Annotated in this window: 50 protein-coding genes (1 of these 50 cut by a window edge); 19 read left to right on the top strand and 31 right to left on the bottom strand. The window is 73.3% G+C overall.

Features of this window, described 5'->3' with window-relative positions; translation table 11 throughout:
• The 5 genes in view from AB0K80_RS17415 to AB0K80_RS17395 are tightly spaced (at most 53 nt apart) and all read left to right on the top strand, a layout consistent with a single transcriptional unit that may run on beyond the window.
• Nucleotides 1-1611, top strand: the 3' portion of a protein-coding gene (locus tag AB0K80_RS17415) for a lantibiotic dehydratase (protein ID WP_365670411.1). The gene continues 1005 nt to the left of window position 1, outside the view; only the last 1611 of its 2616 coding nucleotides appear in the window; its start codon lies beyond the left edge, outside the window; it ends in the stop codon at nucleotides 1609-1611.
• Entirely contained in the window at nucleotides 1608-3731 is a 2124-nt protein-coding gene (locus AB0K80_RS17410; RefSeq protein WP_365670408.1) for a hypothetical protein, read from the top strand. Before AB0K80_RS17415 ends, AB0K80_RS17410 begins: the two co-directional genes overlap by 4 nt.
• Entirely contained in the window at nucleotides 3718-5652 is a 1935-nt protein-coding gene (locus AB0K80_RS17405) for a TOMM precursor leader peptide-binding protein (RefSeq protein ID WP_365670405.1), read from the top strand. The genes AB0K80_RS17410 and AB0K80_RS17405 overlap by 14 nt, the downstream gene beginning before the upstream one ends.
• Nucleotides 5649-7154, top strand: coding sequence for a hypothetical protein (locus tag AB0K80_RS17400; RefSeq protein WP_365670403.1), 1506 nt, complete (start codon nucleotides 5649-5651; stop codon nucleotides 7152-7154). Before AB0K80_RS17405 ends, AB0K80_RS17400 begins: the two co-directional genes overlap by 4 nt.
• A gap of 53 nt (nucleotides 7155-7207) precedes the next feature.
• Entirely contained in the window at nucleotides 7208-8125 is a 918-nt protein-coding gene (locus AB0K80_RS17395; protein WP_365670401.1) for a thiopeptide-type bacteriocin biosynthesis protein, read from the top strand.
• A 97-nt stretch (nucleotides 8126-8222) separates the two neighbouring features.
• Here the strand turns inward: AB0K80_RS17395 and AB0K80_RS17390 are convergent, their stop codons facing one another.
• From AB0K80_RS17390 to AB0K80_RS17380, 3 genes are all read right to left on the bottom strand, one after another.
• Entirely contained in the window at nucleotides 8223-8762 is a 540-nt protein-coding gene (locus tag AB0K80_RS17390; protein ID WP_365670399.1) for a YceI family protein, read from the bottom strand.
• A gap of 96 nt (nucleotides 8763-8858) precedes the next feature.
• Nucleotides 8859-9692, bottom strand: a complete 834-nt coding sequence (locus tag AB0K80_RS17385; RefSeq protein WP_365670397.1) for an ABC transporter permease — start codon at nucleotides 9690-9692, stop codon at nucleotides 8859-8861.
• A complete protein-coding gene (locus AB0K80_RS17380; RefSeq protein WP_365670395.1) occupies nucleotides 9689-10687 on the bottom strand; it encodes an ABC transporter ATP-binding protein in 999 nt (332 codons plus the stop codon). The genes AB0K80_RS17385 and AB0K80_RS17380 overlap by 4 nt, the downstream gene beginning before the upstream one ends.
• 296 nt (nucleotides 10688-10983) lie before the next feature.
• On the opposite strand from AB0K80_RS17380, the gene AB0K80_RS17375 reads away from it, so the two are divergent.
• Nucleotides 10984-12297 (top strand): FAD-dependent monooxygenase, encoded by a 1314-nt coding sequence (locus tag AB0K80_RS17375; RefSeq protein WP_365670393.1) that lies wholly within the window; start codon nucleotides 10984-10986, stop codon nucleotides 12295-12297.
• A gap of 9 nt (nucleotides 12298-12306) precedes the next feature.
• Here AB0K80_RS17375 and AB0K80_RS17370 read toward each other — a convergent pair whose 3' ends face one another.
• From AB0K80_RS17370 to AB0K80_RS17350, 5 genes are all read right to left on the bottom strand, one after another.
• The gene (locus tag AB0K80_RS17370) at nucleotides 12307-12852 is read right to left on the bottom strand and encodes a YciI family protein (protein WP_365670391.1); all 546 of its coding nucleotides are present in this window, start codon (nucleotides 12850-12852) and stop codon (nucleotides 12307-12309) included.
• Between the two features lie 44 nt (nucleotides 12853-12896).
• The gene (locus AB0K80_RS17365; RefSeq protein WP_365670389.1) at nucleotides 12897-13733 is read right to left on the bottom strand and encodes a GNAT family N-acetyltransferase; all 837 of its coding nucleotides are present in this window, start codon (nucleotides 13731-13733) and stop codon (nucleotides 12897-12899) included.
• A gap of 25 nt (nucleotides 13734-13758) precedes the next feature.
• A complete protein-coding gene (locus AB0K80_RS17360; RefSeq protein ID WP_365670387.1) occupies nucleotides 13759-15207 on the bottom strand; it encodes a HAMP domain-containing sensor histidine kinase in 1449 nt (482 codons plus the stop codon).
• Nucleotides 15208-15927 (bottom strand): response regulator transcription factor, encoded by a 720-nt coding sequence (locus AB0K80_RS17355; RefSeq protein ID WP_365670385.1) that lies wholly within the window; start codon nucleotides 15925-15927, stop codon nucleotides 15208-15210.
• A 118-nt stretch (nucleotides 15928-16045) separates the two neighbouring features.
• Nucleotides 16046-17119, bottom strand: a complete 1074-nt coding sequence (locus tag AB0K80_RS17350) for an LLM class flavin-dependent oxidoreductase (RefSeq protein ID WP_365670383.1) — start codon at nucleotides 17117-17119, stop codon at nucleotides 16046-16048.
• 205 nt (nucleotides 17120-17324) lie between these two features.
• Here AB0K80_RS17350 and AB0K80_RS17345 point away from each other — a divergent pair, with 205 nt between their 5' ends.
• Nucleotides 17325-18674, top strand: coding sequence for an MFS transporter (locus AB0K80_RS17345; RefSeq protein WP_365670380.1), 1350 nt, complete (start codon nucleotides 17325-17327; stop codon nucleotides 18672-18674).
• A gap of 175 nt (nucleotides 18675-18849) precedes the next feature.
• Here the strand turns inward: AB0K80_RS17345 and AB0K80_RS17340 are convergent, their stop codons facing one another.
• Nucleotides 18850-19734 (bottom strand): NADP-dependent oxidoreductase, encoded by an 885-nt coding sequence (locus AB0K80_RS17340; RefSeq protein WP_365670378.1) that lies wholly within the window; start codon nucleotides 19732-19734, stop codon nucleotides 18850-18852.
• Nucleotides 19735-19856: 122 nt separating this feature from the next.
• Between AB0K80_RS17340 and AB0K80_RS17335 the strand changes: the two genes are divergently transcribed.
• Nucleotides 19857-20276, top strand: a complete 420-nt coding sequence (locus AB0K80_RS17335; RefSeq protein ID WP_365670376.1) for a helix-turn-helix domain-containing protein — start codon at nucleotides 19857-19859, stop codon at nucleotides 20274-20276.
• On the opposite strand, the gene AB0K80_RS17330 is transcribed toward AB0K80_RS17335, so the two are convergent.
• Nucleotides 20273-20746 carry a MarR family winged helix-turn-helix transcriptional regulator gene (locus tag AB0K80_RS17330; RefSeq protein WP_365670374.1) on the bottom strand — a complete coding sequence of 158 codons (474 nt, stop codon included), beginning with the start codon at nucleotides 20744-20746 and terminating at the stop codon, nucleotides 20273-20275. The two genes, AB0K80_RS17335 and AB0K80_RS17330, sit on opposite strands and share 4 nt — an antisense overlap.
• Nucleotides 20747-21295: 549 nt before the next feature.
• Between AB0K80_RS17330 and AB0K80_RS17325 the strand changes: the two genes are divergently transcribed.
• The gene (locus AB0K80_RS17325) at nucleotides 21296-21631 is read left to right on the top strand and encodes a YnfA family protein (RefSeq protein ID WP_365670373.1); all 336 of its coding nucleotides are present in this window, start codon (nucleotides 21296-21298) and stop codon (nucleotides 21629-21631) included.
• 18 nt (nucleotides 21632-21649) lie between these two features.
• On the opposite strand, the gene AB0K80_RS17320 is transcribed toward AB0K80_RS17325, so the two are convergent.
• A complete protein-coding gene (locus tag AB0K80_RS17320; protein WP_365670371.1) occupies nucleotides 21650-22090 on the bottom strand; it encodes a nuclear transport factor 2 family protein in 441 nt (146 codons plus the stop codon).
• A 138-nt stretch (nucleotides 22091-22228) separates the two neighbouring features.
• On the opposite strand from AB0K80_RS17320, the gene AB0K80_RS17315 reads away from it, so the two are divergent.
• Nucleotides 22229-23005 (top strand): SDR family NAD(P)-dependent oxidoreductase, encoded by a 777-nt coding sequence (locus tag AB0K80_RS17315; RefSeq protein WP_365670369.1) that lies wholly within the window; start codon nucleotides 22229-22231, stop codon nucleotides 23003-23005.
• A gap of 25 nt (nucleotides 23006-23030) precedes the next feature.
• Here AB0K80_RS17315 and AB0K80_RS17310 read toward each other — a convergent pair whose 3' ends face one another.
• Nucleotides 23031-24224 carry an RtcB family protein gene (locus tag AB0K80_RS17310; RefSeq protein WP_365670366.1) on the bottom strand — a complete coding sequence of 398 codons (1194 nt, stop codon included), beginning with the start codon at nucleotides 24222-24224 and terminating at the stop codon, nucleotides 23031-23033.
• Between the two features lie 214 nt (nucleotides 24225-24438).
• On the opposite strand from AB0K80_RS17310, the gene AB0K80_RS17305 reads away from it, so the two are divergent.
• The 3 genes from AB0K80_RS17305 (at nucleotide 24439) to AB0K80_RS17295 (ending at nucleotide 27682) form a co-directional block, all read left to right on the top strand.
• Nucleotides 24439-25269, top strand: coding sequence for a DUF3558 domain-containing protein (locus AB0K80_RS17305; protein WP_365670815.1), 831 nt, complete (start codon nucleotides 24439-24441; stop codon nucleotides 25267-25269).
• A gap of 119 nt (nucleotides 25270-25388) precedes the next feature.
• Nucleotides 25389-26297 carry a DUF3558 family protein gene (locus AB0K80_RS17300; protein WP_365670363.1) on the top strand — a complete coding sequence of 303 codons (909 nt, stop codon included), beginning with the start codon at nucleotides 25389-25391 and terminating at the stop codon, nucleotides 26295-26297.
• Nucleotides 26298-26389: 92 nt separating this feature from the next.
• Nucleotides 26390-27682 carry a DUF2637 domain-containing protein gene (locus AB0K80_RS17295; RefSeq protein ID WP_365670361.1) on the top strand — a complete coding sequence of 431 codons (1293 nt, stop codon included), beginning with the start codon at nucleotides 26390-26392 and terminating at the stop codon, nucleotides 27680-27682.
• 45 nt (nucleotides 27683-27727) lie between these two features.
• Here AB0K80_RS17295 and lysS read toward each other — a convergent pair whose 3' ends face one another.
• Nucleotides 27728-29479 (bottom strand): lysine--tRNA ligase, encoded by a 1752-nt coding sequence (gene lysS, locus AB0K80_RS17290; protein WP_365670359.1) that lies wholly within the window; start codon nucleotides 29477-29479, stop codon nucleotides 27728-27730.
• Nucleotides 29480-29609: 130 nt separating this feature from the next.
• Between lysS and argS the strand changes: the two genes are divergently transcribed.
• On the top strand, nucleotides 29610-31373 hold the full coding sequence (gene argS / locus AB0K80_RS17285; protein WP_365670357.1) for an arginine--tRNA ligase: 1764 nt from the start codon (nucleotides 29610-29612) through the stop codon (nucleotides 31371-31373).
• Between the two features lie 6 nt (nucleotides 31374-31379).
• Here argS and AB0K80_RS17280 read toward each other — a convergent pair whose 3' ends face one another.
• The 4 genes from AB0K80_RS17280 to AB0K80_RS17265 all read right to left on the bottom strand — a co-directional run bounded on the left by AB0K80_RS17280 (nucleotide 31380) and on the right by AB0K80_RS17265 (nucleotide 36602).
• Entirely contained in the window at nucleotides 31380-32219 is an 840-nt protein-coding gene (locus tag AB0K80_RS17280; RefSeq protein ID WP_365670354.1) for an arylamine N-acetyltransferase, read from the bottom strand.
• Nucleotides 32220-32317: 98 nt separating this feature from the next.
• Nucleotides 32318-33526 (bottom strand): PLP-dependent aminotransferase family protein, encoded by a 1209-nt coding sequence (locus tag AB0K80_RS17275; RefSeq protein ID WP_365670352.1) that lies wholly within the window; start codon nucleotides 33524-33526, stop codon nucleotides 32318-32320.
• A 111-nt stretch (nucleotides 33527-33637) separates the two neighbouring features.
• Nucleotides 33638-34540: an SAM-dependent methyltransferase gene (locus tag AB0K80_RS17270; protein WP_365670350.1), complete on the bottom strand. Its 903-nt coding sequence runs from the start codon at nucleotides 34538-34540 to the stop codon at nucleotides 33638-33640.
• A gap of 79 nt (nucleotides 34541-34619) precedes the next feature.
• Complete coding sequence (locus AB0K80_RS17265; protein ID WP_365670349.1) at nucleotides 34620-36602, bottom strand: helix-turn-helix domain-containing protein; 1983 nt, start codon at nucleotides 36600-36602, stop codon at nucleotides 34620-34622.
• Between the two features lie 226 nt (nucleotides 36603-36828).
• Here AB0K80_RS17265 and AB0K80_RS17260 point away from each other — a divergent pair, with 226 nt between their 5' ends.
• Nucleotides 36829-37563, top strand: coding sequence for a DUF4232 domain-containing protein (locus AB0K80_RS17260; RefSeq protein WP_365670347.1), 735 nt, complete (start codon nucleotides 36829-36831; stop codon nucleotides 37561-37563).
• Here AB0K80_RS17260 and hemB read toward each other — a convergent pair.
• Complete coding sequence (hemB, locus tag AB0K80_RS17255) at nucleotides 37557-38552, bottom strand: porphobilinogen synthase (RefSeq protein ID WP_365670345.1); 996 nt, start codon at nucleotides 38550-38552, stop codon at nucleotides 37557-37559. The two genes, AB0K80_RS17260 and hemB, sit on opposite strands and share 7 nt — an antisense overlap.
• A gap of 193 nt (nucleotides 38553-38745) precedes the next feature.
• On the opposite strand from hemB, the gene AB0K80_RS17250 reads away from it, so the two are divergent.
• The gene (locus AB0K80_RS17250; protein WP_365670342.1) at nucleotides 38746-40131 is read left to right on the top strand and encodes an FAD-binding oxidoreductase; all 1386 of its coding nucleotides are present in this window, start codon (nucleotides 38746-38748) and stop codon (nucleotides 40129-40131) included.
• Between the two features lie 115 nt (nucleotides 40132-40246).
• On the opposite strand, the gene AB0K80_RS17245 is transcribed toward AB0K80_RS17250, so the two are convergent.
• From AB0K80_RS17245 to AB0K80_RS17225, 5 genes are all read right to left on the bottom strand, one after another.
• Nucleotides 40247-41956: a bifunctional uroporphyrinogen-III C-methyltransferase/uroporphyrinogen-III synthase gene (locus tag AB0K80_RS17245; protein WP_365670341.1), complete on the bottom strand. Its 1710-nt coding sequence runs from the start codon at nucleotides 41954-41956 to the stop codon at nucleotides 40247-40249.
• Nucleotides 41953-42942, bottom strand: coding sequence for a hydroxymethylbilane synthase (hemC, locus tag AB0K80_RS17240; RefSeq protein ID WP_365670339.1), 990 nt, complete (start codon nucleotides 42940-42942; stop codon nucleotides 41953-41955). The genes AB0K80_RS17245 and hemC overlap by 4 nt, the downstream gene beginning before the upstream one ends.
• Nucleotides 42939-44627 (bottom strand): glutamyl-tRNA reductase, encoded by a 1689-nt coding sequence (locus tag AB0K80_RS17235; RefSeq protein ID WP_365670337.1) that lies wholly within the window; start codon nucleotides 44625-44627, stop codon nucleotides 42939-42941. The genes hemC and AB0K80_RS17235 overlap by 4 nt, the downstream gene beginning before the upstream one ends.
• Nucleotides 44624-45388 carry a redox-sensing transcriptional repressor Rex gene (locus AB0K80_RS17230; protein WP_365670335.1) on the bottom strand — a complete coding sequence of 255 codons (765 nt, stop codon included), beginning with the start codon at nucleotides 45386-45388 and terminating at the stop codon, nucleotides 44624-44626. Before AB0K80_RS17230 ends, AB0K80_RS17235 begins: the two co-directional genes overlap by 4 nt.
• Nucleotides 45389-45715: 327 nt before the next feature.
• Nucleotides 45716-45985 carry a glutaredoxin family protein gene (locus AB0K80_RS17225; RefSeq protein WP_365670333.1) on the bottom strand — a complete coding sequence of 90 codons (270 nt, stop codon included), beginning with the start codon at nucleotides 45983-45985 and terminating at the stop codon, nucleotides 45716-45718.
• A gap of 170 nt (nucleotides 45986-46155) precedes the next feature.
• Here AB0K80_RS17225 and AB0K80_RS17220 point away from each other — a divergent pair, with 170 nt between their 5' ends.
• The 3 genes from AB0K80_RS17220 (at nucleotide 46156) to AB0K80_RS17210 (ending at nucleotide 49709) form a co-directional block, all read left to right on the top strand.
• Nucleotides 46156-47073, top strand: coding sequence for an HAD-IB family hydrolase (locus AB0K80_RS17220; protein WP_365670331.1), 918 nt, complete (start codon nucleotides 46156-46158; stop codon nucleotides 47071-47073).
• Nucleotides 47074-47449: 376 nt separating this feature from the next.
• On the top strand, nucleotides 47450-48220 hold the full coding sequence (locus AB0K80_RS17215; protein ID WP_365670329.1) for an ECF subfamily RNA polymerase sigma factor, BldN family: 771 nt from the start codon (nucleotides 47450-47452) through the stop codon (nucleotides 48218-48220).
• Nucleotides 48221-48455: 235 nt separating this feature from the next.
• A complete protein-coding gene (locus AB0K80_RS17210) occupies nucleotides 48456-49709 on the top strand; it encodes a DUF5667 domain-containing protein (RefSeq protein WP_365670327.1) in 1254 nt (417 codons plus the stop codon).
• 79 nt (nucleotides 49710-49788) lie between these two features.
• On the opposite strand, the gene AB0K80_RS17205 is transcribed toward AB0K80_RS17210, so the two are convergent.
• From AB0K80_RS17205 to AB0K80_RS17170, 8 genes are all read right to left on the bottom strand, one after another.
• The gene (locus tag AB0K80_RS17205) at nucleotides 49789-50850 is read right to left on the bottom strand and encodes a lysophospholipid acyltransferase family protein (protein ID WP_365670325.1); all 1062 of its coding nucleotides are present in this window, start codon (nucleotides 50848-50850) and stop codon (nucleotides 49789-49791) included.
• A gap of 14 nt (nucleotides 50851-50864) precedes the next feature.
• Nucleotides 50865-51926, bottom strand: a complete 1062-nt coding sequence (locus tag AB0K80_RS17200; RefSeq protein WP_365670323.1) for an NAD-dependent epimerase/dehydratase family protein — start codon at nucleotides 51924-51926, stop codon at nucleotides 50865-50867.
• 198 nt (nucleotides 51927-52124) lie between these two features.
• The gene (locus tag AB0K80_RS17195) at nucleotides 52125-52223 is read right to left on the bottom strand and encodes an AURKAIP1/COX24 domain-containing protein (RefSeq protein ID WP_003948845.1); all 99 of its coding nucleotides are present in this window, start codon (nucleotides 52221-52223) and stop codon (nucleotides 52125-52127) included.
• Between the two features lie 156 nt (nucleotides 52224-52379).
• Nucleotides 52380-52592 carry a helix-turn-helix domain-containing protein gene (locus tag AB0K80_RS17190; RefSeq protein WP_004984898.1) on the bottom strand — a complete coding sequence of 71 codons (213 nt, stop codon included), beginning with the start codon at nucleotides 52590-52592 and terminating at the stop codon, nucleotides 52380-52382.
• A 129-nt stretch (nucleotides 52593-52721) separates the two neighbouring features.
• Nucleotides 52722-53537, bottom strand: coding sequence for a phosphatase (locus AB0K80_RS17185; protein ID WP_365670321.1), 816 nt, complete (start codon nucleotides 53535-53537; stop codon nucleotides 52722-52724).
• A 128-nt stretch (nucleotides 53538-53665) separates the two neighbouring features.
• On the bottom strand, nucleotides 53666-54838 hold the full coding sequence (locus tag AB0K80_RS17180) for an acetoin utilization protein AcuC (RefSeq protein ID WP_365670319.1): 1173 nt from the start codon (nucleotides 54836-54838) through the stop codon (nucleotides 53666-53668).
• Nucleotides 54789-56045, bottom strand: coding sequence for an MFS transporter (locus tag AB0K80_RS17175; RefSeq protein WP_365670317.1), 1257 nt, complete (start codon nucleotides 56043-56045; stop codon nucleotides 54789-54791). The genes AB0K80_RS17180 and AB0K80_RS17175 overlap by 50 nt, the downstream gene beginning before the upstream one ends.
• A gap of 86 nt (nucleotides 56046-56131) precedes the next feature.
• Nucleotides 56132-56779: an HAD family hydrolase gene (locus AB0K80_RS17170; protein ID WP_365670315.1), complete on the bottom strand. Its 648-nt coding sequence runs from the start codon at nucleotides 56777-56779 to the stop codon at nucleotides 56132-56134.
• Nucleotides 56780-56881: the final 102 nt, after the last annotated feature.

Here is a 56881-nt window from a genome sequence, read left to right as displayed (position 1 = left end):
GCCGGCTCCGCCGACTACGACGAGCTGCTCACTCCCGGCCTGCCCGCGACCGGACAGGCCGCCGCCGTGCGGGAACTGGCGGACCGCGTCCGCACCGGCCTGCCGCGGGTGACGCAGGTCCCCGCCGCCGAGCGGGGCCCGGCACTGGCCGGCCTGCGCGCGGACCTCGGCCGGTTCAGCCAGGCGGCGGGCCGCCCGGCCCACATCACCGTCGAGGAGGACTACGTCATGCCGCCGCTGAAGGTGGCGTCCTCCGACTGGCACGCCCCGCTGGCCGGTCTCGGCCCCGCGGTGGAGCTACTGACCGTCTTCGACTGGCTGCACGACGTACGGGTCCTCATGACCGCCGCTTTCGTGGAGCGGTTCGGGCCCGGGGCGAACGTACCGCTTGCCGAGCACGCGCCGTTCATCGTCGGGGAGGTGTCCCGGCGGGCCGCGGCGATGGCCGCCGTGTACGGGCCCGACGGCACCGGACAGGCCGCCGCGCTGGCCGGCATCGGCCCGGCGGACGGCTGCCTGGAACGCATGTACCTCCTGCGCCGCGAACTGTCCGAGGAGGTGCACGCCCTCCTCACCAAGACGGCCCAGGCCGGTCAGGACACCCTGACGCTCACGGCGGCGGACGTCGCCGACCTGACCCGGGCCCTGCCCGACCGTTTCCGCCGTGACCCGCTCATCTACGGCGTCCTGCTCCAGCAGGCCGGCGACAAGCTCGTCCTGAACGACGGGCTGCCGGGCCACGGCATGCTGTACGCACGCTTCCTGGAGGCGGACCACCGCCAGGGCGGCCGTGCCCTGCCCCGCCTCGCCGAGCACCTGCGGCGCTTCTACGGCCACGACGGCACCCGGATCACCGAGGACCTGGGGCTGCACCGCCTCAACGTCAACGCCCACACCCCCGTGCTGCCGGGCGGCCTGACCCCGGAGGACTGGTTCGCCCTGCGGCTGGCGCACGACCCGCAGAGCGACACGCTGCGGGTCGAGGACGCGGACGGCGTGCCGCTGCGGGTGCTGCCGCTGGGCACCGGCCACCCGGGGCTGTTCCCTCCCCCGCTGTCGGTGGCCTCCGGCCTGGTGATCAGCGGCCGGCTCTTCAACAGCCTGCCGAACTCCTGGCACGCGGCCACGGCGTGGGACGGCCGCCACACCAGGGTCGCTCCGCGCATGGCCGTCGGGGACGTCCTGATCGGACGGCGGCGCTGGTACGGCGGCGCCGAACTGGACACGGCGGTGGCCGCGGGGCCCGACGAGCACGACCGGCTCCTCGCGCTGACGGCGTGGCGGGCCCGGTACGGGGTCCCCGAGGAGGTCGTCATCAAGTCGGCGCCCGAGGACGAGGGCCCGCTGTCGGTGGGCGCACCCGATGTGCAGTCCAAGCGCCTCCAGCAGAAGCCGCAGTACGTCGACCTGTCCAGCGCCCTCGCGGTGCGGGTCCTGCCCCGCATGCTGGAGCGCCGCGGGGACGGCGCGAGCTACCTGGAGGAGGCGCTGCCCGGCGTCACGAACGGCACGCACGCGACGGAGTGGGTGCTCGAGGTCGGGCGGACGGCAGGGGGACGGTTCGTGTACGACCCGGCGAACAACGGGGAACGGGAAGGAGCGCGGTCATGACCGTGACCGATCTGGACAGGGGTACGGCCGCGTCGTCGGACGCGGGCACCGCGCCGCTCAGGGCCCGGCCCGGGCTGCACTACGCACCCGTGCCGGGGGGCGTCTACTTCAGCGGGGCGCGCGGGCAGTTCGTGCTGCGCGGCTCGGACCTGATGTACGCCGTGGCGGACGGCTGCGTGCCGCTGCTGGAGCGGGGCACGACCGAGGACGCCCTGGTCGCCGTGTTCGGCACCGAGCGTGCCCGGCCCGCGGTACGGCACCTGATCAACCGGCTCCGGGACAGCGGTCTGCTGCTCGACCCGGCAGCGTTCACCGCACCGGAGCCCGCGGCGGAGCACGCCGCCCGCCACGCCGAGACCCTGGCCCGCCTCACCGCCCGCCTCGACGACCCGTACGCGGCGTTCGCCCACCTGTGCCGGGCCACGGTCGAGCTGCGCGGCCCGGCCACGGCGACGGGCCCCGCCCTGCGCGGGCTCACACGGGCCGGCGTGACCCGTGTGACGGCCGGACCCGCGCCCCGGACCCTCGTCCCGGTCTGCGACCCGGCCATGTACGCGGACCCCGCCCTGCTTCTCCCCGCCGGCGACCCGGCGGCGAACAATCCCGGCAACCCCACCCCCACCGGCGACCCGGCGGCGAACCACCCCAGCACCCCCACCCCCACCGGCGACCCGGCGGCGAACCACCCCAGCACCCCCACCGCCACTGGCGACCCGGCGGCGAACGACACCGGCACCCCCACCCCCACCCCCACCGCCACCGGCGACCCGGCGGCGAACCACCCCAGCACCCCCACCCCCGCCGGCGACCCGGCGGTGCAAGGGACTGGTGCTCCGGCTCCCGGCGAGCCGGCGGAACACGTCTTCACCCCCCTCACCTCCGCCGGCGACCCGGCGGTGCACAGGGCTCCGGCTGCCGGTCCCGCCGGCGGCCCGGAGGGGACGAGAGGCGCGGGGGCCGTAGGCGGGCCTCGTGCCGTCATCGAGTTCCTCAGCGGTGACGAAACCTGGACCGAGCAGGACGGGACGCTGCACGTGCCCGTGCTGCTCGGTCCCGGGCCGGTGCTCGTCGGCCCCGTCGGCGCGGTGCCCGCCGCTTGGGCCGCGTTCCGGGACCGGGCCCGTGCCTGGGCGGAGGCCGAGGGCATCGAGCCGGCAACCGGACCGCTCGCCCACGCTCTCGCGGGGGCCCTCGCCGCCCAGCTCCTGACCGACATCCTCACGGGTGTCGCGGACCCCGGCGAGGCGCATGTCGTCCACGGCCCGGACCTGACGGCCGACCGCGTCACCGTCACGGGCGTCCCCGTGACCGAAGCGGTCGCCGTCCGGCTGGACGACGCACCGGCCGAACCGCTCCCCGCGCCGGAGACCACGCTCCGGGCCGCCGGTGTCCTCACCGCCCGATGGACCGGCCTCTTCGCCGCCGCGCAGGGCGAGCACCTGCCGCAGATGCCCCTCGCGCTGCGCGCGGCGGAGCACCGGGCGGACCGTACGGGCACGGTCACCGCCTGGGCCGCGCATCAGGAGACGGCGACCATCGCCGCCGTCCTGGCCGCGCTGCGGGACCGCATCCCCGGCACGGCCGGGACCCCGGCCGCAGGGCTGACCCGCGAACACTGGCTGCTGGATGGCGCGCTGCGGCACCTCGCCGCCGACCGTGCGCGCCTGCGGGCCGCCCCCGGCACCGAGCCGCCGCTGCACGCCGAGGGCGAGCGGATCCTCGCCGAGCTGCGCACACTGCTCGGCGCGGCCGCTCCCGTCCTCACCCTGGCCCGGGCCGACGGAGTCGACTGGCCGCTGGCCGAGGTCAGCGCCGGCGGGCGGCTGCTGGGCGCCGGCTGGGGCCCGACCGCCACCGACGCGACGTACGCCGCGCTGTGCGCGTCGCTCGCCGCCGCGCAGACCGGCGGCACCGTCGACCGGCTCTCCACCGACGCCCTGCTGACCGCCGACGACACCGCCCGCGCCGTCCTGCGCGAGCAGCTCACCGCGCGCGCCACCTACCGGGGCAACGCCCTCGGTTTCGACCCCGTGCTGGGCGAACTGCCCTTCTGGCACGGCCCGGTGGCCGCCGTTCCGACCGTCCTGACGCCCCAGGAGGTGGCCGATGCCGACCACTGACCCGCTCACCGAGGTCCGCGACCGGCCGGCCGCCGTGCATACCGGCCCCGCCCTGCCGGCGTCGGCGCACGACGACTGGCTGCCCGCCCTCACCACCCTGGCCCGTACGGCCGGCGCCAGCGTCTGCGTCAATCTCGGCTGGGACCTGGCCTGGGAACGCAGCCACCTCATGAGGGCCGAGGGCCCGCACCTGTCCGTACGGGTGTACGACGACGAGGTCATGGTGGGCCCGCTGTGGGCGCCCGGCACCCCCTCGGGCTGTGCCGCCTGCGCCGAGGTGCGCGAACGTACCGTCCTCGACCACCCGCTCGTGGGTGACCTCGCACAGGCCACCCGGGCGCCCGCCGCTCCCGCGCCGCTGCTGCCCGAGCTCCTGCGCACCGGCCTGGAGCACCTGGCGGACCGCCCTCTCGCGCCGGGCGAGGCCTACTCGGTGACCGTACGCGGCACCCGCCGGCACCGTATCGCCCGCAGCTTCCACTGCCCGGTGTGCGGTCCGTCGCCCAAGGACCTGGTGAGCGGTGAGGCCCCGGCGCGCCGTACGCTGCGCTCCCGCCCCGCCGTCCCCGGCGACGCGACCCGCACCGCGGCAAGCCGCCTCGTGGAACCCGGCTTCCTGCGCGACCGACTCGTCGACGACCGCTTCGGGCCGGTCCGCGCGATCCTGCGCGAGTCGCACGCCCCGTTCGCGATGAGCATGGCGGTCGTCGCCGACGCCCCGGCGATGGGCCACGGCAGGGCGCGTACGTTCGCGGAGACCGAACCGGTCGCGATCCTGGAGGCGTACGAGCGGCTCGGCGGATACCCGTACGACATCCCGCTGGTGACCCACCGCTCCTACCGGGACGTCGCCGGGCACGCCGTGGACCCGGGCACGCTCGGCCGCTACACCGCCGAGCAGCTCGCCCACCCCACCAGCAGGGCGACGCCGTTCACGGCGGACACCCCGATGGACTGGGCCTGGGGCCACGACCTGGCAGACGGCCGGCCCCTGCTGGTCCCGGCCGACCACGCCTTCTACCAGTACGAGTACGCGTTCCGCAGAGACCGCCGCGCGGCCCGGGTCGCCGGTGCCGCCCACCGCAGGCACTACTTCTTCGACTGCTCCAGCGGCTGCGCGGTCGGCGCCAACTACGAAGAGGCCGCCCTGCACGCGCTGTTCGAACTCGCGGAGCGCGACGCGTTCCTGACGTCCTGGTACCGGGCGCAGCCGCTGCCGCACATCCCCGTCGGCACGCTCACCGACCCCACCAGCCGGGCCATGGTCGAGCTGATCCGGGCCCGTGGCTTCGACGTCCACCTGCTCGTCGCCACCCGGGACATCGCCGTGCCGGTGGTGTGGGTCATCGCGGTGAACGAGAAGAACCCCTTCCCGGCGACGTTCTCCTCAGCCGGTTCGGGGGCCGAGCCCGAGGCCGCGATCCGCGGCGCGTTGCGCGAGGTCGCCCAGCTGGTCACCAACCCGGTCGACTGGACCCGCGAGCAGGTCGAGCGGATGGTCGAGGACCCGTGGCTGGTCGAGGAGTTGGAGGACCATGTGCGGTTCTCCTCCATCCCCGAGACCCGCGACCGGGCGCTGGCCGGGCTCGGCGGTCCGGCCGTCACCCTGGACGAGACGTTCCCCGACTGGCCCGGTCGGCTGGAGCGGGCGGCGGGCGGCGATGTGCGCGGCACCCTGCGGTACGTCGCCTCGCTGTTCGCCGACGCGGGACTGGACCAGATCGTCGTCGTCGACCAGACCAGCCGGGAGCACGCCGACGCCGGTATCGCGGTGGCCCGGGCCGTCGTCCCCGGCATCGTGCCGATGTGCTTCGGCCATGCCCAGCAGCGTCTGGACGGGCTTCCCCGGCTGCGTGCCGCGCTGCGCGGCACGGGCCAGGAGCACCGGGCCATCCCCTACGACCCGCACCCGTTCCCGTGACGGCCCCCGCGCAGGCCTGGACCCGGCGTGCCGCGGTGGACCTGCCGGGCCCCGAGGGCGACAACAGCATCGCCCGCGAGCCCCTGTGGTACGCCTACGGCACGGGGGCCGACCACCCCGAGCCGCCGCCGTGGACCTGGGCGAGCACACCGCCGCCCGACACCCATGTGCCGCCTCCGCCCCCGCGCCCGGCGGGCCCGGCCACCCTCCTGCCGCTGGGCACCACCGGACGCCTGTCCGCCCTGCCCTACCCGCGGGTGCCGGCGCCCGCACCGGCCGCGCCGGACGCCGTGCTGCACGCCCTGACCGCCGCCTTCGCGCCGCTGCGCCGCGAACCGGAGAACCCGTACAACGAGCACCGCCCGTACGCCTCGCCGCGCTGTCTGTTCCCCGTGCACGCGTTCGCGGGGCAAGGCGGCGCCTGGCGGCTGCTGGAGCCCACCCGCCACGCCCTCACCGGGCCCGGCGCGGGCGCCCCCGCCCGTATCGCGCTCACCGGCCGCTACACCGCGATCCCGGTCGCGTACCAGTGGTTCCGCGGCTCGCTCGTCGCCATCGAACTCGGCATGGTGCTGCGGGCCTTGAGCCTCGGGCTGGAACTCTTCGGAGTGCCGGCGACGCTCACCCTGCCGACAACGGGCGCACCGGGCCTGCTGCGCGAACTGGGGCTGGAGCGCACCTGGGAGTGGTCGCTGCCGTGGCTCGTCGACGTGGGTGAACCGCGCCCCGGCGCGGCCGCGGCCGGGCCGGAGCCCCCGGTACCCGGCGGTGACCCCTCCCTCACGGACGTCGTACGCGTCAACCGGAGCCAGCTGTACGAGGCTTCGGCAGCGCCGCTCACCACGGCCGTCCCCGCCCGCCTGCCCGCGTCGTCCCTCGTACCCGACTGGGCGGAACTGCTGTGGCGGCGCCACTCCGGCCGTATGCCGCGGGCCCTGCACGGCATGGACTCCGCCCCGCGCCCGGCTCCGCTCCCGGCACGGAGCCTGGCGACCGCACTCGCCTGGCTGGGCGTCCCTCCTCCGCACCCGGTACTGGCCGCCGCCTTCGAGGCGGTCACGGTGACCGCCGTGGTCCAGCACATCGACGGCTACGCCGCGGGAGTGCACCGCGTGCACGACGGGGCGGCGCACCTGGTGCGGGCCGATGCGACCGCCCCCGCCGGCCTGGAGGCGAACTACGGCTACGGACTGTCGCCCGTCAACGGCTGCGGCATCGCCAAGGCGCCCCTCACCGTCTTCTTCTCGGTGCGGCCCCGCGAGCTGTTCGCCCGGCTCGGTCCCGCCGGCTGGGGCGCGGCCCAGCACGCCTGTGGCTGGGCCGTCCACGGACTGTGCCTGGCCGCGGCGGCCTCAGGCCTGTTCGCGCGGCCGGTCAGGGCCTTCAAGGAGATCCAGACCAAGGAGGTCACCGGCCTGGGCGAGGACATGACGATCGTTCTGTCGGCGGTGGTCGGCGTACCGCGCGAGACCGGCGGTGCCGTACTCGACCTTCGTACGTGAGCCAGGAACGCGCCGCTTCGCACCCGTCCCTCCGACCCGGACAAGGAACCCGTATGCCCACCACACCGCAGCGCTGGAGCGCCTGGCACCTGCACCTCGGCACCACCGCGCGCAGCGCCCACGACCGCGTCCTCACCGACGTCATCGGTCCCACGGTCGGCGAACTGCCACCCGGCACCCCCTGGTTCTTCATTCGCTACTGGCAGTCCGGCCCCCACCTGCGGCTGCGGGTGGCGGACCTGGACCCGGATACGTACGCGCGCGTGGAGCAGGCCCTGCGCGGCCGGCTCGCCGTGGCGGGTCGCCTCGCGGACGGCGAGGAGCCGCTGGCGGAGGAGGCCTACCAGGAGGGCGCGGCCCGGCTCGCCGCCGCCGGGGAGACCGGCGTCAACACCACCGTCCGGGCGCTGCTGCCGCCCGGCGTCCACCGCGCCGGCTACGACCCCGAGTACGAGCGCTACGGCGGCCCCCACGTGATGCCGGCCGCCGAGTCCCTGTTCCATCTCTCCAGCGCACTCGTGCTGCGTCTGGCTCCCGGCCTCACCGGCGGGGCGCGTGCCCGGCTCGCCCTGCGCGGCACGCTGTCCGCCGCCGTCGCCCTCGGCGGTCCGGCCGACCGCGCCCACTACTTCGCACGGGGCCTGGCCGCCTGGCGGGCCTGGGCGTCCTCCGCCGGCCACTCCGAGGAGTTGCTGGACCGCATCACCAGGATCGACCAGGACCCGGCCACGGCACGTGTCCCGCAGGACGCCCACGGTCCCTTCACCGGCTGGTACGAGGCGCTGGCCGCCCATGCCGCCGTGATCCGGCTTCACTCACCGGTGCACCCCGGCATGATCCTTTTCTCCCACGCGCACATGCTCCACAACCGGCTCGGCCTGAGCCTGCTGGAGGAACTGCGCACCTACGCCTGGCTGTCCCACGTCTTCCCGGCGGCGGCACCAGCACCCGACCCGGCGCCCACGGGGTGACCCCCGCGCCCCAGGGCGCCCGCGCAGAGGCCCGGCCGGATTCCCCTTCCCGGCCGGGCCTCTTTGTCGTGCCGCCTGACTGGCGTCGTCGTGCCGCTCACCCCTCCCGGACGAACACGGCCCGTACCCGCACCCGCAGTTCCGCTCCGACCAGGCCGCGCAGGCCGCCGACCCCGCAGGCGTGCCGGTCGATCCGGGCGGCGGCCCGTACCGTGACCCGCTCGCCGCGCACGGTCAGCTCCTCGACCGTGAAGGTCGCGGCCGTGGTACGGCCCTTCACCTCCAGCCGGCCGGTGAGGCTCGCGTCCGCGTCAAGGCGTCCGCCGGTCAGGCGCAGCTCGGGAAAGCGCCCGGCGTCCAGGAAGCGCGGGCCGCGCACCGCCGTGTCCCGCTGTGGATTGCCGCTGTCGAAGCCCGACGCGCCGACGGTGGCCTCGATGTGGGCCAGGGTGCCGTCGGCGGCGAGTTCGGCCCGGCCGGAGCGCACCGGGAAGGAGCCCCGCACGGGCAGGACGAGGAAGTGCCGTCCGGTGAACTCGACGGCGGAGCCGGCCGGGTCGAGACACCAGGTGCCGGACAGGGCGGCGAGGGCGGTGGCGTCGACGGTGGAGGGGCGGGTGGTGTGGTCCACGGGCATGGTGGTGGGGTCCCTTCGGGGGTCAGGTCGGGAAAAGGCGCCGAGGGGGCCTCGTACGAGGCCCCCGGTGAGGTCGCCATACGTCCGTTGCGCGCGCTACTCGGGCCGCGGGTCCCAGCGGAAGCTCCGTACGGCGATCAGAGCACCGATGACGCCCCAGGCCGCGAGCACGGCCAGCTCCTTCCACTGGAAGCCGGCGTGCTGGGCGAAGGGCGCCAGCATCGCGTCGTTGAACGGCTTCACCGGCAACAGCCCGGCGATGGTGTTCAGCGCCTCGGAGTGGATCGGGAAGTAGCTGCCGGAGATGAACACCAGCGGGAACTGGATGAACTGCACGACCGCGGGCGCCGCCTCCGAGTTGCGGATGAGCGAGGCCACCCCGACGCCCAGGGCGCAGAAACTGGCCGCGCCGAACACCAGGGTGACCGCGAGGGCGGCCCAGTCGACGGGCAGCTGCACCCCGTACAGGCGCCCGATGCCGATCACCAGCGCCACGTCCACGACGCTGACGACGACGCAGTGCACCAGCAGGCCCGCGAAGTACACCCAGGCGGGCAGCGGCGTCGCGTGCAGCCGCTTGAGGACGCCGGTCTGCCGACGCATCGCCAGCACGATCGCCAGCTGGCCGTAGCAGGCGCCCAGCACGGACACGGCCGCGATCGTCGGCGTGTAGTACTGCATGCCGCTCAGGCCGAAGAAGAACTCCTCGCCCTTGCTTCCGCTGAACACGGCGCCGAAGATCGAGATGATCACGATGGGCAGCACGAAGGTGAACACCATCGACTGCGGGTTGCGCCAGAACGACAGCTGCTCGTACCGGATCTGGTGGACGAGCAGCGCGAACGAGCCCCGCTCCACGGGCCGTTCGGACCCGGTGAGGGCGGCCCGGCGGCCGGAGGCGGTGGTCGTGGGGGGCAGGGTGCTGGTCATCGGCGGCTCCGTCCGGATCGGCGCCCCCGGCGCTCACGCGCCGCCGAGGACGGGGTACGGCCCCGCTCCGTGGCCGGGGAGGAGGCGTCCTGCTCTGCGTACGAACTGGTCAGCCCCAGGTAGACGTCCTCCAGGGTGGGCTGCTCGACGGTCAGCCGCTCCAGCGTCGTCCCCCGCTCCAGCGCCCAGGAGGTGAGCCGGTGCAGGGCGGTGGTGGGCTCCTTCGCCTCGGCCATGACCAGACCGTCCTTGGCGTCGCTGACCGGGATCGGCAGTTCGTCGATGGCGGCACCGGCGGGCAGCGAGAACCGGATCCGCGCCAGTGCGCTGTCCCGCCCGCCGAGGGTGTCCGGCGTACCCGAGGCGACGATCCGCCCGCCGGCGATGACGGCGACGGAGTCGGCCAGTTCCTGCGCCTCGTCCATGTAGTGCGTGGTCAGCATGATGGTCGTCCCGGCGTCGCGCAGGCTCCGCACGACCTCCCAGGCCCCGCGGCGGGCGCCCGGGTCGAACCCGGTGGTCGGCTCGTCGAGGAACAGCAGCCGCGGATCCCCGATCACGCCCAGCGCCAGGTCGAGCCGCCGCTTCTGCCCACCGGACAGGTCCTTGACCTTCGCGCCCCGCTTCTCCTGGAGCCCCACCAGGTCGATCACCTCGTCGACGTCACGGGGGGCCGGATAGTAGCCCGCGTTCCGGGCTACGGTCTCCCGCACCGACAGGTACGGCTCCACGGCGATGTCCTGCAGCACGAGCCCGATCTGCCCGCGCAGCCACTGTCCGCCGGCCTTGTCGCCGGGGTCGCGGCCGAGCACCCGCACGGTGCCGCCGTCGCGGTCCCGGAACCCCTCCAGGATCTCCATGGTGGTGGTCTTGCCGGCACCGTTCGGCCCGAGCAGGGCGAAGATCTCCCCCTCCTCGACGGCGAAGTCCACGCCGCGCACGGCCTCATGGTCCCCGTACCTCTTGAGCAGGCCCTCAACGGCCACCGCGGTCACCGCGGCCGCTCCGCTCGTCGTATCCGTGTCACCGCGTGCCTCCAGATGTCGTACGTGACCGGCTGTCTGGTCCAGGACGGTAGGGCCGGGCGGGGGCGCGGCAGCAGTCATGACCGAGGGATCGATGACGTCCGTCACGCATGCGGCGACAGTTGTCAGCACCAGCCGGGCGGGACGTTGCCGTCCGGTGGCGCGCGCCACATGCTCGGGACACGACCGATGACAGTTGCCCATGTCAGGCAGGCACCGCGACGGTGCACGGACGTGGCGCGAAGACGCGGAAGGCGGTCCCTGAGGTGCGGTTGGGGAGAGACGCAGGAGGGCGGCGGCAGCCCGGGAACTCGGAGAGCCGCGGGAACTCGGGAGACAGCCGGGACTCGGGGGCCTCCCCGAGCCCGGCGGGCCGCACGGGGCGGGCGCGGCCGCAGGTCGCCGTCGTCGGTGCGGGCATCGGCGGACTGACCCTGGCCGGCGCGCTGGCCGCGAACGGCACCCCGTACGTGATCCATGAGCAGACCCGCGAACTGTCCGAGGTGGGCGCGGGTGTCCAGCTCTCGCCCAACGCGATCCGCCCCCTGCTGCGTCTCGGCCTGGGTCCGGCGCTCGAGGAGCACGCGGTGCGCATCGAGGCGATGGAGGTACGCGGCTGGAACGGGCGGCCCATCGCGCGCACCCCACTCGGCGCCGAGTGCGAGCGCATGTTCGCGGCGCCGTATCTGACGATCCACCGGGCGCATCTGCACGACGCCCTGCTCTCCCTGATCGACCGGGACCGGCTGGGACTCGGCCAGCGGCTGCGTGCGGCACGCGAGCACCCGGACGCCTCGGGGGTCCGGCTCACCTTCGACGACGGCACGGTCCGCGAGGCGGACCTGGTGGTCGGCGCGGACGGCATCCACTCCACCGTCCGCGAGACGCTGCGCCGCGACGAGCCCGTCTACTCGGGCCTGGGCATCTACCGGGGCCTGGTCCCCGCCGAGGTGTTGCCGGCCGAGTCCCGCGAACGCCTGGTGCGGCTGTGGCTCGGCCCGGGCGGGCACTTCGTGTGCTACCCCGTCGCGTCCGGCGCGTATCTCAGCTACGCCGCGACCGTGCCCCTGCCGTCCGACGCCCCACCCCGGGAGTCCTGGTCGCGGCCGGGCGACCCCGAGGAACTGCGCGCGGTGTTCGGCGGCTGGACCGGGCTCGTCGCCGACATCGTCGCGGCGGTCGAGTCCACCCACCAGTGGGCCCTGCACGACCGACCGCCGCTGCGCACCTGGTCCACCGACCGCATCACGCTGCTGGGGGACGCGGCCCACCCCATGCTGCCGTTCATGGCCCAGGGCGCCAACCAGGCGATCGAGGACGCGATGGATCTGGCCGGCTGCCTGGCGGACGCGCCGTTCGAGGCGATCCCGGAACGGCTGGCCCGCTACGAGTCCCTGCGCGTCCCCCGCACCGCCGAGGTCCAGCGCGGCTCACGGGCCAACGCGGGCATCCTCCACCTGCCCGACGGTCCCGCCCAGCGCCGCAGGGACGCCCACATGGCGGTGCACGCTGCGTTGCACGACCGGACCGCGCTGTACGCCCACGAGACAGGCCGCAGCGTGGTCCCCGCCCCGGCGTGAGCACCCTCCCTAGGAACGCCCCCCGCGGCACCACCGCCGCGCGGTGAGCGGCACGGCCCCGCCCGCGAGGTGGTCGGCCAGGGGCTGGACGATTTTCCGGGCCTCGTCCGGGAGGGCCGCGACGACGGCGAGGATCCCCGTGGTGTGGGACCTGTCGTCGTCCACGAGCGCGGCCGCGAAGCCCAGGCCGGAGCCGAGGAGGTGGGTGGTGTCGGTGACCCGGGGGGTGGCCGGCCAGTGGCCGGTCGTCAGGGTGAGCGGCTCCCCGCTGGGCCTGCGGTCGAGCAGGACGATCGCCCGTACGGTCGTGACGTGCTCGTAGAGCCCGGCCTTCCAGTACGGCTCCTCGTGCGCGAACCGCTCGGCGCTCGCGCGGTCGGGCAGGTCGACGACGTGGACGCTGCCGGTGTGGTGCTCTCCGTCGTCGGACAGGGTGGGGCCGCGCAGCACGAGCCGGTCGGCGAAACGGTCCATGTAGGACCAGTGCTCCTCGGCCAGCTCGAGCAGGGCGCTCTCCACCCCGGGCCTGTCGTGTCCGTGTATGTAGAAGGGCATGCCGTGACGTTACCCAACTGCCCTACCCGCCCATGGGGTTGGCGTCAGCCGACGTGGTCGGGGGGCGCGGCCGCCGCCCCGAACAGCTGCCCGCTCATGCCGGCCCGCCGGTACGCGGCGACGGCGGGGGTGTTGCCGGCGTCCACCATCAGCGCGGCGCGTCCGTGGTCCCGTACGAGTGCGTGCAGGACGAACCGGGACACGGCCGCCCCCAGCCCGCGGCCGCGCGCCGCCGGGTGGGTGACCACTCCGGCCAGGAAGCCGCACCCCGCCCCGGACCAGGCGTCCGCCGCCACCGCGAGCGGGGTGCCCGACTCGTCGCGCACGCCCGCCCAGCGGCGGACGCCGGGCCGGCCAGGCTGGGCGTGGGAGCCGGGGAAGTACCGGTCGAACAGTGTCTGGGCCTCCAGCTCGGCCCGCGCGTCCAGCCAGGCGACGCCGGTCACGGCCGCCGGGGGCGGAGCGGCCGTCTCCATCCACAGGAACGGGCCCCCGGCCCTCTCCAGGCCCGGGATGCCGCGTACGAGTGCGTCGATCAGGTCCGCCGGCCCGAACGGGCGGTAGGTCGGCCCGACCTCGGGCAGCACGTCCCGGACGAGGTGCACCACGGCCTGCGCCTCCCCGGCCACCGCGATCCGGTCGCGGCCGGACAGCGCGGGGCTCGCCACGGCGACCGCGCCGCTCCGCCGGAAGATCCGCACACCCGGGCCGGGCCGCCGGCCGTCGGGCCGCAGCCGGGCGGCCCAGACCAGGTGTCCGTCGAGGCCCGCCGGATGCACCCGGGCGTCTGCCCGCGACAGCGCCTGGCGCAGGCCCGCCGGATGCACCCGGGCGTCTGCCCGCGGCGGCGTCCGGCGCAGATCCCCTGCGGCGCCGTCCACGCCGTGGACCGGGTCCCCGGGCCCGTCACCCCGCGCCCCGCTCCTCCCCGGTCAGGCCCCCGCCCACCGTGAACCCGATCACCGCCCCGCCCCCCTCGCGCCGCAGGGCGAACGGGGCGCCGCCGTGGGCGAGGGCCACCTCGCGGACGATCGACAGGCCCAGCCCGGACCCCGGCAGGGAGCGGGCGTCGGCGGCGCGGTAGAAGCGGTCGAAGACGCGCAGCAGATCGTCCTCGGCGATGCCCGGGCCGCGGTCGAGGACCTCGACGCGGATGGTGCCCGGGCGGGCCGCGGGGCCGCTGACGGCGATCTCGATGGGGGCCGCACCCTCGCGGTCGAACTTCACCGCGTTCTCGACCAGGTTGGACACCGCCCGGGTGAGCATCCCGGGCCGGCCGCTGGCCGTGGTGTCGCCGCCGGCGCGGACCGTGATCCGCCGTCCGCTGCGGCGCCGGGCGAGACCGGCCACGTCCTCGGCGATGTCGGCGAGGTCCACCTTCTGCGGCGGCTCGGTGTCGGACTGCCCGGCCGCGAGGTCCACGAGCTCGTTGACGAGGTCGGTCAGCTCGCGGGCCTCCTGGCCCAGGTCCGCGACGAGCTCCTCGCGGGTCGCGGGCGGGAGTTCGTCGATGCGGCGCAGCAGGGAGATGTTCGTGCGGAGCGAGGTCAGGGGGGTGCGCAGTTCGTGGCCGGCGTCCTGGACGAGGCGGCGCTGGTCCTCCTCGGACTGGGCGAGCCGGCCGAGCATGCGGTCGAAGGCGCGGCCCAGGCGCCCCACCTCGTCGTGGCCGGTGACGGGCACCTGGATGCCGAGCCGCCGGGTGCGGGCCACGCCCTCGGCGGCGTCGGTGAGGATGATCAGGCGGCGGGTGATGCGCCGGGCCAGCCACCAGCCGAACAGGCCGGCGGCGGTGACGACGGCGGCCATCAGGATCAGGGTGCGCCGCTGGAGGGCCCGCAGCAGGTCCTCGGTGTCGCTGAACTCCTGCGCGACCTGCACGGCGCCGTGGCCGTCGCCGAGCGCGACGGTCGCGACGCGGTAGACGTCGTTGCCGACGTCGACCTGCCGGTGCTCGGCCAGCCGCCCGGCCGTGCCCGCCGCGGCAACCGCGCGGTCGGTGGCCGTGACCGGCAGCCGCGGCCTGCCCGGGTCGGCGATCCGGCCGTCCGGGCCGATCACCTGCACGTTGGTACGGGCGGGGCGCACCAGGTCGTGGCCGGGCGCGGAGGAGGAGAAGTCGTCGGGCCGCATGCGGTTCTGCCGGACCTCGTTGCGCAGGTCCTGCACCACCTCGTTGAACACCGACTGCTGGTCCACGCGCACCAGCCGGGCCGCCGCGCTGTAGGACAGGATGCCCACGAGGACGGTGACGGCCGCGGTCACCGTGGCGAACGACACCGCGAACGTCGTCCGCAGCGACACCAGGTGGGGCCGCCGCCGTGCCAGCAGCCGCCCGAGGCGGCCGAGGGCCACTCAGTCCTCCCGCAGCACGTAACCCACGCCCCGCACCGTGTGGATCAGCTGCGGCGCGCCGGGCTCGTCGAGCTTGCGGCGCAGGTAGCCGACGTACACGGCGAGGTTCTTGGAGCCGGGGCCGAAGTCGTAGCCCCAGATGCGGTCGTAGATGGTGGAGTGGTCCAGCACGATGCCGGCGTTGCGGACCAGCAGCTCCAGCAGTTCGAACTCGGTGCGGGTCAGTTCCAGCTCGCGGGTGCCGCGCCAGGCGCGGCGGGCCTGCGGGTCCATGCGGATGCCGCCCGCCTCGACCAGCCGCTCGGGCGCGGGCGGGCGCGGCGCGTCGGCCGGGGCGGCGCCGACCGGCACCGGGCTGGTGCGGCGCAGCAGGGCGCGCAGCCGGGCGAAGACCTCCTCGACGTCGAAGGGCTTGACGACGTAGTCGTCGGCGCCCGCGTCGAGGCCGGCGATCCGGTCGGCGGTCTCCACCAGGGCCGTCAGCATCAGGATGGGCGTGCGGTCGCCCTCGGCGCGCAGCACGCGGCACACCTGGAGTCCGTCGATGCCGGGCATCATCACGTCCAGAACGAGGACGTCCGGACGGTTCTTGTGAGCCTGCGCCAGCGCCTCGACACCGTCGGCGACCGCCGTGACCTGGTAGCCCTCCAGGGTCAGGGCGCGCTCCAGGGCGTGGCGGATGGCGCGGTCGTCTTCGGCGAGCAGCACAGTGTGGGGCACGCGTCCATAGTGCCAAGATCCCGGTGGTCGCAGGACGTGATGAGCGGCTCATCAGCGCCCTTCTTACTGGCCTCTCACCCGCCCCGGCGCAACCGCGAACGGTCCCCCTGCCGTCCTCTCACCCCCGGGCCGCCACCAGGCTCGCGTGGGTCGGCGCGTCCGGCACGCCGGCCGGGCGCAGGGCGGCGAACTCCTTGCGCAGCACCGGCACGACCTCCTCGCCCAGCATGTCGATCTGTTCCAGGACGGTCTTCAGCGGCAGCCCGGCGTGGTCGACCAGGAACAGCTGGCGCTGGTAGTCGCCGGCGTACTCGCGGAAGGTCAGCGTCTTCTCGATGACCTGCTGCGGGGAGCCCACCGTCAGCGGGGTCTGGGCCGTGAACTCCTCCAGGGAGGGCCCGTGCCCGTAGACGGGCGCGACGTCGAAGTAGGGCCGGAACTCGCGGATCGCGTCCTGCGAGTTGCGGCGCATGAAGACGTGCCCGCCGAGGCCCACGATGGCCTGCTCGGGGGTGCCGTGCCCGTGGTGGGCGTAGCGGGTGCGGTACAGCTCGACCATGCGCCGGGTGTGGTCGGAGGGCCAGAAGATGTTGTTGCTGAAGAAGCCGTCGCCGTAGTACGCGGCCTGCTCGGCGATCTCCGGTGAGCGGATCGAGCCGTGCCAGACGAACGGCGGTACGCCGTCCAGCGGCCGGGGTGTCGAGGTGAAGCCCTGCAGGGGCGTACGGAAGGCGCCCTTCCAGTCGACGACGTCCTCGCGCCAGAGCCGGTGCAGCAGGGCGTAGTTCTCGATGGCGAGCGGGATGCCCTGCCGGATGTCCTGCCCGAACCAGGGGTAGACGGGGGCGGTGTTGCCGCGGCCCAGCATCAGGTCCACCCGGCCGTCGGCCAGGTGCTGGAGCATCGCGTAGTCCTCGGCGATCTTCACCGGGTCGTTGGTGGTGATGAGGGTGGTGGCCGTGGACAGGATCAGCCGCTCGGTGCGGGCGGCGATGTGGCCGAGCATCGTGGTCGGGGACGACGGCACGAACGGCGGGTTGTGGTGCTCGCCGGTCGCGAACACGTCCAGGCCCACTTCCTCGGCCTTCAGCGCGATGGCGACCATGGCCTTGATGCGCTCGCGCTCGGTCGGGGTCCGGCCGGTGGTGGGGTCCGGCGTGACATCGCCGACGCTGAATATTCCGAACTGCATGGTCGCTCCCCCTCCAGGCTGTTGATGGCTGAACCATGCCAGGCGTCGCTCTCCTAATTCCAGTTGACCTCCGAACCCGCCGTCCTGGACAGTTATCTGCGTGACACAGACATTGCCTGACGCAGACACTGACGCACGCACTGACGCAGACACTGACGCAGAGAAAAGCGTCCTCCCCGCCCGCTCCCGCTGGGCGATCCTCGCCGTGATCCTCGCGGCCGACGTCCTCGACCTCCTCGACGCCACGATCACCAACGTCGCCGCCCCGACCATCACCCGGGACATCGGCGGCGGTGAGAGCCTCGTCCAGTGGCTCGGCGCCTCCTACGCCCTCGCGCTCGGCGCCCTGCTGGTGACCGGCGGACGGCTCGGCGACAAGTACGGCCGGAGGCGGCTGTTCCTGCTCGGCCTCGCCGGGTTCGTCACCGCCTCGCTGGCCTGCGGACTCGCCGGCCACCCGACCCTGCTCGTCCTCGCCCGGCTCGCCCAGGGCGCCTGCGCGGCCCTGGTGATCCCGCAGGGCTTCGGCATCCTGGCCGCCACCTGGCCGCGCGAGCGGCTGGGCCAGGCGTTCAGCCTGTTCGGCCCGGTGATGGGCCTGTCCGCGGTCGGCGGCCCGATCCTCGCCGGGTTCCTGATCGACGCCGACCTCGCGGGCCTCGGCTGGCGCCCCCTGTTCCTGATCAACCTGGTCCTCGGCGGCGCCGCCCTGCCCGCCGCGTACCGGCTGCTCCCCCGCGACCCCGGCTCACCCGGGACGGTCGTCGACGCCCCGGGCTCGGCGCTGCTCTCCGCCGCCCTGCTCGCACTGCTCGGCGGCCTCATCGACGGCTCCGCCCACGGCTGGACGGCCCGCCCGCTCACCCTGCTCCTGCTGGGCCTCGCCCTGGCCGCCGCGTTCTGCCACCGGCAGCGCACCGCCGCCCACCCCCTGATCCAGCCGTCCCTGCTGCGCAACCGCGGCTTCACCTCGGGCCTGGTCCTCGGCATCGTCGTCTTCGCCACCACCGCCGGCCTGCTCTACGTGCTCTCCCTCTTCCTCCAGCACGGCCTGCACCGCTCCCCCACCGGCACCGCGCTCGCGCTCGTCCCGCTGACGGCCGGCATCGTCGTCGCCTCCCTTGCCTGCCACGGCCTGATCCACACCCACGGCCGCCGGCTGGTCCTCGCCGGCCTGCTGGTCATCCTGGCGGGCTGCGCCCACCTCGGGCTCCTGGTGGCCCACTCGGGCACGGACACCGGCGCCTGGGCGCTCGTCCCTCCCCTCTTCGTCATCGGACTCGGCATGGGCACCGGCTTCGGCACCATCTACGACGTCACCATCGGCGACATCGCCCCCGAGGAGGCGGGCAGCGCCAGCGGCTCGCTCAACGCGGTGCAGCAACTGGCCAACGCGGTCGGCGCGGCGGCCGTGACGACCGTGTACTTCAGGACCACCGGCGGCGAGGTCCGCGCCCTGACCGTGAGCCTCACCGTGGTCGCCATCGCCACCCTCCTGTGCCTGCCCCTGGCACGGCTCCTGCCGCGCAAGGCACCGGAACAGCACGGCCACTAGGCATTCCCCGGCATGTGACCCCCGGGCAGGCGTCCCCGGGCGGGCGCCCCCGGGCGGCCCCTCGGGCAGCTGCCCCAGGCAAGCATCCCCAGGCAGGCATCCCCCCGGGCAGCCGCCGCAGGCAGGCACCCCCAGGCAGGCATCCCCCGGGCAGCCGCCCCAGGCAGGCGTTCCTCTAGGGCACGAGCACCAGCCGTCCCCGGACCCCGCCCTCGGCAAGCCGGGCGTGTGCCTTGGCCGCATCGTCCAGGGCGTACGTCTCGGCCACCCGCAGGGTCAGCACCCCCTCGTCCGCCAGCGCGGCCAGCTCGGCCAGGCGGGCCCCGTCGGGGCTCACCTCGACGGCGGTGGTCCGTATCCCGCGCACCGGGGCCGGCGCGGCCTGCGGGATGACACCGACGTAGGTGCCGCCGTCCCGCACCCACGCCAGGGCGGGCTCACCGAGCACGGCCGCGTCGAGGACGGCGTCCACGCTGCCGGGCGCCGCCTCGGTGACGTGCCGGGCGCCCAGGGCCCGCACCAGCTCCGCGTCGTCCTGACGGGCCAGGCCGGTCACCTCGACACCCCGGTGGGCGGCGAGCTGCACGGCGTACCCCCCGACCCCGCCCGCGGCCCCCGTCACCAGCAGCGACCGCCCTGGCGCGAGCTCCAGCAGGTCCAGGGCCTGGGCGGCGGTCAGGGCGTTCAGCGGCAGGGTGGCCGCGTGCACCGCGTCGGCCGTCGCCGGCGCCTTGGCGACGGCGTCCGCGTCGACGACGACGTACTCGGCGTGTGAACCCAGCGGCTTGACCATGCCGTAGTCGAGCGCCACGACCTCGTCGCCGGGGCTCCAGGCCGTCGCCACACCCGTGGCGTCCACGACCCCGGCGACGTCCCAGCCCAGCCCGATCTGCTTCCCCGCACCGCCGAAGACCCCCGCCCGCACCCCGGCGTCCACCGGGTTCAGCGCGGCCGCCGCGACCCTGATCCGCACCTGCCGCGCGGCCGGCTCCGGCACCTCGGCGTCCACGACCTCCACGGCCTCGGGCCCGCCGAAGCTCCTCACCACCACTGCACGCATCACAACTCTCCCTGTGTGTCCGGGGGTTGGCTGATCCCCCCTCCGTCGCCACAACCCTAGGAAGAGTTACTATCCATCGGTAAGTAGTTACCTGAAGGTGCCTACCTCACCCGGAGGAGAGCATGGCGACCATGACGGCGGCCCAGCGCCGCGCACAGGCCCGCCTCGCCTACGACGCGTTCGTCCGCAGCTGCCCCACCCACCAGCTCCTCGGCCGCCTGAGCGACAAGTGGGTGAGCCTCGTCGTCGCCGCGCTGCGCACCGGCCCGATGCGCTACAGCGAACTCAGCCGCAGGGTCGCCGGCGTCAGCCCCAAGATGCTGACCCAGACGCTGCGTGCACTGGAACGCGACGGCCTCGTCTCCCGCGCCGTGACCCCGTCCGTCCCGGTCCGCGTCGACTACGAGCTCACCCCGCTCGGCCACAGCCTCGCCGCGCTGCTGGCCGCCGTGAAGGACTGGGCCGAGACCCACTTCGACGAGGTCCACGCGGCCCGGGAGCGGTACGACGCGGAGAACCCCGGGGACCTGGCGGAGCGTTAGACCCGCTCCGCCCGCAGCCGGGCGACCTGCTCGGCGCTGAACTCCGTCGTACGCCTCATGTGGTCGATGAGCAGGGCGAGCTCGGAGTCGTCCAGGTCGTCGAAGAGCGCCACCCAGCCGCCGCCCAGCCGCTCCCACATCCGCCCGAACTCGGCGATCTTCTCCGGCACCGTCACCACCAGCACCTTGCGCCGGTCGGCCGCGTCCCGCTGCCGCACGACGTACCCCGCCCGCTCCAGCCGGTCCACCAGCCGGGTCGCCGACCCGGTGGTCAGCCCGGTCAGCTCGGCGACGCGGCCCGTGGTCACCGGCCCGTCCTCCAGCGTCAGCAGGTTCAGGCACTGCAGATCGGTCGGGTGCAGGCCGATGCGGTCGGCGACGGCCTGGTTGAACAGGGCGTAGGACGCCATGTAGCGGCGGGAGACGGTGGACAACTCGTCCAGCAGCCGCTTCCGTGCCGTGCCCGCCATACCGTCCACCCTTCGTCCGCACCGCCGCCCGCCGCACCGCGCACCGCCCGGTGACGCGGTCTCTTCCACGCCGTCCCGTGACGCCGTCTCCTGCGCGGCCCTGGAAGGCCGCCCTCCACGCCGCTCCGTGACGCCGCCCTGAGACGCCGTTGCCCACGCCATCCCGTGACACCATCCCGTGACGCCGCCCGGCACCGTGCAACGCGCCGGCCGATGCGCTGCCCGCTGCGGCCGGCCTCCGCACCGGCCTCTGCGCCGTGCAGAGATCGATCGTACGACGCCCACCGCCCGGCGCCCCGCGCCGGCGAACGCGCCTCACTCAGACCGCGTACACGTCCCCCATGACCGGCACGAGCACCCGCTGCCGGTCGTCGCCCCGGTCGCGGTCCGCCGGCACCACCGGCCGGCGCAGCCGCACCGCCGCCGTCCAGCACGGCGGTCGGCCCGTGGTCGCGTGCGCATACCGCCCACTCCTCACTCCCCCGAGGCCGTAGCCATGCAGCCCCCGGTGACGCCGGGGCCTGGTCCGGGGCGTGCGAAGCTGCCCCCATGCTGATCCTCCGCTCCGCCGCCCTGTTCGCCCTCGCCGCGCTCCTGGAGATCGGCGGCGCCTGGCTGGTGTGGCAGGGCGTGCGCGAGCACCGCGGCTGGCTGTGGGCCGCGGGCGGCGTCCTCGCCCTCGGCGCGTACGGCTTCGTCGCGACCTTCCAGCCCGACGCCCACTTCGGCCGGGTCCTCGCCGCGTACGGCGGGATCTTCGTGGCCGGGTCGATCCTGTGGGGCGTGGTCGCGGACGGCTACCGCCCGGACCGCTGGGACATGGCCGGGGCGCTGGTGTGCCTCACCGGCATGGCGCTGATCATGTGGGCGCCGCGGGGCGGCTGAGGCGGGCGGCGCCCGCCCTCAGGACGCCGGCACGTCGGGCAGCAGCCCGAGCTGCCCGAGGAAGTCCAACTGGTCGAAGTAGAGCCGGTAGCTGACGATCCGGCCGTCCTCCCCCACGGTCACCAGATCCACTCCGCGGACCCGGATCTCCCGCTGCGTCGCCGGCAGCACCTCTCCGGACGGCACCTGCAGCGGCCCGGTGTTCCGCCCGCCGAAGAAACCCTCGTCGATGGCGGTGTCGCCGACCTCGTACAGGTGCAGCGGCTCGAACCTGGCCTCCGGGATCGCGTCCGTGGTCTGCCGCCACCACGCCACGATCCGGTCCCGCCCGTGGATCTCGCCGCCGTCGGGCGTGACGGCGACCGCGTCCTCGGCGAACAGCTCCCAGAGCGCCTCGAGGTCCGGCTTGACGGTGACCGCCTCGGTGAGCCGGTCCATCACCTCGCGTGCCCGTCCCATGGTCCACCTCCCGGCCCGGAGGATCACCCGCCTCGATTTTCCCACCCGGCCGGAGGGCTCCGCACCCCGGCCGGAGGGCCGGCAGGCGTCACCTACGCTTGACGCCAGCCGACCGTACGAGCCTTCCAGGAGCAGCCGATGGCCACCGCCGCACCGTCCGCCGCCTCCCGCATCGCCGTCGTCACCGGTGCGAGCAGCGGCATCGGCGCCGCGACGGCCCGGCAGCTCGCCGCGGCCGGCTACCGCGTGGTGCTCACCGCCCGCCGCAAGGACCGCATCGAGGCGCTGGCGGAGGAGATCACCGCAGCGGGCCACTCGGCAACGGCCTACCAGCTGGACGTCACCGACCGCGCCGCCGTGGACGAGTTCGCCACCGCCTTCAAGACCGTCGGCGTCCTCGTGAACAACGCGGGCGGCGCACTGGGCGCCGACCCGGTGGCCACCGGCGACCCGGCCGACTGGCGCCGGATGTACGAGACCAACGTCATCGGCACCCTCAACCTCACCCAGGCCCTGCTGCCCAAGCTGATCGCCAGCGGCGACGGCACGGTGGTCGTGGTCTCCTCCACCGCCGGTCACGCCACGTACGAGGGCGGCGCGGGCTACGTCGCCGCCAAGCACGGCGCGCACGTCCTGGCCGAGACCCTGCGCCTGGAGATCGTCGGACAGCCGGTGCGCGTCATCGAGATCGCGCCCGGCATGGTCAAGACGGACGAGTTCGCCCTGACCCGCTTCGGCGGCGACCAGGAGAAGGCCGCGAAGGTCTACGAGGGCGTCGCCGAGCCCCTGACCGCCGACGACGTGGCCGACACCATCACCTGGGCGGTCACCCGCCCCAGCCACGTCAACATCGACCTCCTCGTCGTCCGCCCCCGCGCCCAGGCGTCGAACACCAAGGTCCACCGGGAGCGGTGAGCGGGTCGGGCCGGCCCGGTGTGCGTCAGCCCTTGACGCACACCACCTGCTTCAGCTTCGCCACGACCTCCACGAGGTCCCGCTGCTGGTCGATGACCTGCTCGATCGGCTTGTAGGCGCCCGGGATCTCGTCCACGACACCGGAGTCCTTGCGGCACTCCACGCCCCGGGTCTGCTCCTCCAGGTCCTTGGTCGTGAAGCGCCGCTTGGCGGCGTTGCGGCTCATACGCCGGCCCGCGCCGTGCGACGCGGAGTTGAAGGACCTGTCGTTGCCGAGGCCCTTCACGATGTACGAACCCGTGCCCATCGAGCCGGGGATGATCCCGTACTCGCCGGAGCCGGCCCGGATCGCGCCCTTGCGGGTCACCAGCAGGTCCATGCCCTCGTACCGTTCCTCCGCCACGTAGTTGTGGTGGCAGGAGATCTCCGGCTCGAAGGCCGGCTTCGCCTTCCTGAACTCCTTGCGGATCACGTCCTTCAGGAGCGCCATCATGATCGAGCGGTTGTACTTGGCGTACTCCTGCGCCCAGAACAGGTCGTTGCGGTAGGCGGCCATCTGCGGGGTGTCCGCGACGAAGACGGCGAGGTCCCGGTCGACCAGGCCCTGGTTGTGCGGGAGCTTCTGGGCGACGCCGATGTGGTGCTCGGCCAGTTCCTTGCCGATGTTGCGGGAACCGGAGTGGAGCATCAGCCAGACAGAACCGGTTGTATCCGTGCAGACCTCGACAAAGTGGTTGCCGCTTCCGAGCGTTCCCATCTGCTTTTCCGCACGCTCATGACGGAACTTGACCGCTTCCGCGACATCGCCGAACCGCGCCCAGAAGTCCTCCCACCCCGCGGTCGGGAACCCGTGCAGCCGCCCCGGATCGACCGGCTCCTGATGCATCCCCCGCCCCACCGGAATCACCTGCTCGATGCGCGACCGCAGCCGCGACAGATCCCCGGGCAGGTCGTTCGCCGTCAGGGACGTCTTCACCGCCGACATCCCGCAGCCGATGTCGACCCCGACCGCCGCCGGGCACACCGCGCCCCGCATGGCGATGACGGAACCGACCGTCGCGCCCTTGCCGTAGTGCACGTCGGGCATCACGGCCAGCCCCTTGATCCACGGCAGGGTGGCTACGTTGCGCAGCTGCTGGAGCGCGCCCTCCTCCACCGTCGCCGGGTCGGTCCACATCCGGATGGGCACCTTCGCGCCCGGCAGCTCCACGTACGACATAACGCCCTCAATCCCCCGGAAGTCCCCCGGAAACAAACAGAAGTTTCGAATCGCAATACCGGCGCCAAGGTCGGCGAAAAGGGATGACGGACCGGCGTCCACGGCAGTGCGTGCGATAGACATTGTCTCCAGCCCACGCCCCCGCGCGGCAAGCGAATAACCAGCGGGGACACTGGAGATGCAGGGCCGAGACACCATCGAGAGGAGCCTGACCGTGCAGCGGAAGGCGTACGTACCCGGCGTCGCCGCACTCCTCGCGGCCCTGCTGGCCGGCTGCACCGGCGGCTCGGGCGACGACGACCCGACGGACAACGCCAACCCGGGCAGCGCGGGCACGGCTTCCGCGGTGGCCGAGCCGGGCAGGTACCGCACCCTGCCGGAGCCCTGCGGGGCGGTGGGCCAGGAGACCCTGGACGAACTCCTGCCCGGCATCCGGCAGATCACCGACGAGCAGCAGCGCGCGACGGCGTACGCGGGCGAGGCGACGGTCACCTACGACACGGACCGCCGGGTCGGCTGCCGCTGGAAGGTGGACTCGGCGGACGCCACCGACCGGCTGCTGGTCGACTTCGAGCGGGTGGTGTCGTACGACGGCTCGGTGAGCGACGAGGCCCAGGCCGAGCAGCTGTTCGCGACCAGGGAGGCGGACGCGCACCTTCCCGAGCCGACGGTGACGGACTCCGGCAGCGCGTCCGCCGCCGAGCCCGGCGCCTCCGCCTCCGCGTCCCCGTCCGGTTCGGCCGCGCCGTCCTCCTCCCCCGCCTCCCCCTCTTCCCCCTCCTCCCCGTCCGCCGCCTCGACCGATCTCCAGCCCCGCGTGCTGGAGGACCTCGGCGACGAGGCGTTCCTCGACGACGAACTGAGCGACTCGGGTTCGACGGCCGAGCAGCGCACGGTGACTGTGGCGTTCCGCACGTCGAACGTGATCGTGACGATCGAGTACACGGAGCAGCCGACGCGTCTCGGGGTCGTCCCGGACAGCAAGGAAATGCAGGACAGAGCCCGGAAACTGGCCGTCCAGCTGGCGGATTCGCTGAGCGGCTGAGGCTGTTTCACCCGCCCTTCACGGGTCCCGCCGAAGCGGGTGAAGCACGACCGGGCGGTTGCCGCACCGCGTACCGTGACCACTCGGACCCGTTCCGGACCGCAGGAACCACGAGTGTCATGAGTGAAGGAACCATGCAGCGACGAGCACAGCGAGACCCGCGAGCGAAGCACCTCCACCGCGTCCTTGTCTGCGCGGCCGCCGTCCCCGTGATGCTGGTCGCCGCCGGCTGCTCCTCGGACTCCGGCTCCGGTGACGGCGGGGAGAAGACGGCGGGCGCCGCCGCGTCGGCGTCCGCGAGCCCGTCCCCGACGGTGCAGGCGGCGGCGTTCGACAAGCTCCCGGAGCCCTGCAAGGTGCTGTCGAAGAAGACGCTGGGCGACCTCGTCCCGAAGGGCAAGTCCGGCAAGGAGGGCACGTCGAACGACCTGTCGACGCGCGCCAGCTGCTCCTGGAGCAGCCTGGACAACAACGGCGTCAAGGGCTCCCAGTTCCGCTGGCTGAACGTGTCGATGCTGCGTTTCGAGTCCGACGTCACGCGCGGCGCGGGCGACAAGCTGGCCCAGGAGTACTACGCGAAGCAGGTGCAGGACGTCCAGTCCGCGGAGGGCGCCAAGAACGCCAAGTCCGAGCCGGTGACGGGCACGGGCGACGAGGCGACGGCGGTGCGCTACGACCTGAAGAAGAAGGAAGGCACCTTCAAGCAGCAGACGGTGGTGGCGCGGGTCGAGAACGTGGTCGTCACGGTCGACTACAACGGCGCGGGCCTGGCGGGTGACAAGACGCCGGACGCCGACGACCTGATGAAGGCGGCGAAGAAGGCGGCCAAGGAGGCGGTGGCCGCGGTGGCCGCCGCGAACGGCTCGGGCGAGGGTGCCGGCTCCGGCGGTACGGCGAGCAGCGCGCCGTCGGCCTCCGGGTCGCCGTCGAAGCCGTCCAAGTCGCCCTCGGCGTCGCCGTCCGGGGACGCCTCGAAGAGCGCCTCCCCGAGCGCCTCGGCGTCCGAGTCCGCCGCGAAGAAGAGCTGACCGACGCCCACCCACCAGAACCGGCCACCCGTTCTCCGCACAGGTGTGCCACTCTGTTGCGCGCAACAACACGCAACGGGAGGGGAGTACGGGTGGCCGCGCCATTGCAGCTGACACGGATGCACCGGGTTCTCATCGGCGTGGTCGTCACCGGTGCCGTCGTGATCGCCGGGATCGGCTTCGCGGGCTCGTATGCGGCCGTGCGGGAACTGGCCCTGAAGAAGGGCTTCGGGAACTTCTCCTACGTCTTCCCGATCGGCATCGACGCGGGCATCTGCGTGCTGCTCGCCCTCGACCTGCTGCTCACCTGGATCCGTATCCCGTTCCCGCTGCTGCGGCAGACGGCGTGGCTGCTGACGGCGGCGACGATCGCCTTCAACGGCGCGGCGGCGTGGCCGGATCCGCTCGGCACCGGGATGCACGCGGTGATCCCGGTGCTGTTCGTGGTGGCGGTCGAGGCGGCCCGGCACGCGATCGGCCGGATCGCGGACATCACGGCGGACAAGCACATGGAGGGCGTCCGCCTGACCCGGTGGCTGCTGTCGCCGGTCCCGACGTTCCTGCTGTGGCGCCGTATGAAGCTGTGGGAGCTGCGCTCCTACGACCAGGTGATCAAGCTGGAGCAGGAACGTCTCGTCTACCAGGCGCGGCTGCGGTCCCGCTTCGGGCGTGCCTGGCGCAGGAAGGCCCCGGTGGAGTCGCTGATGCCGCTGCGCCTGGCCCGCTACGGCGTCCCGCTCGCGGAGACGGCCCCGGCGGGCCTGGCGGCGGCGGGCATCGAGCCGGCGCTGATCCCGCCGGCGCCGCACAGCGAGGCCGCTCGGCAGCAGCCCCAGCCGCAGTCGGCCCCCGCGGCCCGGCAGCGCCCCGAGCTGGCAAGCCACCCGTACGCCGAGCAGCCCGTACGCGAGCCGGAGAGGGAGCCCGAACCGGAGCCCGAGCCGGAGCTGAGCCCCTGGTTCGCGCCGCGCGAGGTCGAGTACCACGGCGGGTACGACCCCGACTACGACCCGGACGAGCACTACGCCCAGTGGTACGCGGAGCAGCGCGAGGCGGAGCAGTACCAGGACCAGTACCAGCAGGAACCCCCGGCCCCGGAACCCTCCCCGGAGGAGACGGGCGGCTTTCCCGTCCCGGCGGGCCCGGGCCGGACCCGCGTACTGGGCGAGGGCGGCGGTGCGCCGCAGTTCGTGGAGCCGGACGAGGACGCGTACTACCAGGTGTTCAAGCAGTCGATCAACGGCAGCTATCCGACGCCGAACCAGTTCATGGACAACGTGGAGGCCGAGTTCGGCATCCGTATCGAGGGTGCCGAGGCCAAACGCATGGTGGAACGCTTCAGCACCCGCCACAACAAGGAGCTGGAAGAGGAGCACATCGCATGAGAAAGCGCCCGGTGCCGCGCGGCACCGGGCGCTGTCGTCAGGGCGTCACTCCCCGAGCAGCCTGCGCACCCGCTCCTGCCCCACGGCCAGCAGCAGCGTGGGCAGCCGGGGCCCGGTGTCCCGGCCGACGAGCAGCTGGTACAGCAGCGCGAAGAAGGACCGCTGGGCCGTCTTGATCTCCGGCGGCAGCTCCTTCGGGGTGGCGTCGGCGGAGAATCCGGCCTGGACCTTGGGCACGCCGTAGACGAGGTGGGTGAGCCCGTCCAGCGACCAGTGCTCCGCCAGCCCGTCCAGCAGCAGCCGGATCGACTCCCGGCCCTGGTCGTCCAGCGACTTCAGCAGCTCGGTGTCGGGCTCGTCGCGGACGATGGTGCGCTGGTCGGCGGGGACGTGGGTGTTGATCCACGCCTCGGCCTTGTCGTAGCGCGGCCGTGCCTCGTCCAGGGAGGACAGCGGCCGGGACGGGTCGAGCTCGCTGAGGATGCGCAGCGCCTGGTCCTCGTGGCCGGCGGTGATGTCGGCGACGGAGGCCAGGGTGCGGTACGGCAGCGGGCGCGGGGTCTTCGGCAGCTCCCCGGCGGCCGTGCGCACGGCACGGGAGTGCGCGGCCACGTCCGCCGGCAGGGCGGTGCCGTCGGCGACCTTGGCCTCGAGCCGGTCCCACTCGTCGTACAGGCGCTGGATCTCCTGGTCGAAGGCGATCTTGAAGGACTGGTTGGGCTTGCGCCGGGCGTACAGCCAGCGCAGCAGCTGCGGCTCCATGATCTGCAGGGCGTCGGCGGGCGTGGGGACGCCGCCGCGCGAGGACGACATCTTGGCCATGCCGGAGATGCCGACGAAGGCGTACATCGGGCCGATCGGCTGCTTGCCGCCGAAGATGCCGACGATCTGCCCGCCGACCTGGAAGGAGGAGCCCGGGGAGGAGTGGTCGACGCCGGACGGCTCGAAGATCACGCCCTCGTACGCCCAGCGCATGGGCCAGTCGACCTTCCAGACCAGCTTGCCGCGGTTGAACTCGCTGAGCCGGACGGTCTCGGAGAAGCCGCACGCGGTGCAGGCGTACGTCATCTCGGTGGAGTCGTCGTCGTAGGCGGTGACGGTGGTGAAGTCCTTCTCGCAGTTGCCGCAGTACGGCTTGTACGGGAAGTACCCGGCGGAGCCCGACCCGTCGTCCTCGGAGGCGGCGCCGGAGCCCTCGGCGGCCTCCAGCTCGGCCTCGTCGACCGGCTTCTGCTGCGCCTGCTGCTTCTTCTGCTCGGCGGGCTTGGGCTTGGTCCGGTACTGGGCGAGGACGGCGTCGATGTCGGCGCGGTGCCGCATCGCGTGCAGGATCTGCTCGCGGTAGACACCGGAGGTGTACTGCCGGGTCTGGCTGATGCCGTCGAACTCCACGCCGAGCTGGCCGAGCGACTCGATCATCGCGGCCTTGAAGTGCTCGGCCCAGTTCGGGTACGGGGAGCCCTTCGGCGCCGGCACCGAGGTGAGCGGCTTGCCGATGTGCTCGGACCACGACTCGTCGACCCCGGCGACACCGGCCGGCACCTTGCGGTAGCGGTCGTAGTCGTCCCAGGAGATGAGGTGGCGCACCTGGTGACCCCGGCGGCGGATCTCGTCGGCGACGAGGTGCGGGGTCATGACCTCGCGCAGGTTGCCGAGGTGGATGGGGCCGGACGGCGACAGTCCGGACGCGACGACGACCGGTTTGCCCGGGGCCCGGCGCTCCGACTCCTCGATGACCTCATCCGCGAAACGGGAGACCCAGTCGGTGGTCTCGGTGCTCTGAGCCACGATCGGCACGTCCTCTTGTTCTGAAGGTACTGACCGGGTCATTCTCCCAGACCGTCCCGCGCGCCGGAAAACGGCTTTACCCCCCGTGGGATACTGGCCGTGTCTATCCATCCCCACGAGGAGAACGGCACCCATTCCTATGGCCTCGGTCACGTCCCTCACCGCCTCCGTCCACCAGCGCCTCGCGTCCGCCCTCTCGGCTGCCCTGCCGGAGGCCGACGGCGCGGACCCGCTGCTGCGACGCAGCGACCGGGCGGACTTCCAGGCCAACGGGATCCTGGCGCTGGCGAAGAAGGCGAAGGCGAACCCGCGGGAGCTGGCGACGCAGGTCGTCTCCCAGGTCGTCACCGGTGACGTGATCAAGGACATCGAGGTCTCCGGCCCGGGCTTCCTCAACATCACGCTCACCGACCGGGCGATCACCGAGAACCTCGCCGCGCGGTACGCGGACGACACCGGCCGCCTGGGCGTGCCCTTCGCCGACGCGCCGGGCACCACCGTCATCGACTACGCCCAGCCGAACGTGGCCAAGGAGATGCACGTCGGGCACCTGCGCTCGGCGGTGATCGGCGACTCGGTGGTGAAGCTGCTGGAGTTCACGGGCGAGTCGGTGGTCCGCCGGCACCACATCGGCGACTGGGGCACCCAGTTCGGCATGCTCATCCAGTACCTGGACGAGCACCCGCACGAGCTGGACCACAAGGACGCCGAGATCACCGGCGAGGAGGCGATGTCGAACCTCGACCGCCTCTACAAGGCGGCGCGCAGGCTGTTCGACTCGGACGAGGAGTTCAAGACGCGGGCCCGCCGCCGGGTGGTGGACCTCCAGGCCGGGGACCCGCACACCCTCGCCATGTGGCAGAAGTTCGTGGACGAGTCGAAGATCTACTTCTTCTCCGTCTTCGAGAAGCTGGACATGGAGATCCGGGACGCGGACATCGTCGGCGAGTCCGGCTACAACGACATGCTCGCCGAGACCTGCCGCCTGCTGGAGGAGTCGGGCGTCGCGGTCCGCTCCGAGGGCGCGCTGTGCGTGTTCTTCGACGACGTCAAGGGCCCGGACGGCAAGCCGGTCCCGCTGATCGTGCAGAAGTCGGACGGCGGCTACGGCTACGCGGCGACCGACCTGTCGGCGATCAGGGACCGCGTCTTCAACCTGAAGGCGAACACCCTGCTGTACGTCGTCGACGCCCGGCAGTCGCTGCACTTCAAGATGGTCTTCGAGACCGCGCGGCGGGCCGGCTGGCTGAACGACGACGTGCACGCCGTGCAGCTGGCCTTCGGCACGGTCCTCGGCAAGGACGGCAAGCCGTTCAAGACCCGTGAGGGCGAGACCGTGCGGCTGGTCGACCTCCTCGACGAGGCCATCGACCGCGCCTCGGCCGTCGTGCGGGAGAAGGCGCAGGACCTGTCGGAGGAGGAGATCGCCGAGCGGGGTGCCCAGGTGGGCATCGGCGCGGTGAAGTACGCGGACCTGTCGACGTCGGCGAACCGGGACTACAAGTTCGACCTGGACCAGATGGTCTCGCTCAACGGCGACACCAGCGTGTACCTGCAGTACGCGTACGCGCGTATCCGGTCGATCCTGCGCAAGGCCGGGGAGGTCCGCCCGGCCGCGCACCCGGAGCTGGCGCTGCACGCGGCGGAGCGGGCGCTGGGCCTGCACGTGGACGCGTTCGCGGAGCTGGTGGCGGAGGCGGCGGCCGAGTACGCCCCGCACAAGCTGGCGGCCTACCTCTACCAGCTGGCGTCGCTGTACACGTCGTTCTACGACAAGTGCCCGGTGCTGAAGGCCGAGACGCCCGAGCAGGTGGAGAACCGCCTGTTCCTGTGCGACGTCACGGCCCGCACGCTGCACCAGGGCATGGCCCTGCTGGGGATCAGGACGCCCGAGCGGCTCTGAGGCCCGTCAGGTCAGCAGCGTCATCCCCTGCGGCGCCTCGATGCCGAACTCCTCGTCCAGCACCCGCCGTACCTCCGCCTCCTCGGTCAGCTCCCGCTTGGTGACGGTGCCGTCGGCGCGGGTGTCGGTGAACAGGCGGCCCGTCAGGCCGAGGTGGGCGTCGGGGGTGACGCGCTGCACGTGCAGGCGCTGGGTGAAGGGGGAGCGCGGGTTGGTGGCGATGTGCCAGTTGATGACGTCGAAGTCGGGCCGCTCGAACGGCTCGACGGTGAAGGCGTACTGCGCCTCCCAGCCGCCCTGGCCCGCCTGGTACGCCTGAAGCACCCACAGCTTCAGGGGGCCCGGGTGCGGCGCGTGCTGGAGCCGGTGCCGCCGGCCCCCGCTCCGGAACGCGACCCCGGCGGTCAGCGGCACCGGCTCGAGCAGGCTGCCGACGGCGCCGAAGCCGACGTCGGCCAGGTACGGCTGCGGGTCGCCCGGCGCCTCGGCGAGCAGCGCCATGTGGGTGCGCGGACGGCTGTCGAACCGGTCCGCGCCCACCACGACCCGCGCGGCCAGCCGGGTCACCCGGAAGCCCAGCGCCTCCAGGGCGCCCGCGAACAGGGTGTTGTGCTCGTAGCAGTAGCCGCCGCGCCGGCTGTGCACCAGCTTGGCCATCAGGTCGCCGGGGTCGAGGGAGGGGGCCGTACGGCGCAGGGCGTCCAGGTTCTCGAACGGGATCGCCCGTATGTGGGCCAGATGCACACCCCGCAGCGTCGCCGCGTCGGCCCGCCGCTCCCCGCTCCAGCCGATCCGCCGGAGGTACGCGTCGAGGTCGGACTGTGTGAACTGCCTTGTCTCAGACATGAGTTCACCGTAGCTCCGGCCCGTGCGGCGGGTCGGCCGTCCAGGGCCCGAACCGCGGTGGGCCGTTGGTCCTAGGGCCGCGGCACGTGTATCTGTTCCTAGCCTCGCAGCCCCCGGCCCAGCCTGCGCAGCCCCTCCCCGATCTCCTCGGGCGTCTGCGTCACGAAGCACAGCCGCAGCGTCGCGCGGTCGGGCACGCCGGCGTGGAAAGGGGCCCCGGGGACGTACGCCACGTCCTGCCGGACGACCCGCGGGAGCAGGGCGGTGGTGTCGTACGGGTCGGGCAGGCGGACCCACAGGAACATGCCGCCCTGCGGCCGGTTCCACGTGGCACCCTCGGGCAGGGCGTCGGCCAGCCCCGCGAGCATGGCGTCGCGGCGCTCACGGTAGACGCCCGCCACCCGCCCGACGTGCGCGTCCAGGTCGTGGTCGGCCAGGTAGCGGGCCGCGGCGAGCTGGTTGACGGTCGGGGTGTGCAGGTCGGCGGCCTGCTTGGCGACGGCACAGGCGCGGCGCAGCTCGGCCGGTGCGCGCAGCCACCCCAGCCGCATGCCGGGCGCCATCACCTTGGAGAAGCTGCCGAGCAGCACCGTACGGTCCTCGGCGCCCGGCTGGGCGGCGATCCACGGCAGCCGCGCGCCCTCGTAGCGCAGCTCCCCGTACGGGTCGTCCTCGACGATCCACAGCCCGCGCCGGGCGGCGACCTCGGCCACGGCGGCGCGGCGCCCGGCGGGCAGCGTACGGCCGGTGGGGTTCTGGAAGGTGGGCACGGTGTACAGCAGCTTGGGCCGCTCGCGCACCACCAGCTCCTCGAGCGCCTGCGGGTCGATGCCGTCCGCGTCCCCGGGCACCGGGACGATCCGGGCCCCCGCGAGGCCGAAGGCCTGCAGCGCCGCCAGGTAGCAGGGGTCCTCGACGAGGACGGTGTCGCCGGGTTCGAGCAGCGCGGTGGCCAGCAGGGAGAGGGCCTGCTGGGAGCCGGTGGTGACGAGCAGGTCGTCGGCGTCGGTCGCCAGGCCGCGGGCGGACGTACGGGCGGCGAGCGCGGCGCGCAGCGCGGGCTCGCCCTCGGTCGTGGAGTACTGCAGGGCCCGCTCGGGTGTCTCGGCGAGCACCGCCCGGTAGGCGGCGGCGATGCCGTCGGTGTCGAACAGTTCCGGTGCGGGCAGCCCGCCCGCGAAGTTGATCACCTCGGGGCGGGCGGTGACGGCCAGGATGTCCCGCACCGGCGAGCCGCCGACGGACCGGGTCCGGGCCGCGAGCGGCGGCGTGGGGCACTGGGTGGGCACGGGCTCGGTGACGGTCATGACGCGGCTCCTTCGGCTGCGGTGTCGGCGCGTGCACCGCAGCCTAGGGACATACGTGCGCTCTACAAGCAGGTTTCCGGGATCCGGACCGCCGCGCGGGCCCGGCGCGGCTCAGCTCTTGCCGCCGATCGCCGCGTACACGTTGATGTCCGCGTCCGTCACGTCGTTGATGTCGGCGTACCGGACCTTCTCGATGGGGTCGAGGCCCGCCAGGTACGACTCCTCCGGCTGCTCCGGCACCGGCGCCGCGTGGTCGGGCCGCCACCGGTGCGCCGGGACGACACCGGGCTCGGCGATCTTCAGCGCGTTGCCGGTGAAGAACCGCTCGACGTCCGCCCGGGACCGCAGCACGAAGGTGAACCCGCGCTCGGTGTACGTCCGCTGGACCGCGCGGATGTTCTCGGGGTTGAGGTCCTCGGTGAGGTGACTGAGCACCAGGCGGCTGCCGGCGGGCAGCGCCTCGACGAGCTCGCGCACGAGCGGGTACGCCTCCTCGTCCGCCACGAAGTGCAGGATGGCGACCAGGCACAGCGCGACCGGCTGGTCGAAGTCCAGCGTCTTGGCGGCCTGTTCGAGGATCCGCGCCGGCTCCCGCAGGTCGGCGTCGATGTAGTCCGTACGTCCCTCGGGGCCGCTGGTGAGCAGGGCGCGGGCGTGCGCGAGCACCACGGGGTCGTTGTCGACGTACACGACCCGCGACTCGGGCGCGATGCGCTGCGCGAGCTGGTGGACGTTCTCGGCGGTCGGCAGGCCGGTGCCGATGTCGAGGAACTGGCGGATCCCCTCGTCCTTCACCAGGGTGGTCACCGCGCGGCGCAGGAAGTCGCGGTTGTGCCGCACGTCGAGGTACCCGCGCGGGTTGGCGGCGAGCGCGGCGGCGGCCGCGTCCCGGTCCGCCGGGTAGTGGTCCTTGCCGCCGAGGAAGACGTCGTAGACGCGGGCGGGGTGCGCCCTGCTGCTGTCGATCCTCCTTCTCAGCTCGGCGGGGTCCTGACTGAGGGCGTCACCGGTCATGGGCGTCTCCCCTGGAGAGTCGGTGCGGTCGGCGAAGCGGCCAGTGGTTCAACAGGCAACCACATGGTGGGTCAACAACCTAACGGTTCGCGGTACTTGATGACTCCCACGACTTCAGGGTGCTTCCTTCCTCGACCCACTTGTCGCCGCCGAGCGGGAACTCGTACGCCGGACGCCCGTGGTTGCCGCTGGTACGGAAGGGCCGGCCGTCCGGCCGGACCTCCAGGGTGCCGCTGCGGGAACCGCTGGACCACTGCACGTCCACGACCCAGCTGACGTCGTAGGCGGAGGCGTCGGCCCTGATGTAGTAGACCTCCGGGTCGGACTCGGACACCTTGAACGGGCCGTTCTTCTCGCCCGCCTCGGGGACCAGCGCGGGACGCTGGGCGTCGAGGGCGACCGTGAAGGACCGGGTGGGGACGCCACCGCCGCAGCCCACCCCTGGGTGGCCCATCACGTAGTCGTTCCAGGCCAGCGGCGCGTGCCTGGCGACCACGCGGACGGACAGTTTCCGCACCACCACCGTCTCCTTGCCGGTGCCCTGGACGGTGAGCTCCACGTACTGCTCCCCCGACGGCACGGCACCGACGCGGGCCACCCAGGCGGGCGCGGTCTGCTCGTAGGGCGGCGGGGGCACCCGGTCCGGCGGCTGGTTGACGAGGTAGCGCTGGCCGCAGGCGCTCTCCCAGGCGTGCGGCTGTGCGGTCACCCGCAGCGGAGCGGCCTGGGCGTGCGGCTCGGTCCCGGCCGCACTGCCGCCCGCGCCGCTCCCGCCGTCCCCGCCGGCACGCGCACGCGCGGTGGCGGACGGCCCGGCCTGCGCCGCCGCCCGGTCCGGCCGCTTCCCCGACGCCTCCCCGGGCTTCTTCCCGGAGGCCTTCCCCGACCCGTGCGCAGAGGGGGAAGGGGCCGTGGACCGCAGCACGTCACCGCTGCCGCCGTCGGGCGACTCGGCGGCCCTGCTACGGCCGCCGCCGTCCGCTTCGCCGGAGGGCGGACTCATCGCCAGCGTGACCGCACCGACGACGGCGGCCACAGCGACCGCACCGACAGCGGCGATCCGACGCCGGGCACGCCTGCGGGCAGGCGACTGACGGGGCCCGGCCGTCCCGGGGGCCTCGGGCCCGGGCGTCCCGGGGGCCTCGGGCCCGGCCGTCCCGGGGGCCTCGGGCCCGGGTACGTCGGGCGGGTTGGGCCCGGCCACCCCCGGGTCGTTCAGTCCGGCCACTCCGGACTCGTTGAGCCCGGCCCTTCCGGGCTTCTCGCGGCCTGCCGGCCCGGGGTCATGGGCGCTGGCCGGCCCGGACTCGTTGAGCCCGGCCTTTCCGGGCTCCTCGCGGCCTGCCGGCCCGGGATCATGGGCGCCGGCCGGCCCGGACTCGTAGGGGTCGGCCCCCCGGAGGTCCTCGGGCCCGGCCACGCCGGGCCCGTCGCGGCCGGCCGACCCGGGGTCGTGGGGGCCGGCCACCCGGGACTGCTCAGGGCCGACTGCCCCGGGCTTCTCAGGCGTGGCCACCGGCCGTTCCTCGAGTCCGGCTGCCCCCGGCTCGTTGGGGTCGGCCCCCCGCAGTTTCTCGCGTCCGGCTGCCCCGGGCTCGTAAGGGTCGGCCCCCCGGAGGTCCTCGAGCCCGGCCACCCCGGGTTCCTCCGGCCCGGCCGCACCTGCCCCCTCGACCCCGGCCCTCCCGGCGGGGGACCCCGCCTGCGCGGCTCCCGCAGCAGGGGCCGGCCGGCGAGGCTCCGTCCCGGCGGTCTCACCCTCGACGGGCCGGGGCCCGGACGACGCCCCAGAGGCACCGGCCCCCTTCCGCCTGCGTACCGCGTCCGCCAGCACCCACCGGCGGTGCAGCTCGACCAGCTCGTCCCGGGACGCCTTGCACAGCCGCGCCAACCGCTCCACCGGCGCGTAATCCGTGGGCACGGCATCACCGTTGCAGTACCGGTGCAGCGTGGACGTGCTCATGTGCAGCCGGCGCGCCAGCGCCCCGTAGCTCAGTCCGGAACGTTCCTTCAACTCCCCCAGCAGCGCGGCGAAATCCTCCGCGGCAGTGCCCTCGGACACCGTTCCTCCACCCCCGTGTTCCGTTCCCCGTTCCAGGGGCTGGTCATCTCCCCTGGTCACAGCAGGTGCGGGCGTTCCAGCGTCCCTGAGGTGCCGCCGGCTGTGGCGGCCGGGACGGATTTCCGCACAAGCTCTGCCCATCCAAACACGCCGTTGTCGGCGCTCCGGTTGAGCGGCACGACTTCGGCTCTCTTCCCCACCGCCTTTGTCCGAAAGGAACACCGTCATGCGCACGCCCCGCACCGCCCGCCCCCGTACGGGCCTGTTCGCCGCCGCCACCGGCATCACCCTGGTCACCCTCGCCCTCACGGCGTGCCAGAACGGCACCGAACCACGGCCCGCGGGAGAGCCGAAGCAGTCCACCGCCTCGGCGCCCGCCACCCGGCCGGCCGGCGCGGACTCCCCACCGCCCGCCGGCACACCCGCCGAGACGCCGAAGGCGGACTCGGCCGGGAAGCGAAAGCCGGACGGCAGGTCGACCGGCGCAGGCACCGGCACAGGCACCGCCGCCCGCGACCCGCACGCCCCCGCCGGCCGCGTCCTGTGCAACGGCGCCAACACCACCGTCACGGCCCAGCCGGTCCGCCGCCCCCTCAACCACCTGCTGCTCACGGTGCGGAACACCGGCTCCAAGCCCTGCGACCTGACGTACTACCCGATCCTGCGCTTCGACCAGATGCAGTGGGTCCCGCAGCCGTTCAAGGAGTCCAAGCCCCAGGCGGTGACCACCCTCGGGCCCGGCGAGTCCGGCTACGCGGGCGTGCTGCTGTCGGCCGCCGACGGCAGCGGGGAGGGCGGTCTGACCGGCCGGAGGCTGACGGTCGGCTTCCAGGGCACCACCCCGAACAGCGACGGCGGCCCCGCCGCGACCCCGCCCCTGCCGGCCAAGGGCGTGTACTACGACAGCTCGATGTCGGTGACGTACTGGCAGACCAGCGCCGACGACGCGCTGGCCTACTGACCCAGCTTCTGGGCCACCTCGGTGGCCCAGTAGGTGAGGATGTTGCGCGCGCCGGCCCGCTTGATGCCGGTCAGCGACTCGAGGATCGCCAGGTCCCGGTCGATCCACCCCTTCTCGGCGGCGGCCTCGACCATCGCGTACTCCCCGGAGATCTGGTACGCCGCCACCGGCACGTCCACGGCGTCCGCGACCCGGGCGAGGATATCCAGGTAGGGCCCCGCCGGCTTCACCATCACCATGTCGGCCCCCTCCTCCAGGTCGAGGGCCAGCTCCCGCATCGACTCGCGCACGTTCGCCGGGTCCTGCTGGTACGTCCTGCGGTCGCCCCGCAGCGAGGAGGCGACGGCCTCCCGGAACGGCCCGTAGAAGGCGGAGGCGTACTTGGCGGTGTAGGCGAGGATGGCCACGTCCTGCCGCCCGATCCCGTCCAGGGCCTCGCGGACCACCCGGATCTGCCCGTCCATCATCCCGCTCGGCCCGACCACATGGGCACCGGCCTCGGCCTGCACCCGCGCCATCTCGGCGTACCGCTCCAGGGTGGCGTCGTTGTCGACCCGCCCCTGGGCGTCGAGCACTCCGCAGTGCCCGTGGTCGGTCGTCTCGTCCAGACAGAGGTCGGACATCACGAGCAGGTCGTCCCCGACCTCGGCGCGCACATCGCGGAGGGCGACCTGCAGGATCCCGTCCGGATCGGTCCCGGGCGTCCCGACGGCGTCCTTCTTGGACTCCTCCGGCACACCGAACAGCATGATCCCGGACACCCCGGCCGCCACCGCCTCCGCGGCCGCCTTCTTCAGGCTGTCCCGCGTGTGCTGCACGACCCCCGGCATCGACGCGATCGGCACCGGCTCGCTGATCCCCTCGCGCACGAAGGCCGGCAGGATCAGGTCGGCGGGGTGCAGCCGCGTCTCGGCGACCATCCGACGCATCGCGGGAGTACTCCGCAGCCGCCGCGGCCGCGCACCGGGGAAGGAACCGTACGTCGTCATACCCCTACGCTACGCCCGCCCCACCGGTCCCCATGCCGACGCGATGTCGGCGCAGCAGCCGCCCGGCGCACCCCCCGACCGCGCACGCGCATGCGCCGCCCACCCCCCAGGTCCATCCTGGAACCAAGGACCCCGACGGCCTCGCCCCCGCCCCGCCGCCGCAGTCGCTCCGTACGCCCCCACGGAGGACGCGATGCCCGCCACCCACCACACCCCCGACCTCTTCGCCCTCCAGGAGATCCGCGGTCCGGTCCTGCGCCCCGGCGAGGACGGCTACGCCGAGGAGGTCACCGGGTTCAACCTCGCCGCCCTGCACACCCCCGACATCGTCGTGGGGGCGACCGGCGCCGACGACGTCGTCGCCGCCCTGCGCTGGGCGTCGGCGACCGGCACCCCGGTCGCCGTCCAGGCCACCGGCCACGGCGCCAACTTCCCCATCGACCACGGCCTGCTGATCACCACCTCGCGCATGACCGGCGTGACGATCGACCCGGCCGCGCGCACCGCGACCGTCGCCGCCGGCGCGAAGTGGCGGCACGTCCTGGACGCCGCGGCCCCGCACGGGCTGGCCGCGCTCTGCGGCACCTCCACGGACGCGGGCGTGATCGGCTACACCCTCGGCGGCGGCCTGCCGGTGCTCGGCCGGACCTACGGCTACGCGGCCGACCTGGTCCGCTCCGTCCAGGTCGCCACCCCGGACGGCATGCTGCACGAGACGGACGACCGGCACGACCCCGAGCTCTTCTGGGCGCTGCGCGGCGGCAAGGGCAACGTGGGCGTCGTGACCTCGATGGTCTTCGACCTGCTCCCGGTACGCACGCTCCTCGGCGGCGGCGTCTACTGCCCCGGCGAGCACGCCGAAGCGCTGCTGAAGGCCTGGGCCGAGTGGACCCGGCGCGTTCCGGAGGAGATGTGCAGCGCCTACACGCTGCTGCGCCTGCCCCCCATCCCCCAGATCCCCGAGCCGCTGCGCGGCGGCTTCTGGGCCCGCGTCGCCGTCGCCTACACCGGCGACCCGACCGAGGGCGACAGCCTCCTCGCCCCGATCCGGGCGGCGGCTCCGGTGGCGGTCGACACGGTCGAGGAGATGCCGTACGCGGCACTGGACCGCATCCACCTGGAGCCGCAGGACCCGCTCCCGGCGCGGGAGGCCTGCGTGCTGCTGCGCGACCTGTCCCCCGCCGCCGTCCGGGCGTTCCTCGACCAGGTCGGCCCCGCGGTGCCCGACTGCCCCCTGCTGATGGCGGAGATCCGCCACATGGGCGGCGCGCTGTCCCGCCCGGCACGCGTGGCGGACGCGATCTGCGCCCGTGACGCGCGGTACTTCATCGACACGGTCGGCATCCTCGCCGCCCCGCCGGCCGCCGAGGCCGTCGAACAGGCCACGCGGTCCCTCTACGCCGCGATGGCCCCGTACAGCACCGGCCACACCATGGTCAACATCCACGGCACCCCCGGCGACGAAACCGACCGCGCCCGCGCCTGGACCCCGGAGGTCTACGACCGCCTACGCCACGACAAGGCCAGGTACGACCCCTCGAACCTGCTCCGCTTCGGCCACGCGGTGACTCCCGCATAGCCGACGCGGAACCGGCCGCTCAGCCGCGCGCCGCCGCACGGCTGGGCGCGGCGGCACCCCGCGCCACGGCATGCCGCAGCACGGCACCCCGCCGCACGGTCCCCCGCGGCACCGGCTAGGTCGTGGTCCGGCGGCGCCGGCCCCCCGGCCGCCGCTCACTCGGCCGGGTCACCGGCTCCCCCGCCTCCAGCGCCGCCAGTCTCCGCTTCATCCCGAAGTCGGCCAGCGCCTCGGCCAGCTTGTGCACGGACGGCTCGGGCGCCATGACGTCCACCCGCAGCCCGTGCTCCTCGGCCGTCTTGGCGGTGGCCGGGCCGATGCACGCGATCACGGTCACGTTGTGCGGCTTGCCGGCGATGCCCACCAGGTTCCGCACCGTGGACGACGACGTGAACAGCACGGCGTCGAACCCACCGCCCTTGATCGCCTCCCGGGTCTCCGCCGGCGGCGGCGAGGCCCGCACGGTCCGGTAGGCCGTGACGTCGTCGACCTCCCAGCCCAGCTCGATCAGCCCGGCGACCAGCGTCTCCGTGGCGATGTCGGCCCGCGGCAGGAACACCCGGTCGATCGGGTCGAAGACCGGGTCGTACGGCGGCCAGTCCTCCAGCAGCCCGGCCGCGCTCTGCTCCCCGCTCGGCACCAGGTCCGGCTTCACGCCGAAGGCGATCAGCGCCTTGGCGGTCTGCTCCCCGACCGCGGCGACCTTGATCCCCGCGAAGGCCCGGGCATCGAGCCCGTACTCCTCGAACTTCTCCCGCACGGCCCTGACCGCGTTCACCGAGGTGAAGGCGATCCACTCGTAGCGGCCCGTGACGAGCCCCTTGACGGCCCGCTCCATCTGCTGGGGCGTGCGCGGCGGCTCGACGGCGATGGTCGGCACCTCGTGCGGCACGGCCCCGTACGACCGCAGCTGGTCGGAGAGCGACGCCGCCTGCTCCTTGGTCCGGGGCACGAGGACCTTCCAGCCGAACAGCGGCTTGGACTCGAACCAGGACAACTGGTCGCGCTGGGCGGCTGCGCTGCGCTCACCGACCACGGCTATCACCGGCCGCCCGCCCTCCGGCGACGGCAGCACCTTGGCCTGCTTGAACGTCTGCGCGATGGTGCCGAGCGTGGCGGTCCAGGTGCGCTGCCGGGTCGTCGTACCGGCGACGGTGACCGTGATGGGCGTGTCGGGCTTGCGGCCGGCCGACACCAGCTCGCCGGCGGCCGCGGCCACCGAGTCGAGGGTCGTCGAGACGACGACCGTCCCGTCGGAGGCGCCCACCTCCGTCCAGCACCGGTCGGACGCGGTCCGCGCGTCCACGAACCGCACGTCGGTGCCGTGCGCGTCCCGCAGCGGCACCCCGGCGTACGCGGGCACGCCGACGGCGGTCGCGACGCCGGGCACCACCTCGAAGGGCACCCCGGCCCTGGCGCACGCCAGCATCTCGCCGGCGGCGTACGCGTCGAGCCCGGGGTCCCCGGACACCGCACGCACGACCCGCCTGCCGCCCCGCGCGGCCTCCATGACAAGATGTGCGGCATCCCGTACAGCGGGGACCGCAGGGGTGGTTGACGTGCCGTCAACCACCGTCAGCTGAGGCGTGCCCGTGCCCGGCAGCGGGTCCGACGAGGGACCGGCGTCCGTGTGCACCTCGGCGACGCCTTGCCTGGCGTGCTTGCGGACGACGTCGAGCACCTCGTGCTCGGCGACGAGGACGTCCGCGTGCGCCAGCGCCTCTACGGCGCGCAGTGTCAGCAGTCCCGGATCTCCGGGTCCGGCACCCAGGAAGGTGACGTGCCCGTGTTCAGGACCGGCGGCAGGAAGGGCGGTGGGGCTCAATGTGCTCGCTCCCCCATCAGACCGGCCGCGCCCTGGGCGAGCATCTCGGTGGCGAGTTCGCGACCGAGCGCCAGCGCCTGGTCGTGCGTCTGGGGCACGGGACCGGTGGTGGACAACTGCACCAGCGCGGTGCCGTCGGTGGTGCCGACGACGCCCCGCAGGCGCATTTCCTTGACAATCTGCCCGTCGGCGTCCCCCCGCTCGAGCGGAGCCGAGTGTGGGGGAAGGTCGGCCAGCGCACCCACGGGAGCGCTGCAGCCGGCCTCCAGGGCGGCGAGCAGGGACCGCTCGGCCGTCACGGCGGCCCGCGTGAGCGGGTCGTCGAGCGCGGCGAGCGCGGCGATCAGCTCCGCCTGGTCGGCGGCGCACTCGATCGCCAGGGCCCCCTGGCCGGGGGCGGGCAAAACCGTGTCGACCGACAGGAAGTCGGTCACCTCGTCGCTGCGGCCGATCCGGTTCAGCCCGGCGGCGGCCAGCACGACCGCGTCGAGTTCCCCGTCCCGCACGTACCCGATACGGGTGTCGACGTTCCCGCGTATCGCGACGGTCGCTATGTCCAGCCCGTGGGCGCGCGCGTACGCGTTCAGCTGCGCCATGCGGCGCGGCGAACCGGTGCCGATCCGCGCCCCGGGGGGCAGGTCGGTGAACTTCAGCGCGTCCCGCGCGACGATCACGTCCCGCGGGTCCTCGCGCTCCGGTATCGCGGCCAGGACCAGCTCGGCGGGCTGGGTGGTCGGCAGGTCCTTCAGCGAGTGCACCGCGAAGTCGACCTCACCGCGCAGCAGCGCCTCCCGCAGCGCGGTCACGAAGACGCCCGTGCCGCCGATCTGCGCGAGCGCCTCACGCGAGACATCGCCGTACGTGGTGATCTCGACGAGTTCGACGGGCCGCCCGGTCACCCGGCGTACGGCCTCCGCCACCTGCCCGGACTGGGCCATGGCGAGTCTGCTCCGCCTGGTGCCCAGCCGTAGAGGCTTGTCGTTCATGCCGGCCCTCGGTTCTTGTCGGTCGTGCTGTCCCCGGCCCGGGAGACGGCGGCCACCGTCTCGGGGTCGAGGTCGAACAGGGTCCGCAGCGCGTCCGCGTACCCGGCGCCGCCCGGCTCGGCCGCGAGCTGCTTGACCCGTACCGTCGGCGCGTGCAGCAGTTTGTCCACCACGCGCCGCACGGTCTGGGTGATCTCCGCGCGGTGTTTGTCGTCGAGGCCGGGCAGGCGGCCCTCCAGGCGAGCGATCTCGCTGGCGACCACGTCCGCGGCCATCGTGCGCAGCGCGACCACGGTGGGCGTGATGTGCGCGGCCCGCTGCGCCGCCCCGAAGGCCGCGACCTCATCGGAGACGATACGCCGGACGTGGTCCACATCGGCAGCCATCGGAGCCTCCGCGGAGGCTTCCGCGAGCGACTCGATGTCCACCAGCCGCACGCCGCCCAGCCGGTGCGCCGCCGCGTCGATGTCCCGGGGCATGGCGAGGTCCAGCAGGAACAGCACGGGCGCCGGACGCTGCGGCTCCTCGGCCGGTTCGGGCCGGCGCCGCTCGGGGATCCGGCCGGCGGTGGCGGCGGTCGCGGCGAGCGCGCTGATCAGCTCCGCGTCCGCCTCGGGCGTACGACGGGCCGCTTCGCGGCGGTCCACGGCACCGCCCGCGACCCACGCCGCGTGCTGCTCCAGCGTCGCGGCGTCCATGCCGGCCACGGCCGCCTCCCCCATGACGGAGAAGCCGGGCTGCACGGCGGACAGGTCCAGCGGGCAGCCCTCCTCGGTGCCGGCGGAGGTGGGCGGCAGCTGCTGCTCGCAGTCGGGATCCGCCGCGAAGGCGGCGGGCTCGCCGGTGCGGCCCTCCACCGCCGCCGCGACCGCCTCGGCCGTCAGCACCAGCCCGGTCGCCCCGGTGCACGAGACGACGACGTCGGCACGTGTCAGCTCGCCCGGCACCGACTCCATCGGTACCGCGCGGGCCAGCACGTCGGTGTCGTCGCCCTCGCTGAGTATCTCGGCGAGGCGCTCGGCACGGTCGTACGTGCGGTTGGCGATCACGATCTCGGCGACCCCGGCGCGCGCCAGCGTGGCCGCGGCCAGGGAGGACATCGACCCGGCGCCGATGACCAGGGCCTTGCGGCCCCGGGCCCACCGCTGGACGTCCGCGCCCTGGGCGAGCTGCTCCAGCCCGAAGGTGACCAGGGACTGCCCGGCCCGGTCGATGCCGGTCTCGGAGTGGGCGCGCTTGCCGACCCGCAGGGCCTGCTGGAACAGGTCGTTCAGCAGCCGCCCGGCGGTGTGCAGCTCCTGCGCCCGTGCCAGGGAGTCCTTGATCTGGCCGAGGATCTGGCCCTCGCCGACGACCATCGAGTCCAGGCCGCAGGCCACCGAGAACAGATGGTGGACGGCCCGGTCCTCGTAGTGCACGTAGAGATAGGGGGTGAGCTCCTCCAGGCCGACCCCGCTGTGCTGGGCGAGCAGCGTGGACAGCTCGGCGACACCGGCGTGGAACTTGTCCACGTCGGCGTACAGCTCGATGCGGTTGCAGGTGGCCAGCACGGCGGCCTCGGCGGCCGGTTCGGCGGCGACGGTGTCCTGGAGCAGCTTGACCTGCGCGTCCGCGCTCAGCGAGGCCCGCTCCAGCACGCTGACCGGGGCGCTGCGGTGGCTCAGACCGACGACGAGGAGGCTCATGCCGGCATCACGGCGGGCTTGTCCCCGTCGGGCCCCTGGTCGGCGGCGGTCTGCTTGCGGGGGGCGGCCGGGACGGCGGCGGCCTCGGCCGCGGCCTCCTCACCGGCCTTGCGCTGCTCGTGGAAGGCGAGGATCTGCAGCTCGATGGAGAGGTCGACCTTGCGGACGTCGACCCCGTCGGGGACGGACAGCACCGTCGGCGCGAAGTTCAGGATGGAGGTGACCCCGGCGGCCACCAGCCGGTCGGCGACCTGCTGGGCGGCCCCGGCCGGGGTGGCGATGACACCGATGGACACGCCGTTGTCCTGGATGATCTTTTCCAGGTCGTCGCTGTGCTGCACCGGTATCCCGGCGACGGGCTTGCCGGTGAGCGCCGGGTCGGCGTCGATGAGCGCGGCGACGCGGAAGCCGCGGGAGGCGAAACCGCCGTAGTTGGCGAGCGCGGCGCCGAGGTTGCCGATACCGACGATCACGACCGGCCAGTCCTGGGTGAGCCCCAGCTCGCGGGAGATCTGGTAGACGAGATACTCGACGTCGTAGCCGACCCCCCGGGTCCCGTAGGAGCCGAGGTAGGAGAAGTCCTTGCGCAGCTTGGCGGAGTTGACCCCCGCCGCGGCCGCGAGCTCCTCGGAGGAGACCGTGGGCACCGAGCGCTCCGACAACGCGGTCAGGGCGCGGAGGTACAGCGGAAGCCGGGCGACGGTGGCCTCGGGAATCCCTCGGCTGCGGGTCGCCGGTCGGTGAGTTCGGCCAGTTGCCACGGTGCTCCTGCGGGTAGAGCGGGGCTGTAGGCGGTCATACGTCCCTACGCGACCGCCCCGTCGAAAGCAGGCTATGTCTTTGTGAACGCGTGCACAAAGATGGTGTCCGATTTGCCCGGCCAAAGTGACCGGGGTCACGCGCCCCCGGCGCATACGCACGGAACCGGCGCACGAGCACCATCGTTCCTTTTCTTCTGGGGGCAAAACCGCACACTCTCCTTACGCATCCCGCCCCCGAGACCAAGCCGCCGTCGATCCTAAGCGACGTTCCGGCTGACTTGTACTGATCGGTCAGTCCGCGGACTCCCGGCCGGACCGCCCGCCCGGTCAGCCGGCCAGGGCCTTGCGCAGGCGCTCCTCGTTCACGCGCCAGAACGTGTGCTGTTCCCCGTCGACGAGGACGACGGGGATCTGCTCCCAGTACTGGTCGTGCAGTGCCGGGTCCTGGGTGATGTCCTTCTGCTCCCACCGGACACCGAGATCGCCGCACACCTTCTCGATCACCACCTGTGCGTCGTCGCACAGATGGCAGCCGGGCTTGCGGATCAGGGTGACGAGCCGGTCCTGCGGGGCCTTACGACGAAAGAGGGGACTCATGCCGGCCATTCTCGCGCGCCGGCGAAGGACGGGAACCCCTCCGGACGCCAGGCGGCACACCGGCCGCCCACGTTCTCGGCCCACGGCTTTGACGACACCGTCGAGAAGAGTTCACCACCTCCAAACCTCTCGACTCCGGAACCACCGAACAAACTGGCTATGCTCACGCCATGGCCGCTCTCGGATGGCTCACTCCCCGTAGGCGCTCCGCCACGGCGCGGAGCGTGTTGGCAGGCGAGGCCTCGGCGGAGGCCGCCCGCAAGTCCTCGCAGGAGGCTGCCGGTGGCGCCGAGGAACCGCAGTTCCCGGTCCACGGCGACGACAAGGCTGCCGCCTTCTTCGACCTGGACAACACCGTGATGCAGGGTGCCGCGCTGTTCCACTTCGGCCGGGGCCTGTACAAACGGAAGTTCTTCGAGACGCGCGACCTCCTGCGCTTCGCGTGGCAGCAGACGTGGTTCCGGCTGGCCGGGGTCGAGGACCCGGAACACATGCAGGAGGCGCGGGACTCGGCGCTGTCCATCGTCAAGGGCCACCGGGTCTGCGAGCTGCAGTCGATCGGCGAGGAGATCTACGACGAGTACATGGCCGAGCGGATCTGGCCGGGCACCCGGGCCCTGGCCGAGGCCCACCTGGACGCGGGCCAGAAGGTGTGGCTGGTGACCGCCGCCCCGGTGGAGATCGCCCAGGTCATCGCCCGGCGGCTGGGCCTGACCGGCGCGCTCGGCACGGTCGCGGAGTCGGTCGACGGCGTCTACACCGGCAAGCTGGTCGGCGAACCGCTGCACGGCCCCGCCAAGGCCGAGGCGGTCCGCGCCCTGGCCGCGGCGGAGGGCCTGGACCTCTCCCGCTGCGCGGCCTACAGCGACTCCCACAACGACATCCCGATGCTGTCGCTGGTCGGCCACCCGTACGCCATCAACCCGGACTCCAAACTGCGCAAGCACGCCCGCCAGATGGACTGGCGCCTGCGGGACTACCGCACGGGCCGCAAGGCGGCGAAGGTCGGCATCCCGGCGGCGGCGGGCGTGGGCGCGGTGGCCGGCGGCACCGCAGCGGCCATCGCCCTGCACCGCCGCCGCCGCTGAGCCCCGCCCGGCAACCGGTCATACCGGTCAACCGATCACCCCGGACCAACATCGCCACGCCCACGCCGAACCGGGCCAATCCAACTGGCGTACCCCCGCAACGCCCTGTCCAGTCCTGTTGGCTGCACACGGCCACAACCTGCCCCGACCCCATCCGCAATGCGAACGGTTCCGATCAATAACCGGTCACTGTCCGCACCTTGATCGGCCGTCAATCGGTTACGGAAGCGACGTAATCGATGATTTGAGCAACTCGGTGTAGCAGCGCCTGCACGAAGCGTTATTCTCCTCAGACGCAATCCGGTACCCCTCCGTCGCTACGACGGGTGAAAGGTCCCGTACTGCACGTGATGGAAGCTCTGCCTCTGGGAGTCCCGTGTACCCACACGTCGGGGTTGACGCCTCGGGCCTGGCTACGCTGCGCGCAACGGTCCTCGACCTGCTGCGCGGCTTCGTCCCCACCGCGTACGCCGTCCCCGCATTCGCCGCCGCCGCGCCCGCCGGCCCGTGCTACGCACTCGCCGAGGGCAGCGCCGCGGTGGGCAGACGAGGGCGCCCGTCCGGAGCGGCCACGACCCGCCGCCCCGCCGCGGACAGTGACAGCGCCCGCATGATGGACCTCGTCGAGCGCGCCCAGGCCGGCGAGGCCGACGCCTTCGGCCGGCTCTACGACCAGTACAGCGACACCGTGTACCGGTACATCTACTACCGGGTGGGGGGGAAGGCGACCGCCGAGGACCTCACGAGCGAGACCTTTCTGCGGGCCCTGCGCCGCATCGGCACCTTCACCTGGCAGGGCCGCGACTTCGGGGCCTGGCTCGTCACCATCGCCCGCAACCTGGTCGCCGACCACTTCAAGTCCAGCCGGTTCCGCCTCGAGGTGACCACCGGCGAGATGCTCGACGCCAACGAGGTCGAGCGCTCCCCCGAGGACTCCGTGCTGGAGCACCTCTCCAACGCCGCCCTGCTCGACGCCGTACGGCGGCTCAACCCCCAGCAGCAGGAGTGCGTGACGCTCCGCTTCCTCCAGGGCCTGTCCGTGGCGGAGACGGCCCGGGTGATGGGCAAGAACGAGGGCGCCATCAAGACCCTGCAGTACCGGGCCGTACGCACCCTCGCCCGGCTCCTCCCGGAAGACGCCCGCTGATCGGGCCTCACCCCCTGTGACGCTCAACTCACCTCACGTAAAAGCCGGTTGACTCCCGGAACCGATCAGCCGGTGTCCGTAACCCAAGTGCCGCGCCACTCGTTGTGCGGGATGCAGGCTCCCTGTGGTCACTCCCTGGCCGACTTCGATCACTCGATCGCGTGGATCCGGTCAGGGTGTGGAACCCTCAGGACCCCCTGGGGAGTCGACCGTCATACGAGAGGAGGTGCCGCCAGTGATCGCGAACGTATCGGCGCACCGGCGGGCGAACGCCTTCGCCCAGGCCCTGGAGGAGCAGTCCGATCGGGGCCCGGCGGCCGAGCAGTCCGAAGGATCGGCACCGGCCCCGGCCGCTGCGGAGCAGACCGAGCACACGCGCCTGCTGGCGCTCGCCTCCGGTCTCGACGCGCTGCCCAAGCCGGTGCTGGACCCGGAGGTCAAGGCCGTCCAGCGGGCGCAGCTGGTGGCCGCGTTCGAAGCCATGCTGCAGGAGGGCACCGCGGCGGGCGAGGCGGCGGATCCTTCGGTGCCCGAGCAGAGGTCCGCCCGGGCACGGGGCGCCCACCGGGCGAGCCCACTGGGCAAGCTCCGGCCGCGTTCCCGGCTGGTCAAGGGCCTCACCGCGGGCGGGCTCAGCGTCGGCGTGGCCGCGGGCGCCTTCGGCGGAGTCGCCGCCGCAAGTTCCGACGCCCTGCCCGGCGACACGCTCTACGGCCTCAAGCTCGGCATCGAGGACGTCAGACGCGGCCTGGCCGACGGGGACGACGAGCGGGGCCGGGCCTACCTCGACCAGGCCTCCACCCGGCTCAGCGAGGCCCGCCGGCTGATGGAGCGCGGCCGCGGCGGCTCCCTGGACCACGAGACCCTCGGCGAGATCCGCCGCGCCCTGTCCGGCATGCGGCACGACGCCGCGGAGGGCCACCGGCTGCTGCGCGAGGCCTACGAGCGCGACCCCGACTCGCTGGGCCCGCTGAAGACGCTCTCCGCGTTCTCCCACGCCCACCGCGGCGCCTGGGGAGCCCTGCGCGAGAAGCTGCCCGTCCAGCTCGGCGACGTCAGCGAGGAGGTGTCGTCGGTGTTCGACGCCATAGAAGAAGACGTCGCCCCGCTGGAGTCCCTGCTCCCCCAGCCCCCGGCCACAGGCGGCACAGAGGACCGGCGGCAGGGCTCATCCGGGTCGGCGTCCACCGACGCGTCCCCCACCGACCGCTCCCGCACCCCCGGTACGGGCAGCGGCGGCACCGACACGGGCAGTTCGGGCAGCGGCAGCCCCAGCCGGTCCGCCGGCTCCGGCAGCGACAGCGACGGGCTGCTCGGCGGCAACACCGGCGGCCTGCTCGACCCGCCGAAGGACAGCGACGCCGGCACCTCACCGTCCACGGGCGACACCACCCACACCCCGACCACCGCGCCGGACGTCACCCTCCCGCCGCTCCTCCCCGGCCTGCTGCCGGGCCTCGGGGGCATCGACGGCGCGACCCCGGACTAGACGGCGGCCCGCAGAGCCATAAGCCACAGGGGGCGCTCCTCACGCGAAGGAGCGCCCCCTGTGGTGTGCCGCCACACGGCTAGAAGAACACCGACCGGCGCTGCACCAGCAGCTTGTACAGCGTGTGCTGGATCTGCTCCCTGACCTGGTCGGTCAGGTTGAACATCAGCATCGGGTCCTCGGCCGCCTCCGGCGGATAGCTGTCCGTCGGGATCGGCTCGCCGAACTGGATCGTCCACTTGGTCGGCAGCGGGATCGCGCCCAGCGGACCGAGCCAGGGGAACGTCGGGGTGAGCGGGAAGTACGGGAAGCCCAGCAGGCGGGCCACGGTCTTGGCGTTGCCGATCATCGGGTAGATCTCCTCCGCCCCGACGATCGAGCAGGGGATGATCGGCGTCCCGGCGCGCAGGGCCGTGGAGACGAAGCCGCCACGGCCGAAGCGCTGCAACTTGTAGCGGTCCGCGAAGGGCTTGCCGAGGCCCTTGAAGCCCTCCGGCATCACCCCGACCAGCTCGCCCTGCTCCAGCAGCCGGGCCGCGTCCTCCGCGCACGCCAGGGTGTGACCGAGCTTGCGGGCCAGCTCGTTGACGACCGGCAGCATGAACACCAGGTCGGCGGCGAGCAGCCGCAGATGCCGGCCGGCCGGGTGGTGGTCGTGGACGGCGACCTGCATCATCAGGCCGTCCATCGGCAGCGTCCCGGAGTGGTTGGCGACGATCAGCGCCCCGCCCTCGGCCGGGATGTTCTCGACGCCCTTCACCTCGACCCGGAAGTACTTCTCGTACAGCGGGCGCAGCAGGGACATCAGGACCTGGTCGGTGAGTTCCTCGTCATAGCCGAAGTCGTCGACCTCGTAGTCCCCGGTGAGGCGGCGGCGCAGGAAGGCCAGGCCGCCCGCGATACGCCGTTCCAGGCCGCCCCCGGCCCCGGCGTCCCGGTGCCCGGACGGCGGCTGCTCCTCGGGTGTCACAGGAACATCATCCTGCGGAACGGCCCTGGTGGGCAGGGGCTGGACCTCGCGTACCGGCGCGGGCTCCGGGCCCGGGCGCCGGCTTGCCGTGCTCCGGCGCCGTGCGGGGCGCGCGGCGGCACCCCCGCGGGACCGGTCGTCGTCGAACGGAATGACCTTGGCGTCCGCCATCGTTGCTGCGCTCCTCAGTTGGCGCTCTGCGTCGGGGGGTGGCCGCCGCCCAGGGCGGGCAGCGCGGCGATCCGGTCGACGGCCCCCGCGAGGGCCTCCGGCGGCAGAAGTCCCGGGCCGCGGCTGCGCGCGAAGTCCGCGAACGTCTCCGCGGTGGTGTACTTCGGCTGGAATCCCAGCGTCTCGCGCATCTGGGTCGTGTCGACCACCCGGCCGTGGGTCAGCAGCCGGATCTGCTCCGGCGCGAAGTCCGTCATGCCCAGCGTACGCACCAGGGAGCCCGCCCAGGTGACCGCGGGCAGCAGCAGCGGCACGGTGGGGCGGCCCAGGCGCCGGGAGCACTGGGAGAGCGTCAGGACGCCGTCGCCGGCGATGTTGAAGGTGCCGCTGTTGAGGGTGCCCCGGCGCGGCTCGTGCGAGGCCAGGCGCAGCACTTCGATCACGTCGTCCTCGTGCACGAACTGCAGCCGCGGGTCGTAGCCGAACACGGTCGGCAGCGCCGGCAGCGAGAAGTACGAGGCGAGCGGCGTGTCCGCGGTGGGCCCGAGGATGTTGGCGAACCGCAGCACGCACACCGCGACGTCCGGCCGGCGCCGGGCGAAGCCGCGCACGTACCCCTCGACCTCGCAGGTGTCCTTCGCGAAGCCGCCGCTGGGCAGGGACTTGGGCGGCGTGGTCTCGGTGAAGACGGCCGGGTCGCGAGGCGCGGACCCGTACACGTTCGTGCTGGACTTCACCACGAGCCGTTTGACGGCCGGGGACTTCTGGCAGGCACCGAGCAGCTGCATGGTGCCGATGACGTTGGTCTCCTTCAGCGAGGCCCGGCTGCCGCTGCCCAGCGGGGTGCCGGTGACGTCCAGGTGGACGACCGTGTCGGCGCCCGACTCGGCGAGCACGCGCGCGATGGTCGGCTGCCGGATGTCGGCCTGGACGAAGTCCGCGCCGCCCAGGTGGTGCTCGGGCGGCACCGCGTCCACGGCGACGACCCGGTCCACGTCGGCATCACGCTGGATCCGCCGTACGAACCGGCCCCCCAGCTGGCGGGCCACTCCGGTCACGAGCACGACCTTGCCCAAGATCAGCGCCTTCCTTCCGGCCGCTTGCAGAACCTCGTATCCCGCCGCGTTCCCCTGTGGGGCCAACTTAGCGGTTCGGCGTCGCGCTGTGATGACCGCCCGCTGCCCCGGGTGACGCGTGCCGCTCCCGGATACACGTGTGGCCCCCCACCGGTGGTGGGGGGCCACAGCACGCTCTCGCGGTGCCGCGTCGCGAACTTACTTCTTGTTACGACGCTGCACACGCGTGCGCTTGAGCAGCTTGCGGTGCTTCTTCTTGGCCATCCGCTTGCGCCGCTTCTTGATAACAGAGCCCACGACTACCCTCGCTCACTTCTCATCACTCGGTTGTTTGGGCGCCATGGGCCCACACGACCTACGAGGGGCTAGCCTACCCAACCGAGCGCCGAGGTCGTAATCGAGGGTGCCGGTGAGACACACCGAGTGCCCTGAGCGGTCTCACCGGGTCGCCGTTCAGGCCGTTTCCACCCCCACGTAGCTCTCGCGGAGGTACTCGTGAACCGCTTGCTCGGGGACGCGGAAGGACCGCCCCACCCGGATCGCGGGCAGATGACCGCTGTGCACCAGCCGGTACACGGTCATCTTCGACACTCGCATCACCGAGGCGACTTCCGCCACGGTAAGGAACTGAACCTCGTTCAGAGGCCTCTCGCCAGCTGCAGCCATGACACACCTGAACCTTCCGCACTCGACGGCCACCGGCTTCCCCTTCCGGTGACTCTTCGTCGCTGCGTGCTCACTCCCCAGACTAGGGGCGGGTGATGCGAGTGGGGAAGAGGTGCACCCATCGGCGGCCTACTGTGACAGACACGCTCGATTGAGTACGTAGCGGGTCAGCGGCCGGTAGTAAGCAGACCGCACGCCGTCATCAAGTGGAACGACGACGGACACCGACCCCTCCGCCTCACCGACGAACGGCGCGGGGTCGTTCGTATCGGCCGGCCCGATGGCCTCGAACCCCAGCTGACCTGCTCCGCAGACCCATCCGTGGTCCCCGATCACCAGGTCCGGCAGCGGCCCGCCGGCCTCCGCCGCGGTGGCCAGCGCCACGCGAACCGGGAGGGGTGAGTGGGTGTGTGCGCCGGGCTCACAACCGGGGCGTTCGCCGCCTGGAGCCCGCATCAGCCCGACTCCTCGTACGTAGGCGAGCTGGTACGTACGTAGACCGAACCGGGTCGTTATGTCGACACAGCGACCCTGCGCCGGGGTGAGGACGGTACATCCCGCCGCCGACAGCGCGTCCGCCAAGGCGGCGTAGAAGCCGAGCAGCCTGTGGGGGTGTCCGGTGCCCAGCAGCACGTGGCCACGCCGTTCCGCCACGTCGGCGAGCCGCGCCGCGAAGGCGTCCAGGGCGACGAGCGTCCGCCCCGGGTCGATCACATCATGTCCGGAAATACGCCGAGGATCGGCCGAAACCCCACACCGATCCGCCATCAACTCGATCAGTTCCCGCTGCCGCCACGCCCCTTCCGGATCGATCCCGATGAGCACCCGGGGATCCCGGGCGGCGAAGAGCCGGTAGCTGCGCAGGCTCTCCTCCCGTGAGGTGGCCACCACCCCGGCGAGCCGAGCGGCCAGGAGGTGAGCGCGGAGGGCCTGGGGGGTGAGCACGGGGACGATGGTCGCCGAAGGGCGGGGGCAGGCGCCGGGAGAATCGGCGAACGCCAGCCGTCCGGCCTACCAGGTGGCTGCAGCCCGGGCCGGCCCGGCCGGACCGTCCCTGCCCGCCGCCGCCCCGCTCAGGCCAGCAACCCCCGCAGCGGGAACACCGCCTGCCGCGCCGCCCGCACCGCCTGGTCCAGCCGGTCGGCAGGGTCGTACCCCGCCTCCCAGGAGGCCCACGACACCGGCCACCGCCCGTCGGTCATCCGGGCCGGCGCCAACTGCCGGGTCCGGGCGAACACCTCCTGCCGCCACCCTTCGGGAATCATCGCCTCGGGCGCGATCTCCCGCCCCGCCGCGATCCCCACCAGGTGCGTCCAGGACCGCGGCACGACATCCACCACCGCGTATCCACCGCCGCCGAGCGCGACCCACTTGCCGTCCGCGTACGCGTGCGCCAGCTCGTGACAGGCCACCTGCACGGCCCGCTGGGCGTCCAGCGACACCGCCAGGTGCGCCAGCGGATCCTCGAAGTGCGTGTCGGCCCCGTGCTGCGTGACCAGCACCTGCGGCCGGAAGTCGGCGATCAGCTCCGGCACCACCGCGTGGAACGCGCGCAACCACCCCGCGTCGCCCGTGCCCGCCGGCAGGGCGACGTTCACCGCCGAGCCCTCCGCCGCCGGGCCGCCCGTCTCCTCCGGCCACCCGGTCTGCGGGAACAAGGTGCGGGGATGCTCGTGCAGCGAGATCGTCAGCACCCTCGGGTCGTCCCAGAAGGCCGCCTGCACGCCGTCCCCGTGGTGCACGTCGACGTCCACGTACGCGACCCGCTCGGCCCCCAGCTCCAGCAGCCGCGCGATGGCCAGCGACGCGTCGTTGTAGATGCAGAACCCGGACGCCCCGCCGGGCATCGCGTGGTGCAGCCCGCCCGCGAAGTTCACCGCGTGCTGCGCGTCCCCCCGCCACACGGCCTCCGCCGCCCCCACCGACTGCCCGGCGATCAGCGCGGACACCTGGTGCATCCCCGCGAACGCCGGATCGTCCATCGTCCCGAGCCCGTACGACTGGTCGGCCGCCCCCGGGTCCGCCGACGCGGCCTTCACCGCCTCGATGTAGTCCTCCCGGTGGACGAGCCGCAGCGTCGACTCCCCGGCCGCCCTGGCGGCGACCACCTCCACCTCCCCGTCCAGCCCGAAGGCGGTGACCAGTTGCCGGGTCAGGGCGAGCCGGACCGGGTCCATCGGATGGCCCGGACCGAAGTCATAGCCCGTTACTGCCTCGTCCCACATCAGCTGTGCGCGGCCGCTCATGCCCGCCACCGTATCGGTCCGGTTGAGCGGCGAACGACCGGGCGTACACGAGCGTCACCAGCACCAACACCATCGGTACGAGCATCGCCCCCCGGTAACTCCAGGTATCGCCCAGCGCGCCCACCAACGGCGAACCGATCAGGAACCCCACGTAGTTGAAGACGTTCAGCCGCGCCACGGCCGCGTCCGAGGCGCCCGGTCCGTACCGCTCCACGGCGAGCCGCCCGGCCGCCGCGAAGGTCTGCGGCACCAGGACGCACAGCCCCAGCCCGAGCAGGGTGAACCCGAGCATCCCGGCCCACGGCCCGGGCGCGCCGGCCACCACCGCGAACCCGGCCGCCGCCACCAGCGCCCCGCCCCGCACGACCGCCGCCGCCCCGAACCGCCGCACGCCGCGGTCGCCGATCGCCCGCCCGAGCAGCGTGGTGACCATGTAGACGTTGTACGGAACCGTCGCCAGCTGCTCCGAGCTGCCCAGCACGTCCTGGAGATACTTCGCGCTCCAATTGGAGACGGTCGAGTCGCCGATGTACGCGAACGACATCACCAGACACAGCGGCAACAGCCACCGGAACCCGGCGCCCCCGGCCCCGCCGGCCTCCGCCGCGCCGCCCGGGCTGGTCTCCCCGCCCCCGTCGACGTACCACCGGCTCCCTGCCAGAGCGGCCGGCAGCAGCACCAGGACGACCGGCAGGTACGACACCCACAACGCCAGATGCCAGTGCGCCCCGGCCCACGCCAGCGAGGCCCCCGCGATCCCGCCCAGGCTGTACGCCGCGTGGAAACTGAGCATGATGCTCCGCCCGTACGCCCGTTGCAGGCTCACCCCGAGCATGTTCATCGAGGCGTCCAGGGCGCCGACGGCCAGCCCGAACGCGGCCAGCGCCACGCCCAGCTCGGCCATCCGCTCCCCCGCCCCGACCCCGAGCAGCGCCAGGAGCACCACGGGCTGCGACCACCGCAGCACCCGGCTGGGCGGCACCCGTCTCACCAGCCGCTCGGTCAGTACGCTCCCGGCCCCGGCCAGGACGGGCACCGCGGCCAGGAACGCGGGGAGCAGGGCGTCGGAGACGCCGTACCGGTCCTGGATGGCCGGAATACGCGTCACGAGCAGCGCGAAGGCCACGCCCTGCGCGAGGAAGCTGAACGCCAGCGCCGCTCGACCGCGCCGCAGCTCGGCCGGCGGCCCGGCCATCCCGTCTGTCATGGCGGCACAGCGTAGGGCCCCGGCCTACTCGTGGGTAGAGGAAGGTGAATTCTCCTCAGCTTCCGGGGCTTCTGGTCGGCTCCGGGTCAGTTCTTGAGGAGGGCGGCCAGGTCCGCCATGTCGGAGAAGAGCCCGGTGGCCCCGGCGAGCCGCGCCGCGGGCGTCATCGCCGTATACCCGTAGACGTCCATGCCGGCCGCGAGCGCCGCCTGGACCCCGAGCGGGCTGTCCTCCACGACGACACACCGCTCGGGCACGACCCCCATGACGGAGGCGGCGTGCAGGAACAGGTCGGGGGCCGGCTTGCCCCGCCCGACGTCCTCGGCGCTGAAGACCCGCCCCTGCTCGAACCACCGGTCGAGCCCGGTCGTCCGGTGCCCGAACCGGATCCGGGCATGCCGCGAGGAGGAGGCCACACAGTACGCCACGCCCCCGTCCCGCAGCCCGCCGAGCACCTCGGCGACCCCGGCCACCGGCCGCAGCTCCCGCTCGAACGCGGCCAGGGTCCGCGCCAGCAGCTCCTCGTCGAACTCCGCCGGCAGCTCCGCTCCGTGCCGCTCCCGGACCGTGTCGTGGATCCGCTGCACGGACCCGCCCATGAAGTCGCGTATGGAGTCCTCGTACGAGGTGGGATAGCCCAGCTCGGTCAGATACGCGGCCAGTACGGCGTTGGCGAGGGGCTCGCTGTCGACGAGCACCCCGTCGTTGTCGAAGATGACGAGGTCGTAGCGCATGACTCAGACCCTAAACGCAGAAAACCCCGCATCACATGGATGCGGGGTTTTCCCAAGAATTGTTCGGCGGCGTCCTACTCTCCCACAGGGTCCCCCCTGCAG

It is taken from the genome of Streptomyces sp. NPDC052682, from assembly GCF_040678435.1.
GTDB lineage: Bacteria > Actinomycetota > Actinomycetes > Streptomycetales > Streptomycetaceae > Streptomyces.
This window is presented reverse-complemented; position numbering and strand designations above follow the sequence as displayed.

Excerpts from the sequence above, each read along its gene's own strand:
- AB0K80_RS17410 (WP_365670408.1), top strand. The coding sequence starts at position 1,608 with ATGACCGTGACCGATCTGGACAGGGGTACGGCCGCGTCGTCGGACGCG.
- AB0K80_RS17405 (WP_365670405.1), top strand. The coding sequence starts at position 3,718 with ATGCCGACCACTGACCCGCTCACCGAGGTCCGCGACCGGCCGGCCGCC.
- AB0K80_RS17395 (WP_365670401.1), top strand. The coding sequence starts at position 7,208 with ATGCCCACCACACCGCAGCGCTGGAGCGCCTGGCACCTGCACCTCGGC.
- AB0K80_RS17390 (WP_365670399.1), bottom strand. The coding sequence starts at position 8,762 with ATGCCCGTGGACCACACCACCCGCCCCTCCACCGTCGACGCCACCGCC.
- AB0K80_RS17385 (WP_365670397.1), bottom strand. The coding sequence starts at position 9,692 with ATGACCAGCACCCTGCCCCCCACGACCACCGCCTCCGGCCGCCGGGCC.
- AB0K80_RS17370 (WP_365670391.1), bottom strand. The coding sequence starts at position 12,852 with ATGCCCTTCTACATACACGGACACGACAGGCCCGGGGTGGAGAGCGCC.
- AB0K80_RS17350 (WP_365670383.1), bottom strand. The coding sequence starts at position 17,119 with ATGCAGTTCGGAATATTCAGCGTCGGCGATGTCACGCCGGACCCCACC.
- AB0K80_RS17340 (WP_365670378.1), bottom strand. The coding sequence starts at position 19,734 with ATGCGTGCAGTGGTGGTGAGGAGCTTCGGCGGGCCCGAGGCCGTGGAG.
- AB0K80_RS17335 (WP_365670376.1), top strand. The coding sequence starts at position 19,857 with ATGGCGACCATGACGGCGGCCCAGCGCCGCGCACAGGCCCGCCTCGCC.
- AB0K80_RS17330 (WP_365670374.1), bottom strand. The coding sequence starts at position 20,746 with ATGGCGGGCACGGCACGGAAGCGGCTGCTGGACGAGTTGTCCACCGTC.
- AB0K80_RS17325 (WP_365670373.1), top strand. The coding sequence starts at position 21,296 with ATGCTGATCCTCCGCTCCGCCGCCCTGTTCGCCCTCGCCGCGCTCCTG.
- AB0K80_RS17320 (WP_365670371.1), bottom strand. The coding sequence starts at position 22,090 with ATGGGACGGGCACGCGAGGTGATGGACCGGCTCACCGAGGCGGTCACC.
- AB0K80_RS17315 (WP_365670369.1), top strand. The coding sequence starts at position 22,229 with ATGGCCACCGCCGCACCGTCCGCCGCCTCCCGCATCGCCGTCGTCACC.
- AB0K80_RS17310 (WP_365670366.1), bottom strand. The coding sequence starts at position 24,224 with ATGTCGTACGTGGAGCTGCCGGGCGCGAAGGTGCCCATCCGGATGTGG.
- AB0K80_RS17300 (WP_365670363.1), top strand. The coding sequence starts at position 25,389 with ATGAGTGAAGGAACCATGCAGCGACGAGCACAGCGAGACCCGCGAGCG.
- argS (WP_365670357.1), top strand. The coding sequence starts at position 29,610 with ATGGCCTCGGTCACGTCCCTCACCGCCTCCGTCCACCAGCGCCTCGCG.
- AB0K80_RS17280 (WP_365670354.1), bottom strand. The coding sequence starts at position 32,219 with ATGTCTGAGACAAGGCAGTTCACACAGTCCGACCTCGACGCGTACCTC.
- AB0K80_RS17275 (WP_365670352.1), bottom strand. The coding sequence starts at position 33,526 with ATGACCGTCACCGAGCCCGTGCCCACCCAGTGCCCCACGCCGCCGCTC.
- AB0K80_RS17270 (WP_365670350.1), bottom strand. The coding sequence starts at position 34,540 with ATGACCGGTGACGCCCTCAGTCAGGACCCCGCCGAGCTGAGAAGGAGG.
- AB0K80_RS17260 (WP_365670347.1), top strand. The coding sequence starts at position 36,829 with ATGCGCACGCCCCGCACCGCCCGCCCCCGTACGGGCCTGTTCGCCGCC.
- hemB (WP_365670345.1), bottom strand. The coding sequence starts at position 38,552 with ATGACGACGTACGGTTCCTTCCCCGGTGCGCGGCCGCGGCGGCTGCGG.
- AB0K80_RS17250 (WP_365670342.1), top strand. The coding sequence starts at position 38,746 with ATGCCCGCCACCCACCACACCCCCGACCTCTTCGCCCTCCAGGAGATC.
- hemC (WP_365670339.1), bottom strand. The coding sequence starts at position 42,942 with ATGAACGACAAGCCTCTACGGCTGGGCACCAGGCGGAGCAGACTCGCC.
- AB0K80_RS17235 (WP_365670337.1), bottom strand. The coding sequence starts at position 44,627 with ATGAGCCTCCTCGTCGTCGGTCTGAGCCACCGCAGCGCCCCGGTCAGC.
- AB0K80_RS17225 (WP_365670333.1), bottom strand. The coding sequence starts at position 45,985 with ATGAGTCCCCTCTTTCGTCGTAAGGCCCCGCAGGACCGGCTCGTCACC.
- AB0K80_RS17220 (WP_365670331.1), top strand. The coding sequence starts at position 46,156 with ATGGCCGCTCTCGGATGGCTCACTCCCCGTAGGCGCTCCGCCACGGCG.
- AB0K80_RS17205 (WP_365670325.1), bottom strand. The coding sequence starts at position 50,850 with ATGGCGGACGCCAAGGTCATTCCGTTCGACGACGACCGGTCCCGCGGG.
- AB0K80_RS17190 (WP_004984898.1), bottom strand. The coding sequence starts at position 52,592 with ATGGCTGCAGCTGGCGAGAGGCCTCTGAACGAGGTTCAGTTCCTTACC.
- AB0K80_RS17180 (WP_365670319.1), bottom strand. The coding sequence starts at position 54,838 with ATGAGCGGCCGCGCACAGCTGATGTGGGACGAGGCAGTAACGGGCTAT.
- AB0K80_RS17175 (WP_365670317.1), bottom strand. The coding sequence starts at position 56,045 with ATGACAGACGGGATGGCCGGGCCGCCGGCCGAGCTGCGGCGCGGTCGA.
- AB0K80_RS17170 (WP_365670315.1), bottom strand. The coding sequence starts at position 56,779 with ATGCGCTACGACCTCGTCATCTTCGACAACGACGGGGTGCTCGTCGAC.